The sequence below is a fragment of the Candidatus Rokuibacteriota bacterium genome, assembly GCA_030647435.1.
Lineage (GTDB): Bacteria > Methylomirabilota > Methylomirabilia > Rokubacteriales > CSP1-6 > AR37.
Genome location: JAUSJX010000012.1, coordinates 1 through 57671 on the forward strand (window position 1 = coordinate 1; position 57671 = coordinate 57671).

The following is a 57671-nucleotide window of genomic DNA, read 5'->3' on the forward strand; positions in this document are numbered from 1 at the left end:
GTTGGCGATATCACGGCGTACACGCTGATCGCCGACCTCCCGGAGCTGGGCCACCTGGATCGCCGCAAGATCGCCGCCCTGGTCGGTGTCGCTCCGTTCAACCGAGAGAGCGGCCACTGGCGTGGCCGCCGCATGATCGCCGGGGGCCGCCCTGCGGTGCGTAGCGTGCTGTATATGGCCACTCTCACCGCGGTCCGCTTCAACCCGGCGATCGCCCATTTCTATCAGCGCTTGACCGCGGCCGGCCGGCCGAAAAAAGTTGCCCTCACCGCCGCCATGCGCAAGCTCCTCACCATCCTGAACGCGATGCTGCGAGACCAACGCCCATGGCAACCAGAATCCGCTTGACAAACAAGACAGTCGCTCCGGGGGCGAGGGGATCGAAACGGCTCCCTCTCCCTCGGAGGGGGAGAGGGTCGGGGTGAGGGTGGCGCATGTGTTCACGCATAATCCGGATCAGAGGCGCGGGCCGCCGGCCGGCCGTGGGGCGCCCGGCCGCTCGCCCGCCCCGGTGATGACATCCTGGCCGTCCTTGACCTCGCCGCCGACGATCTCGGTGAAGTTGCCGTCGGAGATACCGAGCTGGACGGTGACAGCCGCGGGCTTGCCGTCGGGGCCCAGGATCCAAACGCGCCCCGAACTGCCTGCTGCTGCCCGGCCGCCGGCCTGCTCTGCCACCTGCTGGTCGTACTTGCCGCGCTGGTCCGGGGTCAGGATGGCGCGGATCTGCTCACGGCTCTGCTCCCGGATCTTCTGGCCCTCGATGCGGCGCTCGCCCTCGGTCGGGTTGCGCGTCATGAGGGCCCGGAACTTGTCGCGGCCTTCCTGGAGGATGGGCTCGAGCTTCTTCTGCTGCTCGGGGGTGAGGCCGAGCGACTTCACGAGCCGGTCCCGGATCTGCTCGAGGGAAGGCGGCGTGCCCTGCGCCCCCGACGGCCCGGCGCCCGCGGCGGCCGGAGTCTCGGCCGCCTCACCTGGAGGCCGGTAGCGGAGCGCCGCGTTCGGCGCCTTGAGGACGCTGTCCTTCTGGTCCACGACGAGGCGGACATTGGCCGTCATGCCGGGGAGGAGCCTGCCGTCCGAATTGCGCGCCGAGACCACCACGTTGTAGGTGACGACGTTCTGGACGGTCTGGGGCGCCTTGCGCACCTGCATGACCTCGCCCGAGAACGTCCGGCCGCGGTAGGCATCCACGGTGAAAGTGGCGCGGAGCCCCACGCGGATGCGCCCGACGTCGGCCTCGTCCACGTTGGTGTCAACCTGCATGTCCGTCAGGTCCTGGGCGATCGTGAAGAGCGTCGGAGCCTGGAGGCTCGCCGCCACAGTCTGCCCGACGTCCACGGTCCGGGAGACAACCACGCCGTCGACGGGCGCCCGGATCTCCGTGTGGTCCAGGTCGACCTGCGACTGCCTGAGGGCGGCTTGCTGCTGGCCGACATTGGCCGCGGCCGTCTGGAGCAGGGCCTCGGCGACGCGCAGCTGGGCCTCAGCCGAGCGAATCATGGAGGCTTGGGCGTCCTCCTGGGCCTTGGTAGAGTCGGCCTGGGCGATGGCGGAGTCATATGCCGCCTGGGCCGAATCCTCGTCGGCCTGGGCGATGAAGCCCTTTTGTTTCAGGTCGCGCTTGCGCCCGAGGTCGCGGCGGCTGTCGAGCACCGCCACCTGTGCCTTGGCGGTCTGCGCCTTGGCCACCGCCAGGGCCGCATGGGCGTTGGCGACATCGGCCCGAGCCTTCTCGACGGCCGCCCGCTGGTTGAGCACATTGGCCTTGGCGGCCTCCAGCTGGGCCTTGACCTGGGCGACCTTGGCCTGGAAGATCTCGGGATCGATCCGGGCGACCAGCTGGTTGCGCTTGACCTGGGAATTGAAGTCGGCGAAGAGCTCCTTGATTTGGCCCGAGACCTGGGAGCCGACCTGAACGGTGACGACGGCATTGAGGGTGCCGGTCGCCGACACCGTGGCCGTGATGGGGCCGCGTTCCGTCTTCGCCGTGCGGAATTTGGGGGTGCTGCCCCGGCCCTGGGTGTAAAACCACGCCCCGCTGGCCGCCGCGGCCAGCACGACGAACACGCCGAGGATCAACCAGCGACGGCTCATAGTCATGAGACTACCGCGCGGGGCGTTTTATTCCTAGCGCCGGACCCGCCGGCCGGAAGCCTGCCAAGACATCCGCAGGCTGCTAGCGTCGGCCCATGAAGCGCTCGAGCCGGGCGATCGAGATCCTGTAGTCGGCGAGCGCCTGCGCCACGTTGGACTCGGCGGTGGTCAGGGCGAGCTGAGCATCGGTCAGCTCGATGATGTTGGCCACGCCGGCGTCGAAGCGTCCCTGGCTCAGCCGGAAGTTCTCGTCGGCGGACTCGACGGCCTTCTGGGCCGCGCCGATGGCCTCCTCCTGCTGCTGGACGGTGACGAAGGCGGCCTCGACCTGCTGCCAGATCGTGAGCTCCGTGTCGCGCACGCGCGCCTGGGCCGCGTCGCGCTGGGCCTGGGCCTGCTTGTACAGCGCGATCTTCCCGCCGCCGTCGAAGATGGTCCAGTTGAGCTGCAGCCCGTAGTTGTAGGTCTCGTTCATGTCGGAGCGGGCGGCGCCGTAGGTGCCCTGGGCCTTGACGTCCGGGAAGAAGTTGCGGAACTGCTGCTTAACCAAGAAGTCCGCCTGCTCGTACCGGGCCTTGATCTGGCGGTACTCGGGGCGCCGCGCGAAGGCCTCGTTGAGGAGGTTCTTGGGCTCGAACTCCACGTGCTCGTACGTCAGGTTGTCCTTGATCTCGGTGGGCGTGTTGATCGGGATGCCCATGAACTGGTTGATCGTCAGGCGGAAGATGTTGACGGCGTTGACGGCCTTGATGATATCCAGTTGGCCGTTGGCGACGTCCACCTCGGCGCGGGTGACAGCGGACTTGGGCTGCGTGCCCACGTCGAAGAAGCCCTTGGCGCTGCGCAGGTTCACGAGCGCGCGGTCCAGCTGCGCCTGGCGCACCTGGACAAGGCGGTTGCTCAGCGCGAGGCCGTAGTACGCCTCCTTCACGAGCCTGACCGTCTCCTCCTTCTGGATCTCAACGTCTTCGGCCGAGGACTTGGCGCCGGCGCGCGCCGCGTCCGTCGCGGCCAGCGTCTTGCCGAAGTCCCACAGCAGCTGCGTGGCCGTGACCGTGGCGCTGGTGTTGAGTGACCGCGACTGGACGGTCACGTTGCGGACCGAGCTCGGGCTTTGGTCCCACTTCCCGCCCCACTGTCCGGACAGCTGCGGCAGCTGCGGCGCGAGCTGGATGGCGATGTTCTGCAGCTGCGCCTGGTAGTCGCCGATCTTCGCGAGGATCTGCGGCTGGTTGTCCAGCGCGATCTTGACGGCGTCCTCCATCGTGAGGACCTGCTGCGCCTCCGTCGGTCTCGGGAAGGGGCGGATGCCGTCTGGAGCGGGGAGATACTCGCGCGGCAGCTGCTGGAGCGTGGTCGGCGTGAGCCCGGGTACGGCGCCGGTGCCCGGCCGCGGCGCGTCGGGGCCGGTGGGCGCGGTCAGGATGAGGGACGGAGGCTGTCCTGGCGTCGCAGGTACCGCGGGTGGCGTCGGGGCCTGTGCGTCAACCGGAGGCGCAAGCCAGACGATGCCCAGGAGGCCGAGCGCCGTGAGCAGCCCGAGAGCTGGGGCTCTCATGCGATCTCTCCCCGAAGCGCCCGGCTTGCCTCGGCGTCCTCCATCCGACGCGGGAAGCGCTCCTCGAGCATGGCGTAGAGCGTTGGGATCAAGAGCAGGGTCAGCGCGGTGGACACGGTGAGCCCGCCGATGACGGCGCGGGCGAGCGGGGCATTGGCCTCGCTGCCGGTGCCGATGCCGAGCGCCATCGGGAGCAGGCCGGCCACGGTGCAGAGGCTGGTCATGAGGATGGGGCGGAGTCGCGTCCTGCCGCCACGGATGACGGCTTCGCGGAGCCCAAGGCCGCGGCGCCTGAGCTCGTTCGTGTACTCGACCAGGAGCACGCCGTTCGAGACCACGATGCCGACCATCATGATGATGCCCATGAACGACGTGACGTTGAGCGTGGTCCGCGTGAGGAAGAGCGCCCAGATGACGCCGATCATCCCGAGCGGCACCGAGAACATGATGATGAAGGGGTCGAGCAGCGAGCGGAACTGGGACGCCATGACCATGTAGACGAGGATGATCGCGAGGAGCGAGGTGAACTTGAGGCTGCTGAAGGCCTCGCGCTGCTGCTGGATCTGGCCGCCCAGCTGGAAGGTGAAGCCCGGCGGCACGGGCATGGCCCGGAGCTTATCCTCGATGTCCTGGGCGATGGATCCCAGGTCCCGGTCCGGTCCGGGCTGCGCGTTGATCTTGATGAGCCGCTGCTGGTACTTGCGCTCGATCATGACGGGGCCGACGCCCTGCTTGATCTCGGCCACGGCGCCCAGGAGGACCGGCCGGCCCCCGTCGCCCATGACGAACAGGCGGGAGAGATCCTCCGGCGTGGAGCGGAACGGCTCGTCGAGCTGCACGACCACATTGTATTGGTTGCCGGTCCGGGGATCGGTGAAAATAGACGGGTTCAGGCTGACGTTGCTGTTGAGCGAGATCAGCGCGGCCTGGGCTATGTCGCGCTGGCTGAGCCCGGCCATGGCCGCCTTTTCCCTGTCCACCACGATGTCGAACTGCGGATAGTTCTCCTCCCGGCTGATGAAGGGGAAGGTGACTCCCGGCACGTCCTGGATGGTCCGGACGACCTGGCGGGCCGTGTCCCTGGCGTCCCGCAGGTCATATCCGAGCTGCTCGATCTCGATCGGCTGCTGCGCGCCCGAGTTGATGACCCGGCTGACGATGCCGCCGAACTGCACGGAATAGGTCGTGCCGGGGAATTGGCCGGCGAGCTTGGGTGCGATCTCGGCGAAGATTTGCGTGTCTTTTCGCTCCCTTTTATCCGGGTCGTTCAGATAGATCTGGAGCTGGGCGGCGTGGGGGCCGGTGTTCTGGGAAAAGAGCCCCGAGCGCCCGCCCGGGACGCCGATCGATGAGACGACGGTCTTGATCTCTCCCGGCTTGGCCGTCGAGCGGATGATCTGCTCCATCTTCTGGATAATGCGCTCCGTCTCCTCGACTCGGGTCCCGACCGGAGCTCTGAGCTGTATGCGGAACTGGCTCTCGTCCGAGGGCGGAAAGAACTCGGTGCCGACGAAAGGCAGCAGCACGAGGCTCGAGGCGACCATGGCCAGGATCGCCCCGATCAGGGCCGGGCGGTGGTCGAGGCTCCACTCGAGGCTCTGCTGATAGAAGGTGTCGAGCCGGTCGAGGATCTTTCCGCTCCACGCGAAGACCTTGTCGAGGCGGGCCCTGAGGCCGCGGTGCTCGGTGGTCTCGTGCTCGCTCCTGAGCCACTGGAGACAGAGGAGTGGTGTGACCGTCCGCGAGACCAGGAAGGAGGCGAAGAGCGAGAAGGAGATGGTGAAGGTCAGTGGAATGAAGAGGAGCCGCGCCTGGCCCTCGAGGAAGACCGTGGGCAGGAAGACGACGATGGTCGTGATGGTGGACACGAAGATCGGCATCGCCACCTCGCGCGCGGCGTCGAGCACGGCCTTGCGCCGAGGCGTGCCCGGCATGTCGAGGTGACGGTTGATGTTTTCGAGCTCCACGATGGAGTCGTCCACGAGGCGGCCGACGGCGAGCGCGAGCCCGCCGAGGGTGAAGATGTTGAGAGTCTGGCCGAGGAAGTACATCGCGATCATGGTGAGCAGGAGCGACAGCGGGATGGCGATCGAGATGATGATGGTCGAGACGAAGGAGCGCAGGAAGACCAGGATCACGAGGAAGGCCAGGATGGAGCCGACGGTCGCCTCGTGCCAGAGGCTCTGGATCGACTGCCGGATGTAGGTCGACTGGTCAAAGCTCAGGTTGATGTTGACGCCCGGGGGAACGCCGAAGAGCTTCGGCAGGGTCGCCTTGACGGCATCCACGACCTCGACCGTGTTGGCGCCCGGCTGCTTGTTGATTCGCAGGTACACGGACCGCTCGCCGTTGACGCGTACAATGGAGACCTGCGTTTCCGCCGAGTCCTCGACACGCCCCACGTCGCGGAGCCGGATCGGCGTCGTACCGGTTCGGCGGACGATGATGTCCTCCATGGGCTGGACCACGGAGAACTGGTTGTTGGTGAAGACGTTGTAGTCGAAGCTGCCGACCTTGACGTCACCCGAAGGCAGGAGGAAGTTGGCGTCGTTGACCGCCTTCGTGACCTCGTTGACCGAGAGACCTTTCGAGTAGAGTCGGTCGCGGTCGAGATTGATGGTGATCTGCCGGATCTTCCCGCCATCCACGTTCGCCGAGGCCACGCCCGGCAGGCGCTCGAATTGAGGCTCGATCGTGTTGTAGGCCAGGTCATACAGGGCGCGCTCGTCGAGGCCTCCGCCCGAGACCGTCACGACGCAGACCGGGATGTTCGACAGGTCCGACTTGACGATGAAGGGCTGTTGGACACCGGGGGGCAGGGTGTTGATGATCTGATTGATCCGCTGGACCACCTCGGTCAAGGCCGCGTCGATGTCGGTGCCCCACCCGAACTGCACGATCACGAGCGAGAAGCCCTGGCGCGAGCGCGACTCGACGTGCTTGACGTTGGCGACGGCCGAGACCGCCTTCTCGAGGGGGTAGGTGACGCTGCGCTCGATGTCCTGGGCGCTGGCGCCCTTGTAGACGGTGCCGATCTGGATCTGCGGGAAGTTGATGTTGGGGAAGAGATCGATGGGCATCCGGTTCAGGGATGTCGCGCCGAGGAGCACGATGGCCAAGGACGCCATCAGCACGGCGATGGCATTCCGCATGGCCGCGAGGGTCAGCCACATGGGCTACTGGCCGCCGCTCGCGGGGACAGTGCGGACCTTCTGGCCCTGGCGCACCAAGTCCTTGCCCTGGAGAATGACCTGGTCCCCGGCAGCCAGGCCCCTGACGACCTCGACGCCCCGCGCGTCGGCGGCGCCGAGCTCGACCGCCACGGGCTCAACGACGTTGTTCCGGACAACCATCACCGACGGCTTGCCGTCGCCCACGCGCAGCGCCTCCATGGGCACCGTCAACACGCCCGTGCGCGTGTCGACCACGGCCTCGACGCGCGCGAACATGCCGGGGTTGAGCTTGGTGCCGGGATTCGGGATGTCCACCTCGATCCCCATGGTGCGCGAGCGAGGGTCGAGGTTGTGGACGACGCGCGCGATGGAGCCGGCGAAAACCTCACCCTTGTACGGGTCGGCTGTCACGCGCACGTCCGCGCCGACCTTGACGCGGGCGATGTCACGCTCGGGCACCTCGATCTGGACCTTCACGCTCGAGATGTCCTGGACGAGCAGGATGCCGACCGAGGTATTTGTCGTGCCCGAGGACTGCGCGCTCACGGCCGCGCCGGGGTCGAGGTTGCGCTGGGCGATGTATCCGGCGAAGGGGGCGGAGAGCCGCGTGTTGCCGAGATTCGCCTGGGCGAGTGAGAGCGCCGCTCGGAAGGTCTCGACCTGCGCCTGGGCCAGACGCACCTGGCTCTCCTGAGTGATGATCTGCACCTCCGCGAGGCGCAGCTGCGCCCCCGCTGCGTCCGTCGAGGCGCGCGAGGAGTCGGCGTTGGTGCGGGCATTGTCCCAGTCCACCGCGGAGACCATGCCCTTCTCGAAGAGCGTCCGCATCCTGTCGGCCTGGCGGGCGTCGTTTGCGGCGACGGCGCGCGCGCGGGCCAGCATCGCGCGCTGGTTCTCGAGATTGGCCTTGTGCCCCTCGAGGGTGGACCGTGCGACCTCGAGACCCGCCTGGGAGGACAGGTGCGCCGCCCGGGCCTGCTCGGCCGAGGCCCGGAGCTCCTGGTCGTCGATCTCGACCAGCAGCTGGCCTTCCTTGACGAAGTCGCCCCTCTCCACATAGATCTTCCGGATGTAGCCCGACACCTTGGAGAAGATCGCCGCCTGCTTGGCCGCGAGGATGTCCGCCGTGAAGGAGAGCTTGACCTCGATGTCGCGCCGCTGGGGGGAGACGACCCCGACGACGGGGTCCGGCCGGTTGCGGGTGACGGCGCCGGCCGTCCGAGCGCGGGTCCAGTACCAGACGGCGCCGCCGACGCCGACGAGGAGGAGGCACAGGACGACGCCGACACGGTAGCGCCTCAGCAGGTCCATTGGGGCTCGGCTGACGGATTGGACGGGGTCATTGGCTCTCGCGGTGCCCCCATTCTATGGATGCGAGGCAAAGAGTCAAGCTTGTGATTCTCCTGTGTTAAGCTGGCTTCCATGGCGGTCATGGCGAGACCTTCCAAGTCCGGCCGGTGGTCGGAACCCGCCCTGCGCGTCCTCCGGGAGCGTTACCTCGCCCGCTACGACGGGCAGGTGGCCGAGACACCGGAGGAGATGTGCTGGCGGGTGGCCGCCGCCATCGCGCGGGCGGAGGAGCGATTCGGCCGGAGCGCGGCCGCCGTCGGAGAGGTCGCCGCCGCCTTCTACGACATGATGGTCGAGGGGCAGTTCCTGCCCAACTCGCCGACGCTCATGAACGCGGGCAGGGACAACCAGCTCCAGTACTCCGCCTGCTACGTGCTCCCGATCGGCGACTCCATGGGCGAGATCTTCGATTCGGTCAAGGCCGCCGCGATCATCCATAAGTCTGGAGGCGGGACCGGGTTCGCGTTCTCGCGCCTCAGGCCCAAGAACGACCTCGTCCGCTCCACGGGCGGCCGGGCTTCGGGCCCGGTCTCCTTCCTGCGCGTCTTCAACGCGGCCACCGAGGCGGTGAAGCAGGGCGGCACCCGGCGCGGCGCCAACATGGGCGTGCTGCGCGTGGACCACCCGGACATCCTCGAGTTTATCGAGTGTAAGCTCGACGGCGGCATCACGAACTTCAACATCTCGGTCGCGATCACCGACGCGTTCATGGCGGCGCTCGAGGCGGGCCTGGACTACGACCTCGTCAACCCGCGGACTGGGCTCTGCGTCGGGAGGCTCTCGACGCGCGAGGTCTTCGACCGCATCGTCCACGCCGCGTGGCGGACGGGAGACCCGGGGCTCGTCTTCATCGACCGTATCAACGCGAGCCCGGCGAACCCCACGCCGGAGGCGGGGCAGATCGAGGCGACCAACCCATGCATCAGCGGCGATGCGCTCGTGGCGACGGACCGCGGGCTTATGCGCATGGATGAGCTGGTCGCCCGCTACCGCGAGGGTGGTGTGGCGGTCATGGTGGACGGCCGGCTTCTCCCGGAGCGGCTTATGCTCTGGGAGGGCACTCACGACGTGCCCCTGACCTCCTATGGTGACGGATGCCTCCCAATCAGTCGGGCGTTTCCCTCCGGGGAGCGAGCGACGGTGCGGATCCGTACGCATTCGGGCTTTGAGCTCGTCTGTACGCCGGACCATCGGCTCATGACGGATCGAGGCTGGGTGGAGGCGGGCTCGCTGGCGATCGGCGAGGACCGGGTCTGGATTCAGAGTGATCCAGGGGTCTTCGCGTCCAACGACCGACTCCCGTTCGACACCTCCCGCGAATTCAAGGGCCGAAACGGCCGCGTGTACCGCCACAACCTGCCGACCGCGTGGAGTCGCGACCTCGGCCTCGTGCTCGGGTGGCTTGTCGGTGACGGCTGGCTCAGGGCAGGGGATCGCAACTGCCGGGTCGGCTTCAGCTTCGGCGCCGGTGACGTGGAGATACGAGACCGAATCCAGGAGGTTGTGGACGGCTGGTATGGTCACCCGACGCGCGCTGTCGAGCGCGCGCGGGGCGTGTGGCATGTCTCATACCACGGCAAGTTCTTCGTCGACTTCTTCCGCGGCTTGGGGGTCCTGCCTGTCCGCGCGGCTTCGAGCGCCGTGCCCGCCTCGCTGCTCGGGGCGCCGCGCGAGGCCGTCATTGGATTTCTCCAGGGGCTCTTCACGGCGGACGGGACGTTCCGCGACAATCCACAGACCAACAGCTCGTGGATCGCGCTGACGTCGAAGAGCCGTGAGCTGCTCCGTGGCGTTCAGATCCTCCTCCTGAACCTCGGCATCAGGAGCCGTATCTTCGATCGGTCGCGTCCGCCCCGCGAAGGGCTCTTCTCCTACACTTCATCTCGCGGAGAAGTTCGTTCGTATGGCTCGGACGGCGTGCTGTACGAGCTCGGCATCTTCGGGAAGTCCCGGGAGGCCTTTCGCCAGAGTGTAGGTTTCATTGGACGCAAGCAGGAGCGCCTGGGCGCGGTCCGCTATCGCGGTTTCTACATGCAGCGGTTCTCCGACCCGGTCGTCGCGATCGATTCTGCCGGGGTCCGACCGGTCTATGACCTCACGGAACCCCAGAGCCATTCCTTCGTCGCCAACGGCCTCGTGCTCCATCAATGCGGCGAGCAGCCTCTTTTGCCGAACGAGGCGTGCAACCTGGGCTCGCTCAATGTCGCCCGGTTCGCGCGCCAGCGGGACGGGCGGTGGGCAGTCGATTGGGAAGAGATGGAGCGTGTCGTTCGTCTCGCGGTGCGCTTTCTCGACGACGTCATCGAGGTCAACCCCTATCCGTTGCCGGAGATCGACCTTACGGTCAAAGCCAACCGGCGCATCGGCCTCGGCATCATGGGATGGGCCGATCTCCTCTTCGCGCTCGAGATTCCCTACGACAGCCAGGAGGCCCTCGACCTGGCGGGGCGGCTCATGGCCTTCGTCGAGGACAAGGGGCACGACCAGTCGGCGCGGCTTGCCGAGGAGCGGGGGCCGTTCCCGAACTGGTCCCGGTCCATCTACCGCGACGGCCGGCCGCTCCGGAACTCGACGGTGACGACGATCGCGCCGACCGGCACGATCTCCATGATCGCCGGCTGCTCGTCCGGTATCGAGCCGGTTTTCGCGCTGGCCTTCGAGCACCGGGTCAAGGGCGTTGACGGCGAGCGCGTGCTGCCGTTCGTGAGCCAGAGCTTCGAGCGGCTGGGGCGGGAGCGCGGCTTCCTCTCGGACGCGCTCATGAGCGAGGTGGCCCGTCGCGGCTCGCTCCACGGCATCCCGGGCGTGCCCGAGGAGGCGCGCGCGGTGTTCAAAACGGCGCACGAGATCCATTGGAGCTGGCACGTGCGCCACCAAGCGGCCTTCCAGAAGCACACCGACAACGGCGTGTCGAAGACCATCAACCTGCCTGCCGAGGCGCCCAACTCCGACGTCGCGGAGGCGTACCTCCTCGCGTGGCGGGAAGGTTGCCTGGGCATCACGGTTTTCCGCGACGGGTGTAAGGGGGGCGGACAGGTGCTCAACGTGGGGGTCGGCAGCGAGGGCGCGGCGCTTCAGGACGCCGGCGGCGCGCTCGGCGACCGGCTGGGCGACCGGGTGGGCGACCGGCTGGGCGACCGGGTGGTCAAGCCGCGGCCCCACAGTCTCTCGGGTGCCACGCACCGCATGGAGACTCCGATCGGCACGGCCTTCATCACAGTGAACGAGACGCCGGGCGGCGATCCCTTCGAAGTGTTCGTCCAGGTCGGCAAGGCCGGCTCGGACACCATGGCCGTGGCCGAGGCGCTCGGCCGGCTGATCTCGCTGGTGCTCCGGCTGCCGTCGCCGCTCTCGGCCCAACGGCGCCTCGAGGAGGTCGTCAGCCAGCTCTCGCGGATCGGCGGCGGCCAGCCCACCGGGTTCGGCGCCGCCAAGATCCTGTCCCTGCCGGATGCGCTCGCGCGAACGCTGGGCGAGCACATCGGATTAGGACGCCCCCAGGAGCCGGAAGCGGACGCGGCGGCGCCGGCGGGACAGCGCCGGGTGGGGGACCTCTGCAAGGAGTGCGGGCAGGCGACCTTGGTGTACGAAGAAGGCTGCAAGAAGTGCCTGTCCTGCGGCTTCAATGAATGTTAGTCGGGGAATGTTAGTCGGGGAATGTTAGAGGGCGTCCATGTTCAGCGGCGGTGACTACGACGAGGTCGCGAGGTGGCTCGAGAACTTCGCCATCTCCCACGCCAAGCGGGAGGATCTCCGCGCGGAGTGCGCGCTGGACACTGAAAGTCCCCGCGAAGGGACGAGCTACGGCCTGCGCGTGAAGGTCGGCGATCACCTCTCCTCCGAGATCGCGCTCGGATTCGACGACGTGGCGGCCGGGCGCGGTAGCATGGCCTGGTGCCGGTCTCTGGCCGACCGCGTGCGCGGCCTCGTCAGCGAGGCTACGCGTGATAGTTCGCTAAGACCCGCCTAGCGGTGCCGTCCCGGCGCCGCTCCCCGCGCTGGCTCGCTCCCGGGGACTGGAACGCGTTCTTCGGGCTGGCGCTCGACAACACGACCCAGCTCGTCATCCTGTCGAGCCTGCTCATCGGGGTGTTCAAGTTTCCCGCCGACCTCGTCCTTGGGCGCATGGTTCCCGGCACGGCCGCCGGCGTGCTGGTCGGTGACCTGGTCTACACCGCGCTCGCCATCCGTCTCATGCGGCGCACCGGACGCGACGACGTCACGGCGATGCCCTTCGGGATCGACACGCCCTCGCTCTTCGGCATCGTCTTCGGCGTGCTGGGTCCCGTGATGCTGCTGACCGGCGACCCGGTACTCGCCTGGAAAGTCGGCATGGGCGTGACCGTGGCGATGGGCGCGCTCAAGCTCGTCCTCGCCTTCGCGGGCGACCGGGTGCGCAGGCTCGTGCCGCGCGCGGCCCTCCTGGGATCGATCGCCGGGGTCGCCATCCTGCTCGTCGCCTTCCTGCCCGCGCTCAAGGTCTTCGCCGATCCGCTCGTCGGGGTGACCTCGCTGACCATCGTCCTCGTCGCGCTGGTGGGACGTGTGAGACTGCCGGGCGGCGTGCCCGGCGCCTTCGCGGCGGTCGCGGCGGGCGCGGCGGTGTTCTGGCTGCGGGCGGCGTGGGGCGCCGGGCCCGCCTCGCTCGCGGCGCCCCCTGCGGCGCTCGCCCCGGCCATCCCGTGGCCGACGCTGTCGTGGGTGCCCGCCTTCGGCGCCGCGCTGCCGTACCTGCCGCTCGCCGCGCCCTTCGCGATCGCCACCGTGATCGGGGGCATCGACAACACCGAGTCCGCCATCGCTGCGGGCGACGAGTACCACGCGCGGGACATCCTCCTGACGGAGGCGGTGGCGACGGCGGTGGCGGGGCTCTGCGGCGGCGTGATCCAGAACACGCCCTACATCGGGCATCCGGCGTACAAAGCCATGGGCGCGCGCGCCGGCTACACGCTGGCGACCGCGCTGGTCATCGGCGTGGGCGGGGCGGTGGGCGCGGTCTCGGTCCTCGTGAGCGTGCTGCCGGAGGCTGCCGTCGCGCCCATCCTGATCTTCGTCGGTCTCGAGATCACGGCGCAGGCCTTCGTCGCCTCACCGGCTCGCCATGCCGCCGCCGTCGCAGTGTCTTTCATCCCCGCTGTCGCGGCCCTCGTGCTGATCGAGGTAACGAGCTTCCTGGCGTCGGTGGGCCGGAGCCCGGGCGATTTGCCAAGCGAGGGCAAGGCGGCCTTCCAGCATCTCCTCGTCCTCGGCAACGGCTTCATCGTGACGGCGCTCTTGTGGGGGTGGGCGCTGGCGTCCATCATCGACGGCCGCCTCGGGCGCGCGGCAGCCGTGTTCGCCGCCTGCGCTGCCGCTACGCTCTTCGGGCTCATACACTCGCCACTGCCGAGCGGCGCGCTCTTCCGGCCGTGGTCGGCGGGAGGCAGCGGGGCGCTGGCGCTGGCAACGGCTTACGGCGTCGGCGCGGGGCTCCTGCTGGCGCTGGCCCACGCCCAGAGCCGGACGCGCGAGGGGCGCTAGCGGCGGAGCAGGGCGAGCATCTCGTCGTCGCTCTTGAACTTGAGCTCTTCGACGCTGGCTAGGGCGGCGCGGGCGCGCTCCTCGGTTTCAATCCGCTGGACGTCCGCGTAGGTCACCGGCGAGGCCCCGGCCTTCTGGAGCGCGGCGCTGACCGCGTCCAGCACGCGCAGGGCTTCGGCAGCGGGCCGCTTGGGCCGGGCCTGGAGCCAGGCGAGGACGTGCTTGATGCCCGTCTCGGCGTCGAGCTTGGCTCGGCCGACGACGCCGTCGCTGGCCCGCCGGGCCCATCCGACAACGAAGGTCCCCGCGAGCGGCTGCCCTTGCTCGGGATCCCAGACCTGGTACGCCGCGGCAGGATCGTGTTCGGCGCCGGGGGCGGTGACGTAGAGGCCTTCCTTGTACGGCAGCCCGAACCGTTCGTCCACCCGGTCGCCGACGGCGAAGACCACCGTGTCGCAGGGGATGCGTGAGACTTCACCGGTGCCGACGGCGTTGATGCGCTCGCCCTTGCGCTCGAGCCGCGTCTCCTCGACCTCGAGAGCAACGACGCGACCGCCCTCGGCGATGACGCGCTTCGGTGAGGCGAGAAAGCGAAACCGGAGCCGCGCCCTCGTTGGCTCGGTGGGCTCGGGTTTGACCGCAAGGGCCTTCAGGAGGTCGTCAGGATTCTGGCCCACAGCTTCGAGGCGCGGGCGGATGCGCTCGATTTCCCGGCGGTAGAGTGGGCGGTCGAAGGCGTCTTCGATATCTTCGAACTCCTTGTCCTCGTACGCCTTCTCGAAGGGGCCGCGCCGCGCGATCGCCACGATCTCGTCACAGTCGCAGTAGTGCGCGCAGTAGTTCGCGACGTCGACCATCACGTTGCCGACGCCGACGATGGCCACCCGGCGCCCCATGGGGAACTCCCGCTCGGCGAAGGGCGGGAGCCGGTTGAAGTGGTAGACGAGGTCCTTGGCGTGATACACGCCCGGGAGCCGCTCGCCCTCGACGCCGAGGTACTTGGTGCCCTGGGCGCCGATGGCGAAGACCAGCGCGTCGAAGCCCAGGCCCTGCAGCTGGGTGACGGTGAGCGGCCCGTCGGGTCCGACGGGCACATGGCCCAGGTACGTGACGCGCGGGTCGGAAAGGAACTTCTGAAACTGGCGCCTGAGCCCGCCCTTCATCTTGTACTTGTCGAGGAAGATGCCATACTCGGCCAGCCCGCCGGGCTTGATGTCGCGGTTGAGGAGCAGGACGCGGCAGCCCGCGGCGGCCAGGGCCCGGGTCGCGAAGAGCCCCGCGGGGCCGGCGCCCACGACAGCGACCACGTGTCCCGGCTCGTCCGCCATGGTGCCGGAAGATAGCACAGGGCCCGATCGGCTGTGAATGAGTCATTTGGCTTGACCGTCCTATGGGCGTGATGATATTGGAGTAGCGGGTTTGTGAATCTTCTCACTAAGGCTCCGACGGGGTGCCGGGCCACCGAGGTCTTGCCAACCACCGGAGGTCTTGCCAACCACCGGAGGTCTTGGAGGACTGGATATGCGCAAGGTTGTGAGGCAGGCGGCAGCGGTAGCGGCGTTCGCGACAGGCGTGGTCGTGGCTTTTGGCCCCTCGGCTCCTGTGCTGGCGCAGGGGGCGTGGGAGGCGCCGGCGGCGGAGAAGGCGAAGAAGAACCCGCTTCCCGCAAATGCGGCGACCGTCGCGCAGGGCAAGAAGGTGGCCGCGGTCAACTGTGTGTCCTGCCACGGCGCCAAGGGCAAGGGTGACGGGGCGGCGGCGGCGGCGCTCAATCCCAAGCCCGCAGACTGGACGTCCAAGAGGGTCCAGGCCGAGTCGGACGGGGAGATCTTCTGGAAGCTCAGCACCGGCCGAGGCGCCATGCCTTCCTGGAAGTTTCTGCCGGAGAACGACCGCTGGGCCCTGGTCGGCTACATCCGCTCGCTCGGAGGCAAGTAGCGCTCCGGGCTGGGCCCGGCTCTTCGGAAGTTTGTTCGCCACGGGCACGCCGCGTAGCAGTAATATCTGGCCGGGTTGCCCATGAGCGACGAGCGGCCGTCTCCTGATTCGAGCGCGCAGGTCCTGAGGGACTCGTTGGGCGAGGTCCGCCGGAGCCTCGACGCGCTCGCCGATCGCCTCCAGCGACTGGAGGCGGCGCCCGGCGGTTCGCCGCCCACGCCTGGTGTCACGCCCGCCGACAGGCCCCCCGCCGACAGGCCCCCCGCCGACACTCCCCCCGCCGACACTCCCGATGTCCGCGACGCGCTCTCGGTCGGTCAGGAGATCCTCGCCATCCCGTCGTCGGGGCTCGAGCCCGCCCAGGTCTTCTCCCTCGCCATGGATCGGGTCGCGCGGCTGCTGTCCGCCGATCGCGCCATGCTCTTCCTCTGGGAGCCCGATGGCTCTCGCCTCGTGGCCCGCGCCGGGCGAGGGTTCCGGCGCGACGACCTCGAGACCATCTCCATCAAGGCGGGAGACGGACTCGTCGGCCAAGCCTTCCAGGACGAGCGGATTCTGCGCTCCTCGAGCGGCGCTGTCAGCGTCGCCGAGGACCCGTTCCTGGCGCTCTTCCCGGTGCGTGACGCCGTGGCCGTGCCGATCCGCGCGGCCGGGCACGCGGCTGGGGTCCTCTACGCCGGACGCCGCACGCCGCGCCCGGCCTTCTCCGAGCAGGACGTGCTGCTGCTGCTCGTGATCGCCGACCGCGTCGGCACGGCCCTGGCCCACCGGCAGTTCGTCGAGACCACGGGGGGCCACATCAGCCGGCTCCGTGAGCTCGAGGTCTTCCTGGGCCACGTGCTCGTGGGCCAGGAGATGGAGGACATGCTCTCGCGGGCTTGTGAGGTTGCCTGCCGGCTCGCGGGCGTGCGCGTCGCCGCGTTGGGCGTGCCGGCCGGTTCGGGGGGCCTGTCGCTTGCCGCGGCCTCGGGGCTGCCGGCCGGGGTGCTCAGCTCCTGGCGGGCCGACACCGGGTACGGCCTGACCGGCGAGATGTTCGACACACTTCGCCCCGTGCTGTGCCGCGACATCCAGAGCCGCGATGGGTGTGAGAACGATGTGCTCCGCGAGGCGGGACTGCGCGCCTGTCTCGTGGTTCCCGTCCGACTGCGGCACCAGACCGTGGGCGCGCTCTACCTCGCGGATCCCGAGGCGCGCGAGTTTACGCCGGACGAGGTAGCCACCGTCCAGGTGCTGGCCTCACTCCTCGCGCTGGGGATGGAGAACAACCGGCTCTACGGCGAGGTCAGGACCGCCTTCGAGGGGATGGCGTCGGCCCAGGACCATCTCGTCCAGACGGAGAAGGCACGCGCCGTCGGCGCCATGGCCGGCGGCATCGCCAACGAGTTCAACAACCTCCTTGCCATCGTGCTGGGGAAGACCCAGCTCATGCTGACGCGCGCCCCCGAGGGACCCGTGCGCGAGGGGCTCGCCGCGGTTGAGGAAGCGGCGTGGCGAGCCGCCGACATCGTGCGACGGCTCCAGGGCTTCGCGGCGACGAGCATGGATGAGGGCACGGGTCCGGTGGACCTGGCCGCGGTGGTGCAGGACGCCGTCGCGCTGACGCGCGCGCTCTGGAAGGACGAGGCCGAAGCCCGCGGGGCGCCGATCGAGATGGTGACCGACCTCGACCGGGTCCCGCCCGTGGAGGGCCAGGCGGCCGCGCTGCGCGAGGCGGTGATGAACCTGATCCTGAACGCCGTGGACGCCATGCCGCGCGGCGGGCGCATCGGCCTGACCCTCCGGCGGGTCGACGCCGGCGTGGAGATCCACGTGTCGGATGGGGGCGAGGGAATGCCCGAAGACGTGCGGCGCCGCATCTTCGATCCCTTCTTCACCACGCGCGCCCCGCACCGGACCGGGCTCGGGCTGTCCGTCGTGCACGGGGTCGTCAACCGGCACCGCGGCAGTGTCCGGGTGAGGAGCGAGCACGGCGGGGGCACCACGGTGACGCTCTGGTTTCCGGCGGCCCCCGATCACGCCGTGGAGTCGCGCACGCCGGTGATGCCTGAGCTGCCCGAGATGCCTGTGATGCCCGAGACTCCCGAGATATCCGCGATCCCCGAGATGTCCGCGATGCCCGTAATGCAGGACCCACCCGAAGACGAGATTCGCGCCGCCGCAACCGTCTCTATCCTCGTGCTCGAAGACGAAGAGCATATCCGTACCATGCTGGTGGAGGCTCTGTCCGGCGCCGGCTACAGGGTCGAATCGGCGACCGACGGGCTCACGGGCCTGGCGCGCTTCCAGGGCGGGGCCTTCGACGTGGTCCTGACCGATCTCTCGCTGCCCGAGTGCTCGGGGCTGGATGTCGCGCGCTCGGTCAAGCGCATGCGTCCGGAAACGCCGGTGGTGCTCATCACCGGGTGGGGACACCTCCTCGACCCCGAGCGCCTGCGCGACAGCGGCGTGGACCTCATGCTGGTCAAGCCGTTCCGCCTCGAGCGCGTCCTGTCCGTGCTCGGCGACGCCCTGCGGCTGCGTCCCACCGTCTAGCACGCCGCGACGTGAGGCGGCTGGCTGCCATCGACCTCGGCACCAACACCGTCCGCCTGCTCGTCGTCGAGGCCTCCGGCGCCGAATGGCGCGGGCTGCACGCGGAGCAGCGCGTGACGCGGCTGGGAGAGGGGCAGGCGGGTACGGGCAGCCTCCAGCCGGCCGCGATGCGGCGGACCGTGGAGGTCGTTGCCGCCTTCTGCCGCCGGGCGGAAGACCTGGGTGTCCACGATGTGCGCATCGTCGGCACCAGCGCTGTCCGCGAGGCGCAGAACGGCGCCGAGTTTCTTGCCCAGGTCCGTTCGTCGAGCGGCCGGCAGGTGCGGGTGATCTCGGGCGAGGAAGAAGCGCGGCTGACTCTCCTCGGCGTGACGGAAGGGCTGCCCGACCTGAGGGGCGATTTCCTCCTCTTCGATATCGGCGGGGGCAGCACCGAGTTCGTGCTTTCGCGCGCAGGGCGCGCATCTCAGGCCGTGAGCGTGATGCTCGGTGTCGTCGAGCTCGCGGAGCGCTTCATGGACCAGGGCCCCGTCGATCACACGCGGTACGACGCGATGGCCGCCGAGATCGGGGCGCGGCTCACCGCCGGCCTCACGGAGCCGATCCTCCGCCACGGCGCGCCGGCGCTCGTGGGCAGCGCGGGGACAGTGACGACGCTGGCGGCCCTCGATCTCGGCCTCGAATCCTACGACCCGGCGCGAGTGCACGGTCACCGCCTCACGCGCGTGGTGGTGGCGGGGCTCGTCGCGCGCCTCGCGGCCCAGAGCCTGGCCGAGCGCGCCGCCCTGCCGTGCCTTGAGCCGGGCCGGGCCGACCTGATCGTCCCGGGCGCGGCGATCTTCCTCGCGGCCCTCGACAGGCTCGGCTTCGATGCCCTCGTGGTCAGCGACCGGGGTCTCCGGGAGGGCATCCTGTATGAGATACTGGCTGAGCACTGAGAGGGGACATGGCGAACCGATCGGGGCAGTGGAGGGTCACGGATCCGGCAAACGCGCCGGCAAACTGGGGCCCTCGCTCCGCCCGGTGGGCGTGGCTCGAGCTGGTGCTGCCGCTCTTCGCCACGGCGGCGCTCGTGGTGTTCCACAAGCCCCAGTACATGCCGAGCATCTTCGTCGAGAGCGCGACGACGCCGGTGGCCTGGGTAGCGTGGGCGGTCCTCGGTGCCATGGGCGGGGTGATGGTCTTCTCCGGTCTGCTCGTGGCCTTCTTCCTCGTCTACTCGCCCGTCTACCTGGCCGGCAAGGCGCCCATGCTGGTGGGCAAGGGCGCCTGGACCGACCGCCGAGAGGTCCGCTTCTACGGGCTCTGCTTCGTCATCCTCTGCGTGCTCCTGGCGCTGCTCCTGTGGGACTGGCGCTGGTTCGTGTCCGCCTTCCTGCTGCTGGCGGGCTTCGCGCCCTCGCTCTGGCGTGCGCTGGTCTGAGCGCCCGGAGTTGACAGGCCGCGGCGCGCTGACTATCCTTGACGAACGGACATGGATGACATAGCGGTCCTGGTACTCAACTTTACGTACGAGCCGCTGCATTTCACCAACGCCAGGCGTGCGGTGACGCTCCTGCTCGCCGGCAAGGCCGAGAGCGTCGAGTCGTCGCCGCGCGTGATCCGCTCGCCCTCGCGCGCCTTTCCGCTGCCCGCGGTGATCCGACTTGCCGTCTACATCCGCAAGCCGTTCCTCGAGCGGGTCGCGTTCAACAAAAAGAACATCCTCCGCCGCGACGGGTACACCTGCCAGTACTGCAGCCGGCGCGGTGAGAAGCTGACCGTGGACCACGTCAAGCCGCGCTCGCGGGGCGGGCAGACCACGTGGACCAACGTCGTCGCGGCCTGCCTTCGGTGCAATCTCTTCAAGGGAAACCGGACGGTGGAGGAGGCCCGCCTGCGGCTCATCCGCGAGCCGGTGCACCCGCAGTTCCTGTTCTCGGTGCACCTCATGCGGCACCCCCACGCCACGAGCTTCCTCGACTCGTGGCGGAAGTACCTCGTCGCGGTTCCGTCCTCCCCCTGAGCACGTTGTTCCGGCTGTCCTCGGAGTTCTCGCCCGCGGGGGACCAGCCGCGCGCGATCGAGCGCCTGAGCGAGCTGCTCGCCGAGGGACGCCGGCACAGCGTCCTCCTCGGCATCACGGGCAGCGGCAAGACTTTCACGCTCGCCAACGTCATCGCGGGGCTGGGCCGGCCGGCGCTGGTCATCTCTCCGAACAAGACGCTGGCGGCGCAGCTGTACGGCGAGTTCAAGTCGTTTTTTCCCACCGGCGCCGTCGAGTTCTTCGTCTCCTACTACGACTACTACCAGCCGGAAGCCTACATCCCGCAGTCGGACACCTACATCGAGAAGGACGCGCTGGTGAACGACGACATCGACCGCATGCGCCACTCGGCGACGACGTCGCTCTTCGAGCGGCGGGACGTCGTGGTGGTCGCCTCGGTCTCGTGCATCTACGGCATCGGCGCCCCGGAGACCTACCAGGGCATGAATGTTGGACTGGAGGTCGGGCAGGTGATCGAGCGCGACGCGCTCATCCGGGGCCTGGTCGCCATCCAGTACGAGCGCAACGACGTCGACTTCCGCAGGGGGACGTTCCGGGTCCGCGGCGACGTCGTGGAGATCTTCCCGGCGGCCGCGGAGTCGGAGGCCCTCCGTGTCGAGCTGTGGGGAGACACGGTCGAAAAGTTGTCGACCCTGGATCCGCTGCGGGGGGTGACGACGGGTTCTGCGCCGGCCGCGAGGATCTACCCCGCGAGCCACTACGTCACGCCGGCCGACCAGCTCGAGCGCGCGGTCGCGGGCATCATGGAGGAGCTGGGCGAGCGGCTGCGGTTCCTCAAGGGGCGCAACCGGCTGCTGGAGGCCCAGCGGCTCGAGCAGCGGACGCTCTTCGACATGGAGATGCTGAGGGAGATCGGCTACTGTCACGGCATCGAGAACTACTCGCGGCACCTCTCCGGGCGCAAGCCGGGGCAGAACCCGCCGACCCTGATGGATTACCTTCCCAAGGACGCCCTCGTCATCATCGACGAATCCCATGTGACGGTGCCGCAGATTCGCGGCATGTACCCGGGGGACCGCTCGCGCAAGGAGGCTCTCGTCGAGTACGGCTTCCGGCTCCCGTCGGCTTTCGACAACCGGCCGCTCAATTTCGACGAGTTCACGGCCATGGTGCCGCAGACGCTCTACGTGTCGGCGACACCGGGGCCGTACGAGCTCGGGCGGGCGGGCGGGCACCGGGCTGGGCCGGGCACGCCGTGGGAGGGCGGGGCGGTGGCCGAGCAGATCATCCGGCCGACCGGGCTCATGGATCCCAAGATCACGGTGCGCCCGGCGGGCGTCCAGGTCGACGACCTCATGGCGGAGGTGCGCGCCCACGCGGAGGGCGGCGAGCGGGTGCTCATCACGACGCTGACGAAGCGCATGGCCGAGGACCTATGCGAGTACTACCAGCAGAACGGGCTCAGGGTGCGGTACCTGCACTCGGACATCGACACGCTGGACCGCGTGGCGGTGATCCGCGAGCTGCGAATGGGCAAGTACGACGCCCTGATCGGCATCAACCTCCTTCGGGAGGGGCTCGATCTGCCCGAGGTCTCGCTCGTGGCGATCCTCGACGCCGACAAGGAGGGCTTCCTGCGCTCGGCGACGTCGCTCATCCAGACTGCCGGCAGGGCGGCCCGCCACGTCAACGGCGAGGTGATCATGTACGCGGACACGGTGACGGGCTCGATGCGGGAGGCGATCGCCGAGACCGAGAGGCGCAGGGTAGTCCAGGGGGCGTACAACCGGGAGCACGGCATCACGCCTGAGTCCGTCAAGCGCGGGATGAAGGATCTCCTCGACAGCGTGCCGGAGCGCGACTACTACACGGTCGAGGTGCCCAAGGAGGCCCTACCCGTGTGGGAGAGCCCGGCGGCGCTCCGGGCGCACGTGGCCGAGCTCGAAGGGGCCATGAAGGAGGCCGCCCGGCGCCTCGACTTCGAGCGCGCCGCGGAGCTGCGCGACCGGATCATGGCGCTCCGGAAGGCCGAGCTGGGCGTGCGCTGAGGGGCGCCCAACCCGCCATGCTCGTCAAGTGGACCCTGGTGTTCTTCGTGGCCCTCTCACTGGGCCTCGTTGTGCTGTCGAAAATCATTGCGTTCGTCAACCCGCCGCGCCCGGGACGCCCGCGCGCGCCCGTGCTGCGCCGGATCGATCGTATGCTGCGGTGGACCGTCCTCATCCCCGCGGTTCTCGGGCTCGTCGTCCTCGCGGTGACGCTGTGGCTGGCCGCGTAGCGGCGGTCGACCTCGCGGCCAAGCTCGGCCAGCTGCCCGACCGGCCGGGCGTCTACCTCTACAAGGACGGCAAAGGGCAGATCGTCTACGTCGGCAAGGCCGCCTCGCTCCGAAGCCGCGTACGCTCCTACTTCCAGGAGTCGCGGGCGCGCGATGCGAAGACGGACGCGCTCGTCGGGCAGATCCGCGATCTCGAGTGCATCGTCACCGGCAACGAGCTCGAGGCGCTCATCCTGGAGTCCAATCTCGTCAAGAGGCACCGGCCGCGCTACAACATCATCCTCCGTGACGACAAGCACTACCCCTTCCTCAAGCTGACCACCTACGAAGAGTACCCGCGCCTCGTCGTCGCGCGGCGGGTGCAGCGGGACGGAGCGGCCTACTTCGGGCCCTTCTACCCGGCGACCGCGATGCGGGAGACGCTGAGGCTCGTGCGCCAGCTCTTCCCGCTCCGGACCTGCAGGATCAAGATAGACGGCAAGAAGTCGCGCCCGTGTCTGCAGTACTACATCCACCGCTGCAACGCGCCGTGCACCAGCCTGGAGACGAAGGACGGCTACGACCAAACCGTGCGCGAGGTCGAGCGCTTCCTGGAGGGGAAGAACGACGGCCTGGCGCAGGAGCTGACGGTGCAGATGGAGGCGGCGGCGGCGGAGGAAAAGTTCGAGCAGGCGGCGCGGCTGCGCGACCGTGTCCAGGCGCTCAACACGGTTCGCGAGCGGCAGAAGATCATCTCGACCGAGGACAGCGACCAGGACATCGTGGGCGTCGTCCGCCAGGGGCAGGACGCCTGCGTCCAGCTCTTCTTCGTGCGGCGCGGCAGGCTGCTCGGGCGCGAGTCCTTCTTCTTCGACCGGCTGTCGGGGTCGAGCGAGGGAGAGGTCCTCTCGGCCTTCCTGCGCCAGTTCTACGCGCGCGAGGTCGTGCCGCCGCCGGAGATCCTCCTCTCGGTGGACGTGCCCGAGGCCGAGCTGACCGGCGAGTGGCTGGCCGGGCGCCGCGGCGGCCGCGTGGAGCTCCTGGCGCCCCAGCGCGGGAGGAAGCGCGAGCTCGTGGCGATGGCGGAGGAGAACGCCGCGCTGGCGCTAGAGAGCCATCTCCTCTCGCGGGGCAACCGGACGCAGGCGGTGCTGGACGAGCTCCAGCGCGCGCTCGGCCTGCCGGAGCCGCCGCATCGCATCGAGGCCTTCGACGTCTCGACCTTCCAGGGCGGGGAGACGGTCGCCTCCATGGTCGTGTGGAAGGACGGGGAGATGGCGAAGGACGACTACAAGCGCTACCGGATCCGGACGGTCACGGGAACGGACGATTTCGCGGCCATGCACGAGGCCGTGAGCCGGCGCTACGGGCGAGTCCTCGAGACTGATGGCGTCCTCCCCGACCTGATCCTGCTGGATGGCGGGCGGGGCCAGCTGGCGGCGGGGTTGAAGGCGCTGGAGGCCATCGGTCTCGACTACGTGCCCATGGTGTCGCTGGCCAAGCGGGCGGAGGAGGTCTACACGCCGGACCGGCTCGAGCCGCTCGTGCTGGACCTGACATCCCCCGCGCTCCACGCGCTCCAGAAGGTGCGCGACGAGGCCCACCGGTTCGCCGTGACCTACCACAAGAAGCTCCGCACCCGCCGAACCATCAGCTCGGTGCTGGACCAGATTCCCGGCGTGGGACCCGCGCTCAGAACGAGCCTGCTCAAAACGCTCGGCTCCGCCCGGGCGGTCCGCGAGGCCTCGGTCGCCCAGCTGGCCGCGGTGCCCAAGGTACGGCCGAAGCTCGCCCAGCGCATCCACGACTTCTTCCACCCCGCGCCTTCAGGGGAGGAACCATCCGTGGCCGAACCGGGTTAGAATATGCGACATCTCACGAAAGGGGGTGAACACATGAAGAAGATTCTGATAGCTCTGGCCCTGGTACTAACGACCGCCGGCGCGGCGTTCGCGAACCAGTGCCCCCTGCTGGCCAAGCAGATCGAGGACGCGACCGCCGGAAAGACCGACGACGCGTCCAAGAAGGCGGCGGCCATGGTCGCCGAGGTCAAGGCGCTGCACGCCGCCGGCAAGCACGCCGAGTCTGTGCAGAAGGCCAAGGATGCCGCTGCGGGAATCAAGCTGGAGCTGAAAATGAAGTAGTTGGGTCTCGTTCCCCGGGGGTTGAGGCCCCGCCCCCGGGGACCTTTCTTGCGTCCCGCCTGCTAAGTGTGGGAAAATCAGCACGAATATGGCCACCGACGACCGCGCAGACCGCTATCCCTTCCGCGAGATCGAGTCGAAGTGGCAGCGGGTCTGGGAGGAGAGCGGCCAGTTCCGCGTCACAGAGGATCCCGCGCGGCCGAAGTACTACTGCCTCGAGATGTTCCCGTACCCGTCCGGACGCATCCACATGGGCCACGTGCGCGTGTACACGATCGGGGATCTCCTGGCCCGCTTCAAGTGGATGCGCGGCTACAACGTGCTCCATCCCATGGGGTGGGACGCCTTCGGCATGCCGGCCGAGAACGCCGCCATCGACAACGGCGTGCACCCCGCCGTGTGGACCCACGAGAACATCGCCAACATGAAGACGCAACTCCGGCGGCTCGGCATGTCCTACGACTGGGATCGCGAGCTCGCCACGTGCGACCCGTCCTACTATCGCTGGGAGCAGCTGGTTTTCATCCGCATGTTCGAGCGCGGCCTCGCGTACAAGCAGCGATCCAGGGTCAACTGGTGCCCCTCGTGCCAGACCGTCCTCGCCAACGAGCAGGTCGAGAACGGGCGCTGCTGGCGCTGCGACTCGGAGGTCGTGCCCAAGGAGATCGAGGGGTGGTTCTTCAGGATCACCGACTATGCCGAGGAGCTCCTGGCCTGGTGCGACAGGCTGCCCGGCTGGCCCGAGCGGGTGTTGACCATGCAGAGGAACTGGATCGGGAAGAGCGAGGGCGCTGAGTTCGAACGTCCTGTGGCGGGACGTCCGGACCTCCGCGTCACGATCTTCACCACGCGCCCCGACACGTCGTTCGGCATGACGTACGCGGTGCTGGCCCCGGAGCATCCACTCGTGGACAAGCTCGCGATGGATGAGCAGGAGCGCGCCCGGATCACGGCCTTCCGGCAGGAGGTCGGCCGCGAATCCGAGATCGAGCGCATGGCGGCCGACCGCCCGAAGCGCGGTATCCGGCTCACCGCGCGCGCCGTCAATCCCTTCACGGGGAAGGAGATCCCGCTCTTCATCGCGGACTACGTGCTCATGGGCTACGGCACCGGCGCCATCATGGCCGTTCCGGGCGAGGACACCCGCGACTGGGACTTCGCCAAGCAGAACGGGCTCCGCATCATCGCCACCGTCAAGCGACCTGACGGGTGGCAGGAGACCCAGGCGTATCTCGGTGACGGCGTGAAGATCAACTCGGGCTTCCTTGACGGCTCTACCGTGGAGGAGGCCAAGCGCAAGGCCATCGACTGGCTCGCGTCCAAGGGCATCGGGCGGTCGAAGATCAACTACCGCCTGCGCGACTGGGGCATCAGCCGCCAGCGCTACTGGGGCGCGCCCATCCCCATCCTCTACTGCGAGACCTGCGGCATGGTGCCGGAGCGGGAGGAGAACCTGCCCGTGGTGCTGCCTCAGGACGTCCAGATCAGCGGCAAGGGCGGGTCACCTCTCGCCGAAGTCGCCACGTTCGTGAACGCGACGTGCCCGAAATGCGGCGGTCGTGCCCGGCGAGACACCGACACCATGGACACGTTCGTCGAGTCCGCCTGGTATTTCATCCGCTACTGCTCGCCGCGATACGAGCAGGGGATGTTCGAACGGTCGGCGGCCGAGTACTGGATGCCGGTGGACCAGTACATCGGCGGAATCGAGCACGCGGTGCTGCACCTCCTGTACGCGCGCTTCTTCACCAAGGTGCTCCGCGACCTCGGGATGATCACGCTCGACGAGCCGTTCGCGGCCCTGCTCTCGCAGGGGATGGTGATCAAGGACGGCGCCAAGATGTCGAAGTCCAAGGGCAACGTTGTAGACCCGGACGACATGATCCGGCGTTTCGGGGCGGACGCGACGCGGCTCTTCACGCTGTTCGCGGCGCCGCCCGAGCGGGACCTGGAGTGGACGGAGAGCGGTGTCGAGGGCGCCTCACGCTTCCTGAACCGGCTTTGGCGCTTCGTCCACGCCCACGCCGATGAGATCAAGGGCGCCGGGCGCGCGCCCGGCGAGCTCTCCGAAGCGGCCCGGGCCTTCCGGCGCGTGATCCACGAGACCGTCGCGCGCGTCACGGCCGACGTCGAGCGGGACTTTCACTTCAACACGGCGATCAGCGCCGTCATGGAGCTCGTCAATGCGCTCCACGAGTTCGAGCGGGACTCGCTCGATCGCGTCGCCGGGGCCGAGCGCGCCGGCCTGCTGCAGGAGGCGGTGGAAACGGCGCTCCTGCTCCTCGGGCCGGTGTGTCCGCACATGACCGAAGAGATGTGGCAGGCGCTCGGGCACGGCGAGAGCGTCTTCCGTCAGGCGTGGCCTGCCGCGGACGCGGGCGCGCTCGTGCGCGAGCAGGTGACGGTGGTGGTCCAGGTGGACGGCAAGGTCCGCAGCCGGCTGACCGTGGACGTGTCGGCTCCCGAGCAGGCCGTGCGAGAGCAGGCACTCGCCGAGGCCAAGGTCCGCCCCTGGATCGACGGCCGGGAGGTTGCCAAGGTCGTGGTCGTGCCCGGCCGCCTCGTCAATATCGTGACGCGGTCATGAGCCGACTCCGCGCGATTCGCGCTCTGCTGTCTGCCGCGCTCCTGCTCGCCGCGGCCGCGGGGGGCTGTGGCTACTCGCTCAGGGGCAACCTGCCCGATCATCTCAAGACGGTGTCGGTGCCGGTGTTCAGGAACCGGACCACCGAGGCTGGGGCGGAGAGCACGATCACTTCGGCCGTGGTCAACGCGTTCACGAGCAGCGGCAGACTCAAGGTGGTTTCGCTCGACGACGCGGACTCGGTCCTCGACGGGGAGATTACGGGCTACCAGGTCCAGTCGCTCACGTATGACAGCAAGCTCAACCTCCGGTCCTACCGCCTGACGGTGACGATGAACGTCCGCTTCCGCGACCTTCGCCGCACCGAGATGCTCTGGCAGCAGAACGGCCTCGTCGAGGAGGTCTCCTTCGACGTGGCCGGCCAAGTCTCGGACACGATCAGCCGCGAAGAGGGAGCCGTGAAACAGGCGGCTCTCGAGATCGGTCGGAAGATCGTCGGTCACGCGGTCGACCGTTTCTAGTGCAGTACGCGGCCTGGCTCCAAGGGCTGACACAAGGGCAGGTGGCGCCCGTCGTGCTGCTCCACGGACCGGAGCCCTTCCTCATCGAAGAAGCTCTGGCCACGCTTACGCGCGCCGTCTGTCCTGATCCCGGGCTCTTGGTCATGTCCCGCGAGGTGCTCGAGGCCCGCGAGGCGGGGGCCGAGGGTATCGTGCGGGCTGCGGAGACGCTGCCGTGGGGGACGCCACGGCGGCTGGTCGTGGCTCGCGGCGTCGAGGGGCTCGGCCCGAAGCAGGCCGAGCCGCTGGTCGAGTACGTGCGCGCCCCGAACCCGAGCACGGTCCTGGCCGTCACGGTGCCTCAGCCGCTCGCGCCGTCCCACTGGCTCCTGAAGGCGGTGCCCGCCGGGGGAGCCGTCGAGATCCCCCAGCTCACCGGGCGCGCGCTCGCGGGCTGGCTACGCGCCCGCGCCTCCGCCGACGGCCTAGAGCTCGAGGAGGAGGCGGCTCAGCTCCTCATCACGCTCGTCGGGGACGATCCTGCCGCCCTCGCCGGCGAAGCCGGGAAAGCCGCTCTCGCGGGCGGGCCCGAGAACCGGCGCGTCGGAGCGGTCGAGGTGCGTGCGGTGGTGGGCGAGCACCGCTCGCACGAGGTCTTCGAGCTGACGCGGGCCGTGGAGCGGCGGGACGCCGCCGCCGCGTTGTCTCTGCTCGAGCGCCTGCTGGGGGCGGGTGAGGAGCCGCTGCGCCTCCTCGCCATCCTTGCCGCGCAGGCGAGGCGAGCGACGCTGAGGGCGGCGGCGGAGCGCCTCGAGCGCTGCTGGCGGGCCGAGCGCCGCCTCAAGCTGGGCGGCGCGCCGCGTCCGGAGCTGGCGGTCCTCGTCGCTGACCTGTGCGAGGCGTGAGCTCGGGCGCCCTCGCGTGGGCGCTCCTCACCGTGGCGGTGCTGTCGCCTCACCCGGCCGCGGCCCTCAGCGCCGCGGCCTCATCTCTTGAACTGCAGCTGCCGGCCGGGGCGCCGCTCGCCGGCTACGGCGGTTTCCCGCGGCGCGCATGGATCCCGGATGTCCTCGGGCGGTCCCCCAATACGTTCTGGTTCAACCCGTCCACCGGCGTCCACGATCCGCTCCGCGTACGTGCGCTGGTATTAGAGTCCGGCGGCCTCAGGGTTGTCTGGCTCTCCGTGGACCTGGTCGCCGTCGACCCGACCATGGTCGCGGAAGTGCGCGCGCGTCTCGCGGACCGGGGCGGCGAGCCGCCGATCCTCATCGTCTCGGCGTCGCACACGCACTCGGGACCCGGCGCCTACGGGATTTCCGCCTTCTGGGCTCTCGTCGCCGCCGATCGGGAGTCACCGGCGGTGCGGAAGGCCATTCTCGACGGCATGGAGAAGGCGGCGCGGGAGGCTCTGCGGCGACGGGCTCCGGCGCTCTTGGCGTGGGGGAAGACCACGGTGACGGGCGTGGCCATGAGCCGCCTCGAGCAGCCGCTCGATCCGGAGCTCGGCCTCCTGAAAGTGATGGGCGCCGACAGCCGTCCGATCGCCCTCGTGTGGAACTACGCGGTCCACGGCACGGCGCTCGGCCGCGCCAACTCGCTCCTCTCAGGCGACCTTATGGCGGACGCATCGGCGAGACTCGAGAGGGAGACGGGGGCGCCGGTGCTCTTCGTCAACGGCGCGGCGGGAGATGTCAGCCCGAAGCAGCGGGGCTGGCCGGGCGTGGAAAGCGCCGGCGCGGCCCTGGCCTCGGCCGCGCTGGCTGCATGGCGAACACTGCCGCCCGGGCGCGACCTGACGCTCCGCGCCGTCCGGAGCCAGGTGTCGCTGTCCGGCCCCGCACTCTCGGTGCGCAACTGCACAGGCCGCTGGGTGCCGGCGGCGTTCCGGCTCGGGCTTGGCTGGACTCTGCCGTCGTCAGCCGGTCTCACGGCTGTGCGCATCGGGGGCACGGCGTGGGTGACGGTTCCCGGCGAGCTCCAGACGCGGCTCGGTCTCGACATCAAGACGGCAGGGCGACGGACCTTCGAGGAGACTTTCGTTGCGGGGTACAGCAACGATTACCTAGGATACTTCCTCACGCGCCGGGACTACGGGGAGCCGAGCTACGTCGCCTGCGGCAGCTTCTACGGCGAGAGCGGCGGGGAGATCATGCGGGACTCTGCGATTGAGCTGCTCGATCGTTTGGCGAAGAAGGGTGCCCGCGGCTGATGGGGGGCTGATGGGGGGGCTGATGGGGGGGACTAACGCGCGATCGAGCGGGCCAGGGCCGATTTCTTGCGGGCGGCGGTGTTGCGGTGGATGATGCCGCGGCTCACGGCCCGGTCGAGGATGCGGATGGCCTCGAGCACGGCCTCTTTCGCCTGCGGGGTCTTCTCGGTGGCCGCCGCGCGCGCCGTCTTCACCGACGAGCGGATGGTGCTGCGCACCGCGCGATTGCGCAGGCGTCGCTTCAGGTTCTGCTTGATCCGCTTTTTGGCGGAGCGGGTGTTGGCCACGGTGAACTTCCTCCCTTGGTAAAAACGTGCATGAAACGCGTGACGGGGGCCTGGGTGCTTTGCGCGTTGAACGACAGTAGACGGTACCGTCCATGTCCGCGACTGTCAAGGGCAATGAGTAGTGGGCCAATTTGCTTCGCCAGATCTACTCAGCCCTCGCCTCACGGCGAAGCCGCTCAGCTCGCACCGCCATGTTCTCGGTCGCCGGCGACGCTCGACGTACAACTGTCTCAGCCCTCGCCTCGCGGCTGCGCCACTCAGCTCGAACCTCCACGTACGCCTCGCGTCGCTGGCTCCCTCGGGCCTCGTCTGGCTCGCAACTTGACCCACTACGGGGCAATGTCGCCGTGAACGAAGACCGGCGGGCGGTGCAGCACGGGGTTGTGCGGGCCGTGGGCGTCATCGGGGCCGCCACCCTCGCAAGCCGCGTGCTCGGCTTCGTGCGCGACATGGTCATGGCGCGGGCTTTCGGCGCGGGGCCGGTGACCGACGCCTTCTTCGTGGCCTTCCGTATCCCCAACCTGCTCCGGCGGCTTCTGGCCGAGGGGGCGCTGTCCACCGCCATCATCCCCGTCTTCACGGAATACCTGGAACGGGCCGGCCGAGCAGAGTTCGGCCGCATGGTCCGAGCGGTCACGGGTGTCGCCATGGTAGTCCTGTGCGTTGTCTCGGGCCTCGGCATGCTGCTCGCGCCGTGGATCGTGCGGGTGATGACGCCGGGCTGGGCCGACGATCCCGAGCTGATCGGGCTGGCCGGGAGGCTGACGAGCCTGATGTTCCCGTACCTCCTGCTCGTGGGGCTTGCCGCACTGGCGATGGGAGCGCTCAATGCCCAGCACCGCTTCTTCACCGCGGCCTTCGGCCCGGCGGTGCTCAACGTCGCGATGATCCTCTCGGTGCTCTTCCTGGCGGGCAGGATGTCGCCGCCGGTCTTCTCCCTGGTGGTGGGTGTCCTCGTCGGTGGCGCCGGCCAGCTGCTCGTCCAGCTGCCTGAGCTGGCGCGGCTGGGAGTCCCGCTCCGTCCCTCGGTCGAGTGGTCGCATCCCGCCGTCAGATTGATTGCCGGCAGGCTCTGGCCCGCGGTCTTCGCGCTGGCCGCGGTCCAGGTGACGGTGCTCGTGAACACGCTCCTGGCCTCGCTGCTGCCCGAGGGCACCGTGTCCTATCTCTATTACGCCGACCGCGTGATGGAATTCCCCCTCGGAGTGTTCGGCATCGCCCTTGCGACGGCGGCCCTGCCCAGCATGTCGGGCCAGGCCGCGCGGGGAGAGCATCGCGCGCTGACGGACATGCTCGGCTTCTCGCTCCGGCTCTCGGTATTCGTCGCGCTGCCCGCGGCTGTCGGCCTGATCGCGCTCGGCCATCCGATCGTCAAGCTGCTCTTCGAGCGCGGTGAGTTCACGCCTACTGATGCGGTCGCGACGACCCAGGCCCTGGCAGGCTACGCGGTCGGCCTGCCCGCGTTCTCCGCCACGCGGATCGCCGCGCAGACATTCTATGCGCTCGGCGACACCCGGACGCCCGTCTGGGCCGGGCTCGCATCCGTCGCCGCCAACGTTGTCCTCGCGCTCGCCCTCATGTGGCCGCTCCAGCACGCGGGGCTCGCGCTGGCTACCTCGCTGTCGGCCTACGTCAACCTGCTGCTGCTCTGCTGGCTCCTGCGCCGGCGGCTCGGGCCGATCGGCGGCCGGGAGATGGCGGCCTCGCTGCTTCGCACCGGCGGCGCGTCGGCGGCGCTCCTCCTCTGGTGCGTCTGGGCCGGCGCGCGGCTGGGCGCGGGGTGGGCAGGCGCCGCGTGGACTTTGGGCGCGCTGGCCGCGGGTATGCTCGTCTACCTGCTTGCGGCCGCGGCGCTCCGGGCGCCTGAGCTCGGCGCGCTCTTCGGCATGCTGCGGCGGCGCGGGCAAACCTTGCCGGGGGCGGGGAGCGGGTGATAGACTTCGTCATGCTTTTGCGGTGGGTCGGGTACGCCCCGGTCACGGCCTCGGCAGTACGGAAGGGCCGGTACCGGGGCGTCGCTGTGTCCGGGCCCCGGAGAGCGTGATGGACGCGGTCCGCGAGTTTTTCGCCGCCCTGCAGACGGAGCGGGGCGCCTCACCCCACACGCTCGCCGCCTACCGCCACGACCTCGCCGGCTTCACGGCCTTCCTGAAGCACCAGCGGCGCTCAGTGGCGACGGCGCGCGTGGGCGACCTCAGCGACTACCTCGAGGACTTGAGGCGCCACGGGCTCGGGGCCCGGAGCTCGGCGCGGCATCTCTCCGCCGTGCGCGGCTTCTATCGCTTTCTCCTGGCCTCGGGTGAGATCCGCCGGGACCCGACGGAGCACCTCGAATCGCCGCGCCCGGCGCGCAGGCTGCCGCGCACGCTCTCGATCGAAGACGCGGGGACTCTCGTCGAATCGCCGGACCTCTCTGCCCCCGAGGGCCTCCGGGACCGCGCCATGCTCGAGCTGCTCTACGCCTCAGGGCTGCGGGCCTCGGAGTGCCTGACGCTCAGGCTCGAGGACCTCAACATCACGGCGGGGTACGTCACGGCCACCGGCAAGGGCAGCCGCCAGCGTCTCGTGCCGGTCGGCGCCCAGGCGCTCCGGTGGGTGGAGCGCTACGTGTCCACGTCCCGCCCAGGCTTCGTCAGGCGGAGCGACCCCGGGACCCTCTTTCTCAACCGCTACGGCCGTCCGCTGTCGCGGCAGTCCCTCTGGTCCGTCATCAAGCGCGCGGCAAGGCGGGCGGGGCTGCGGAGCGCGGTTTCCCCGCACACCCTGCGCCACTCCTTCGCGAGCCATTTGCTGGAGCGCGGCGCCGACCTGCGCTCGGTCCAGGCGATGCTCGGCCACGCCGACATCGCGACGACGCAGATCTACACCCACCTGCCGTCCTCCGCCGTCCGCGCGATGTACCGGAAGTTCCACCCCCGCGCGATCAGCAAGGCCAGCTAGGACATGGCCAGGCACGGACACGCGTACCCACAGGTCGAGCCGCGCGCGGCCGATCTCATGGACCGGCGGGTGGCGAAGGTGCCGGGCTCCACGAGCGTGCGGAAGGCGCTCGATGTGGCGCGGGCGGCTCACGCCCACGTGGTGACGGACCTCCGCGCGGCAGCGCGGCGGGAGGATCTCGAGCGCGCGGCGGCATGGGGCTTCGGGAGATGGCGCTGGCTCGACATCGCTTATGTCGGCCTGCCCTCGGTGACGGCCGGAACGGGGGAGATCGCGGTGAGGCGGCTGCTTCAGGGCGGCGCGGCCGCGGTGCTCGTGCGCGAGGGCCGGCGGGCCGTGGGCATCGTCGAGCCGTCGCTCCGTCCGGAGACGTCCGCCAATTCGACCATCGCGAGACTCGAGCGCCTCCAGGGCGGAGACGGAGAGGCGAGGCTCTGGCTGCTTCGCACCGCCGGCAAGCTCGCCGAGGCGCAGGGGCAGGCGGTCTTTGCTGTCGGCGGCTTCGTCCGGGACCTCCTCCTCGTTCGCGCTCCGGCGCGCGCGCCCGACCTCGACCTCGTCGTGGAAGGTGACGGCATCGCCTTCGGGCGGAGGCTCGCGGAGGAGACGGGCGGTCACCTGGTGGTCCACGCCGCTTTCGGCACGGCGTCCCTCGAAGGCGGTACGACACCCGATGGCACTCGAATCGGGCGCGTGGATATCGCCTCCGCGCGTCGCGAGCGTTATGGCATGCCGGGCGCCCTGCCGGACGTGAGCCCGGCTTCGATCGACCTGGACCTTGGACGGCGCGATTTCTCGGTCAATGCCATGTCCATCGCTCTGGCCCCTTCCGCGTGGGGTCGCCTGCTCGACCCCTTCGGCGGCCAGCGTGACCTGGCCGCGCGGCGCCTCCGGGTCCTGCACCCGCTGTCCTTCGTCGAGGATCCGACGCGGATCTGGAGGGGCGCGCGGTATGCGGCGCGGCTCGGGCTCAAACCGGATGCGAGCTTCAGCAGAGCGCTGGCGCTCGCGTGGAGGGCGGGCGAGTACCCGGCCCTCTCCGGACAACGGCTCCACGCGGAGCTGGACTTGGTGATGGACGAGCCGGACCCCTGGGGCGTACTCGGCCTGCTGCTCGGCTGGGGAGCCTTGAGGATCTGGGATCCCGGCTTTCGCGTGACCCGCCGGAGCCGCGGGCGCCTCAGTGCCGCGCGCAGCCTCGCCGCCTGGGCCCACGGCGCGGGCGTCGCTGTCGAGGCGGGGGGGCTGGCCCTCGTGGCGCTGCTCTTCGACCAGCCTCAGGCCACGGCGGAGCGGTGCCTGCGGAGGCTCGCCGTGGCGGGGGTCGACGCCGCGCGGCTCAACGCGACGACCGCGCGCTCCCTGGCGCGGCGTGTCGGGGCGCAGGTGCAGCGGCGGCCCAGCCAGGTCGCCGAGACGCTCCGGCCCGCGCGGGAGGTGGCGCTGCTCGGAGCGTGGCTCTGCGGCGGCCGCAGGGCGCGCGGCAGGATCGAGTGGTTCCTGGGACAGGGGCGCGGGGCGCGGCCGCTGTCTTCGGGCGACGATGTGGTCGCGGCGGGCGTGCCGCGCGGGCCGCGGGTGGCGCAGGCGCTCGGCCTGCTGCGCGACTTGAGACTCGACGGGCGCGTGCGGACGAAGGACGATGAGCGCGCGGCCGTCGCCGATTGGATCGAGGCGCTGACGAGGAAAGGAGAGTCCCGGTGACCCCGAAATTCATCTTCGTGACGGGTGGCGTCGTGTCGTCCCTGGGCAAAGGACTTGCGGCCGCCTCCATCGGCTCGCTGCTCGAGGCCCGGGGCTTCCGCGTGACGCTGCTCAAGATGGACCCGTACATCAACGTGGACGCGGGCACCATGAGCCCCTACCAGCACGGCGAGGTCTACGTCACCGACGACGGCGGCGAGACCGACCTCGACCTCGGGCACTACGAGCGCTTCACCTCCGCCCAGACGACGCGGGACAACAACATCACGGCGGGCAAGGTGTACGGCACCGTGATCGAGAAGGAGCGGCGCGGGGACTACCTCGGCCGCACGGTGCAGGTCATCCCGCACATCACGGACCAGATCAAGGCCTCGATACGCAAGGTCGCATCGGGCGTGGACGTGCTCATCGTGGAGATCGGCGGCACGGTGGGCGACATCGAGGGGCTGCCGTTCCTCGAAGCGGTCCGGCAGTTCAAGAAGGACGTCGGCAAGGACAACGTCATCTACGTTCACCTGACCCTCGTGCCCTTCATCCAGGCCGCGGGCGAGCTCAAGACCAAGGCGACGCAGCACTCGGTCAAGGAGCTGCGCGCGATCGGGATCCAGCCCGACGTGCTACTGTGCCGGACCGACAAGGAGCACCTGCTCACGCCCGCCATCAAGTCGAAGATCGCGCTCTTCTGCGACGTCGAGGAGGAAGCCGTCGTCGCCGCGCGTGACGTGGACACGATCTACGAGGTGCCGCTGACCTTTCACGAGCAGGGGCTCGACGAGAGCATCTGCAGGCTCCTCGGCCTCCCGCAGCGGCCCGCCGATCTCTCGCGCTGGGAGGAGATCGTCCGCCGCATCAAGGCGCCCCGCGGCCGGGTGCGGATCGGGATCGTCGGCAAGTACATCGAGGTCAAGGACTCGTACAAGAGCCTGTACGAGGCGCTGGCGCACGGCGGGATCGCCCATGAAGTGGCGGTGGACGTGGCGTGGGTCGACGCCGAGCGCCTCGAGCGCGAGGGGCTGGCCGGCCACGTCGAGGGGCTCGACGGCATCCTGGTGCCGGGCGGCTTCGGCGACCGCGGCATCGAGGGGAAGATCCAGGGGATCCGCCACGCGCGGGAGCGCAAGGTGCCGTACTTCGGGATCTGCCTCGGCATGCAGTGCGCTGTGATCGAGTATGCGCGGCACGTGTGCGGGCTCGAGGGCGCCAACTCGACCGAGTTCGACCCCAAGCCCGCGCACAACGTCATCGACCTCCTGCCCGAGCAGCGCAATATCACGGACAAGGGCGGCACGATGCGTCTCGGCCTCTACCCGGTCGTCCTGGCCGAAGGCACGGCCGCCTCGCGGGCCTACGGGCAGGGGGTGATCCAGGAGCGCCACCGCCACCGCTACGAGGTCAACAACGACTACCTGAAGGCACTCGAGGCGGGCGGGCTCCGCATCTCCGGGATCTGGGCCGAGAAGCAGCTGGTCGAGATCGTCGAGCTGCCCGGGCATCCGTGGTTCGTCGCGGGGCAGTTCCACCCGGAGTTCCGCTCCAAGCCGTGGGCGCCGCACCCGCTCTTCGCGGCGTTCATCCGCGCCGCCATGGACCACCAGGCCGCGGCATGACGGCGGAGCCGCGCACGCGGCCGGTGCAGGTGGCTGGCGGCGTCGTCATCGGCGGCGGCGCGCCGCTGGCGCTCATCGCCGGCCCGTGCGCCATCGAGGACGAGCGCCACGCCCTGATGATGGCCGAGCGCCTCCGGCGCATCACGGGCGACGCCAAGGTGCCCTTCATCTACAAGTCCTCCTATGACAAGGCCAACCGCTCGTCGGTCCACTCCTATCGGGGGCCGGGGCTCAAGGAGGGCCTGAGGATACTCGGGCGCGTGAAAGAGGCGACCGGGCTGCCCGTGCTCTCGGACGTCCACGACGTCTCGGAAGTCGGTCCGGCCGCCGAGGTGCTCGACGTGCTCCAGGTGCCGGCCTTCCTCTGCCGCCAGACGGACCTGCTCCTCGCCTGCGGCGGCACGCGCAAGCCGGTGAACGTGAAGAAGGGGCAGTTCCTGGCCCCTCGGGACATGGGCAATGTCGTGGAGAAGATCCGTTCGACCGGCAATGAGGCCATTCTGCTGACGGAGCGGGGCGCCTCCTTCGGCTACAACAACCTCGTGGTAGACTTCCGCGGGCTCCCGATCATGCGCGGCTTCGGCTGCCCCGTGGTCTTCGACGCGACGCACTCGGTACAGCTCCCCGGCGGAGCGGGAGATCGCTCCGGCGGCGAGCGGCAATACGTTCAGGCGCTGGCGCGGGCTGCCGTCGCGGTCGGCGTGGACGCCCTCTTCATGGAGATCCACGAGGACCCTGACCGGACGATGCCCGACGGTCGCCCGCTCTCCGACGGGCCGAACATGCTGCGGCTCGACGACCTGCCGCGGCTGCTCGAGGAAATCGGAGCCATCGTATCCGGCCTCAGGAGCGCGGCGCGGTGACGGATCGCCTACGGCTGCTCGCCATGGCCGATCGGGTGCTGCGCCTCGAAGCCGAGAGCATCGGAGGGCTCCGGAGCCGTCTCGATGATCGTTTCGTGCGCGCGGTCGAGCTGATGCACGGCTGTCGCGGCCGGGTGATCGTGACAGGGATGGGCAAGTCGGGGTTGATCGGGAGGAAGATCGCCTCCACGCTGGCCAGCACGGGGACACCCGCGTATTTTCTCCATCCGGCCGAGGGCGTCCACGGCGACATCGGCATGGTGGCGAGAGACGACCTGATCCTGGCCCTGTCCAACTCCGGTGAGACCGACGAGGTCCTGGCCGTGCTGCCCGCCATCAAGCGGCTCGGCGTGCCCCTCATCCTCCTCACGGGAAGCCCCGCCTCGACGCTGGCGCGGCAGGCGGACGTGATCCTGGACGTGGGCGTCGCGGAGGAAGCATGCCCGATGAATCTCGCGCCCACGTCGAGTACGACGGCGGCGCTCGCCATGGGCGATGCGCTCGCCATGGCGCTCCTGGACCTGCGGGGGCTGGGCCCGGAGGACTACGCCGCGCTTCACCCGCGAGGCGCGCTCGGCTGGCAGTCGCTCTTCCGGGTGCGGGACCTCATGCACACGGGTGATGCCGTGCCGGTGGTCAGAGAGACGGCGACGATGAAGGAAGCGATCGAGGAGATGGGCGCCAAGCGGCTCGGCGTGACGACCGTGGTGGACGGGGCCGGGTGCCTGGTGGGGATCATCACCGACGGCGACTTGAGACGCCAGCAGCTGGCGCATGGGGCGCTTCTCGACCGGCGGGCGGGGGATTGCATGACCGCCAACCCCAAGCGGATAGGCGCCGACGAGCTCGCCGTCCGGGCGCTGGCGCTCATGGAGGGCGTGATCACGAGCCTCGTCATCACGGACGAAAGCGGCCGCCCCACCGGCGTCATCCACATCCACGATATCCTCCGCGCCAAGATCGTGTGAAGACGAAGACTCCGTCCAGGGCCGCGAGGATCCGCCTGCTGGTCCTCGACGTGGACGGCGTCCTCACCGACGGCGTTCTGGTCTACGGCGCCTCGGGCGAAGAGACCAAGCGCTTTCATGTCAGGGACGGGCTCGCCATACAGGTCGCGCGGCGCGCGGGTGTCGAGATCGCGGTCGTCTCGGGGCGGGCCTCGGCGGCGGTGACCCGACGGATGAGCGAGCTTGGAGTCGTCGAGGTGCACCAGGGAGTCGCAGACAAGGAATCCTTGCTGCGCGGTCTCCTGGCGCGGCTCGGCGTGAAGGCGGCCGAGACCGCCGTCATGGGCGACGACCTGGTCGACTTGCCCGTCATGCGGATCGCCGGACTTGCCATGGCTCCGGCGGACGCCGTACCCGAGGTGCGGCGAGCTTCGGGCTGGGTCTCCCGATCGGCCGGTGGGCATGGCGCCGTGAGAGAAGCCGTCGAGTTCCTGCTTCGATCCCGCAAGGCCTGGCCCCCCCGCGAGTAGGCCTCAAAGCGCGGCGCTGCCGGGCTTTCTTCTTTGCCCGGCCAGTGGTGGTGTGCTACCGTGGTACCGAAATTGCATATGGACCGTGCAGCCACCGGAATCGCTCTTGGCGTCATCCTCTTCGTGACGGTCGTGATCGGTGTCCTCATCGTCAAGGGACATCGCGCCTCGGCCCCCCGACAAGAAGTTGTGTCCTCGCAAGCCGACCAGGAGATCAAGGAGATCCACATCCAGGAGGACGCCAAGGGCGGGAGCTATCGCTGGAGCCTCGACGCTGAGCAGGCGGAGTCCTATCCGGGGACCGGTAAGACCGTTCTCCGGAAGGTGACGATCGGGGTCGAAGAGCCCGGCAGGCACTGGAAGGTGACGAGCGATGAGGGCGACCTCGTCCAGGACACCCGGGACGTCGAGCTGCGCGGCAAAGTCGTCCTGGTGTCCAGCGAGGGGCTGCGCGTGGAGACGACGGTGCTGCGGTGGAGCAACGCAGAGGGAAGGGCGTGGACGGACCAGCCGGTGACCATCTATAGGGGCGGAGGGGTGGTCAAGGGCACCGGACTCGAAGTCCGCCCCTCCGAAGAGATCACGCTCGTCCACGGGCGCGTCACGGCGACCTTCGGCGGGACCAAGACGACAGCGGCTCCGGCTCCCGTCAAGAAGAAGAAATCGTGAAGTTCCCCGTTGTGACGCCCGCGCTCGGCGTAGCTCTCCTCATCGTCGTCGTGTTCACGGGAATAGCGGCGGCCCAGCAGCAGGGCGCTGTTAAGCCGCGCCCCGCGGCCTCGGGCCCGACGTTGACCCCGCCCGCGGCGCCGGGTACCGAAGGCAAGAATGGGCCGGTGATCGTCGACTCCGACAGCCTCGAGAGCATGCAGAAGGAAGGGCTCTCCGTCTTCAAGGGCAACGTCGTGGCCAAGCAGAACAACTCGGTCCAGTACGCCGACCGGATGGAAGTGTACACGGACTCCAAGACGGACCGCATCGAGCGCGTGGTGTCTACCGGCAATGTCCGGATCATCACCCGCGACTGCCGCATGGGGACTGCCGGCCGCACCGAGTACTACGACGCCGAGCAGCGTATGGTGCTCATCGGCAACGCGCGGGTGTGGCGGGGGGCCGACATCGTTACCGGCGAGCGGATCACCATCTACCTCGCCGAGGACCGGAGCCTGGCCGAGGGAGGCAAGCAGGAGCGCGTCAAGGCCATCTTCTACCAGGAGCGCCCAAAAACCGAGATCAAGATGGGCCCGAATGGGCCCATATGTCCCTGATATGGAAGGCCTGATAGCCCAGGGCTTGAGGAAGAGGTTTAGGAACCGGCTCGTCGTGGACCGGGTCAGCCTCGACATCCAGCGGGGCGAGGTCGTGGGGCTCCTCGGGCCCAACGGCGCCGGCAAGACGACGTCCTTCTACATGATCGTCGGGCTCCTCCGGGCCGACGGCGGCCGGATCTATCTCGAAGGGCGCGAAGTGACGGACCTGCCCATGTACAAGCGCTGCCGGCTGGGCATGGGCTACCTGCCTCAGGAATCGTCGGTGTTCCGCAAGCTGACCGTCGAAGAGAACCTGCTGGCCATCCTGGAGACCCTCGACCTCTCCCACGACGAACGCCAGGCCAAGCTCCAGGTCCTCTTGGCCGAGCTGGATCTGACGAGGCTCGCGCGGCACAAGGCCTACACGCTCTCGGGCGGCGAGCGGCGGCGCCTCGAGATCACGCGCGCGCTCGTCACGAACCCGCGGTACCTGCTCCTCGACGAGCCGTTCACCGGCATCGACCCGATCGCCATCGGCGACATCCAGGAGATCGTCGGCCGGCTCAAGGACCGCGGCATCGGGGTCCTGATCACCGACCACAATGTCCGGGAGACGCTCGCGATTACGGACCGCGCGTACATCCTGCACAACGGCAAGATCCTGGCCTCCGGCACGGCCAGCGAGCTGGCGAACAACCCCAAGGCACGCGAGATCTACCTCGGCGAGAAATTCTCGCTCTGATGCGGCCCGCCCGGACCGTCTAACCCATGCGCCTGTCCCTTCGCCAGACCCAGCGGGTCGTGATGACCCCGCTCCTCCAGCAGGCGATCCAGCTGCTGCAGCTCTCCACGCTCGAGCTCGAGCAGGTCGTGCGCAAAGAGCTCGAGGAGAACCCGCTCCTGGAGGAGCTGCCGGAGGAGACGCAGGACGTGGACGCGGACGCGCAGGCCCCGACCGAACCCGGAGCGCCGGAGATGGAGGCCGCCCCCGCGCCCGTCGAGCCCGTGTCCAAGGAGACCAGCTCCGTGGACGGCGAGCGGGCCGACGAGCTGCCCTTCGACCTGACACAGGCGGTCTTCGACGAGCCCGACGAGCGGACGCCCGTGTCCACGGAGGAGCGGGAGGACCTGCCGTTCGAGAACCTGGGCCGCACGGGCACTTCTCTCGACGAGCACCTGAACGAGCAGTTGCGCTGGGCGACCGACGATCCGCGGACCGTCGCCATCGGCGAGGGCATCATCGGCAACATCGACGACGACGGCTACCTCCGGGCGGACGTGGACGAGATCGCCCTCGGCATGGGCGCCACCGTCCTGGAGGTGGAGCAGGCCCTCCGGCTGGTGCAGGGGTTCGACCCGACGGGCGTGGGCGCCCGCAGCGTGCACGAGTGCCTGCTCCTCCAGCTGACGGCCGACTCCGAGCCCGACCCCGTGTCCGTCGAGATCGTCGAGAAGCACTTCGAGGACCTCGAGCGGCGCCGCTACACGGAGATCGCGCGGGCGCTCAAGCTGCCGCTCGACCGCGTCATGGAGTCGGTGGAGGAGATCCAGGCGCTCGAGCCCAAGCCCGGCCGCCGCTTCGCGGTCTCCGACCAGCGCTACATCGCCCCCGACGTCTCGATCCACAAGGTGGGCGAGGACTACGTCGTCGTGCTCAACGAGGAGGGCATCCCGCGCCTCCGGGTCAACGCGCTGTACCGCTCGCTTCTTCGCCGCTCGGACGGCGAGGCCAAGCAATATGTGGAGCAGAAGCTCCGCTCCGCCGTGTGGCTCATCAAGAGCGTCGAGCAGCGCCAGCGGACGCTCCGGAAGGTGACGCAGAGCCTCGTCAAGTTCCAGCGCGACTTCCTCGACAGGGGCATCGCCCACCTGCGGCCGCTCGCGCTGCGCGACGTGGGCGAGGACATCGGGATGCACGAGTCCACCATCAGCCGCGTCACCACGAACAAGTACGTCGAGACGCCGCAGGGGCTGTTCGAGCTGAAGTACTTTTTTCACAGCGGGATCGCCTCGGACAGCGGCGAGATGGTCTCCTCCGTCTCGATCAAGAAGAAGATCCGCGACATGGTCGCTGCGGAGGCCTCGGGCAAGCCGCTCTCCGACCAGGAGGTCGCCCAGGTGCTCCGGGGGCAGGGCTTGAACATCGCGCGACGGACCGTCGCCAAGTACCGGGAGGAGCTGGGCATCATGCCCTCCCACCAGCGGCGTTTCACGCCCAAGAAGCGGTGACCGCGGTGAGCGGACCCGAGCCCGCGGCCGTCCCGGCGCTGCGGTTCGTGATCATCACCGGCATGTCGGGCGCGGGCCGGAGCTTCGCGATCAAGTGCCTCGAGGACCTCGGCTACTTTTGCGTGGACAACCTGCCGACGACCCTGATCCCGACCTTCGCGGAGCTCTGCGCGCATTCGAGCCGCGACATGCGCCTGATCGCCCTCGGGGTGGACATCCGGGAGGGCGAGTACCTCGCCCACCTGATGGAGACGCTCGCCGAGCTCCGCGCCCAGGGGCACAAGCCCGAGGTGGTCTTTCTCGAGGCGGCGGAGGAGACCCTCGTGCGGCGCTACCAGGAGACGCGCCGCCGCCACCCCCTTGCCGCTGGCGGGACCGTCCTCGAGGGCATCCGCGCGGAGCGCCGGGCGCTCGCCAACCTGCGCGAGAGCGCGGACCAGATCATCGACACCACGGGCCTCTCGGTCCACCAGCTCAAGGAGCGCCTGGTCGAGGGCTACGGGCCCCAGGGGCCGCGTGACGCGCTGACGGTCTCGCTCATGTCCTTCGGCTTCAAGCACGGGGCGCCCTACGACGCCGACCTCGTCTTCGACGTCCGCTTCCTGCCGAACCCGCACTTCGTGGAGGGCCTCAAGCGCCTCGACGGCCGCGACGCCCCGGTGGAAGAGTTCGTGATGTCGTTCGAGGAGAGCCGCCAGCTGCTGGCGAAGATCGAGGACCTCTTGCGCTTCCTCCTGCCGCTCTACCGCCGGGAGGGCAAGGCCTACCTGACGGTCGCCCTGGGGTGCACCGGAGGCCGCCACCGCTCGGTGACCCTCGTGGAGCTGCTTCGGCGCTCCCTTGAGGGCGCGGGCCTGGCGCCCGTGGTGCGGCACCGGGACATCGACCGTGAGTGAGGGCCTTCGCTTCCTCTTCGGGGTCCACAACCACCAGCCCGCCGGAAACTTCGACTCGGTCATCCTGGACGCCGCGCAGTCGGCGTACCACCCGTTCCTCGAAGCCGCGCGCGCCGTTCCCGGCGTCGTCCTGACCGTGCACTGCTCGGGAGGCCTCCTGGCCTTCCTCCGCGAGCGGGCACGGCCGACCTTCGACCTCCTGGGCCGGCTCGCGACCGATGGCCGCATCGAGCTTCTGACGGGCGGCTTCTTCGAGCCCATCCTGTCCATGCTCCCGGACGCGGACAAGGTGGGCCAGATCCAGGCGCTGAGCGAGTTCCTGCGCGAGAATTTCGGTGTGAAGCCTCGCGGCATGTGGCTGGCCGAGAGGGTTTGGGAGCCGCACATGCCGAAGGCACTCAGGCGGGCGGGCGTCGAGTTCGTGGTCCTGGACGACGCGCACTTCGCCTTGGCCGGCCTCGAGCCTGAGTCGCTGGGCGGTTACTATCTGACGGAGGAGCAAGGCGCGACGGTCGCCGTCTTTCCCATCAGCCAACGGCTGCGCTACCTCGTGCCCTTCGCCGAGCCGGCGGAGACCATCCGGTATCTCGGTGAGCGGCGGGGCTCGGGAGCGGTGACGCTCTTCGACGACGGCGAGAAGTTCGGCGTGTGGCCCGGCACTCACCGCCTGGCCTACGACGAGGGGTGGCTCGCGCGCTTCTTCGAGGCACTCGCCGAAGCGCCGGGTATCACGCTCTCCACCTTCTCGGCCTGGCTCGACGCGGCGCCGGCGGCCGGACGCGTGTACCTGCCCACGGCCTCCTACACCGAGATGGGCGAGTGGGCGCTGCCCGCCGCCATGGGCGAGGAGCTCGAAGAGGCGCGCCGGCGGCTCCTGGCGCTGCCCGACGGCCTACGCCTGGCGCGGCTCCTCCGGGGCGGCTTCTGGCGCAATTTCCTCGTGAAGTATCCGGAGACGGGCGACGCGTACCGGCGCATGCTGCGCCTGTCGGAGCGGCTCCACGACGCGCTGGCGCGGCGCCCGGACGACCCGCGCCTTGCCGCCGCGCGCGAAGACCTCTGGCGCGGCCAGGGCAATGACGCCTACTGGCACGGCGTCTTCGGCGGCTGCTACCTGCCGCACCTCCGGCGCGCCGTTGGGAGCGCGCTCCTGGCCGCTGAGCGGCGGCTCGACGATGTGCTGGGCGCTCCGGCGCTCTCCTGGGCGCGCGACGACGTGGACGGCGACGGTCGCGCCGAGCTCAGGGTGCGCACGCCCGAGCTCTGCGTGACGCTCCGCCCGGAAGCGGGCGGCACGGTGACGGAGCTCGCCTTCCGCCCGCGCGATCTCGATATAGCCGGGGTGTTCACCCGACGTCGCGAGATGTACCACGGCCGCGTCAAGGAGAGCGCGGCCGTGTCGGGCGGCGGCCTAGTCACGACTATCCACGCGGCTCCGGGGTCCAAGGAAGAGGGCTTAGCAGACCTGCTCGACTACGACCCGTTCAGGCGCGCGTCGCTCCTCGACGGGGTCTTCGCTCCCGGGGCGCCTCCCGATCCGCTCGCCCCCTGGGCGGTGGCGCGGGCAGCGATGGGCGAGACGCCGATGCCGAGCGAGATCGTCGAGCGGAGCGGCGAGGTCGAGATCGCGCTCGGCCCGACGGCCCTCGACGGCCTGCCGCTCGCCGTCGAGAAGCGGATACGAATCGGAGCGGAAGGCGCCGGGCTCCGCGCCCGCTACAGCCTCACGTGGCACGGCGACGAGGCGTTCGAGGGCACGTGGGCCGTACAGCTCAATCTCGCGCTGACGGCGGGCGACGCCCCGGGGCGGTACTACCGGCTCCCGGGCTCGCCCTCTCTGGGCTCGCGCGGCTCGCTCGCGAGCGCGGCGAGTCTCACCTTGGTGGACGAGTGGATCGGCTGCGAGGTCGAGATCGGCTGGAGCGGCCCGGGCGGCGCCGGCTGGGCGCCGATCGAGACGGTATCGCTCTCCGAAGCCGGATTCGAGCGGATCTACCAGGGCTCGGCCGTCCTTGTCAGCTGGCCGTTGGCGCTGGCGCCCGGCGGATCGTGGGAGGGCGAGCTTCGCATCGTCCCGCGCTCGATCCCACGGTCCGACTAAGCGCGGTTCAGGCTGAGCGCGCTGCCTGACGGCGCGCCCTCGAAGATGCGGCGCGCGGGCATTTCCCTTGAGGGGTATGAGCACCCATGCTACTCTCCCACAAGCGCGTCCTGAGACGGCGCGCACCGCATCCACTGGACGACGGGCACACCCCAGGGAGGAAGACGATGGCGCGTGAGGAGTACCTGTTCACTTCGGAGTCGGTGACCGAGGGGCATCCGGACAAGATCGCAGACCAGATCTCCGACGCCGTCCTGGACGCTATCCTGGCCCAGGACCCGACGGGGCGGGTGGCGTGCGAGACGCTCCTGACCACCGGGCTTGTCGTCGTGGCGGGCGAGATCACCACGTCCTGCTACGTGGACATTCCGAGGATCGCCCGCGAGACCATCAAGGCGGTCGGCTACACGCGCGCCAAGTACGGCTTCGACTACGAGACCTGCGCTGTGATCACGGCCATCGACGAACAGTCGGGCGACATCGCCATGGGCGTGGACAAGCTGGGCGCCGGCGACCAGGGGCTGATGTTCGGGTACGCGTGCACGGAGACCGAGGAGCTTATGCCGCTGCCCATTATGCTCTCGCACAAGCTGGTGCAGCGCCTGACGGCGGTGCGGAAGAGCGGCGCGCTCGACTACCTCCGGCCCGACGGCAAGAGCCAGGTGTCGGTGCGCTACGTCGACGGCAAGCCGGTGTCGGTCGAGACCGTGGTCATCTCGACCCAGCACAGCCCCGACGTGACGCTGGAGAAGATCCGGCAGGACCTGGTCGAGCATGTCGTGATCCCGACCATTCCGAAGCACCTGATCGACCCCAAGCGGATCACGTATCACATCAACCCGACCGGGCGCTTCGTCACCGGCGGTCCCATGGGCGACACGGGGCTGACGGGGCGCAAGATCATCGTGGACACCTACGGCGGCTCCTGCCCCCACGGCGGCGGCGCGTTCTCGGGCAAGGATCCGACGAAGGTGGACCGATCGGCCTGCTACATGGCGCGCCACGTGGCCAAGAACATCGTGGCGGCCGGCCTCGCCGAGCGGGCGCAGGTGCAGGTGGCATACGCGATCGGCGTCGCCGACCCGGTCTCCATCATGGTGGAGACCTTCGGCACGGGAAAGGTGGCGAACGCCAAGCTCGAGGAGATGATCCGCCGCCACTTCGACTTCACGCCGGCGGGGATCATTAAATACCTCGACCTGCGCCGGCCGATCTACCAGAAGACGGCGGCCTACGGGCACTTCGGCCGCAGCGAGCCGGAGTTCACCTGGGAACACACGAACCGGGTCAAGGACCTGCGCGACGACGCGGGCATCTGAGCCCGCATCGACGCGGCAGCGAACAGGTCCCGGTGTGAATCGCATGGACGAAAGGACGGGGGCATGACCGAGCACGACGTCAAGGATCTCTCGCTGGCCCCGGCGGGCAAGCTCAAGATCGAGTGGGCCGAGCAGTCGATGCCGGTGCTGCGGCAGGTGCGGGAGCGCTTCGCCAAGGAGCTGCCGCTCAAGGGGGTGCGACTCGGCGCGTGCCTGCACGTGACGACGGAGACGGCGGTGCTCATGATGACGCTCAAGGCGGGCGGCGCCCAGGTTGCGCTCTGCGCCTCGAACCCGCTATCGACGCAGGACGACGCGGCGGCGGCGCTCGTGAAGGAGTACGGCATCCCGGTCTTCGCCCAGAAGGGCGAGGACAACAAGCGCTACTACAGCCACCTTGAGGCCGTGCTCAAGACCGGGCCGCAGGTGACCATGGACGACGGCGCCGATCTCATCTCCCAGCTCCACGGCGAGCACAACGCCGGCACGAGCCTGGTCAAGAACGTGATCGGCGGCACCGAGGAGACGACCACCGGGGTCATCCGCCTGCGCGCGATGGAGAAGGACGGGGTGCTGGCCTTTCCCGTGATCGCGGTCAACGATGCCGACACCAAGCACCTCTTCGACAATCGCTACGGCACCGGCCAGTCCACGATCGACGGCATCCTGCGGGCCACGAACGTCCTTCTGGCGGGCAAGGTCGTCGTCGTCGCGGGCTACGGCATGTGCGGCCGCGGCGTCGCCTCGCGCGCCCATGGTATGGGCGCGCACGTGATCGTTACCGAGATCGCGCCCATGCGCGCCCTCGAGGCCGTGATGGACGGCTTCCAGGTCATGCCGATGCCGCGGGCGGCGGAGGTGGGCGACATCTTCGTTACCGTCACCGGCAACATGGCGGTGATCCGGCAGGAGCACTTCGTGAAGATGAAGGACGGCGCCATCGTGGCCAACTCCGGCCACTTCAACGTCGAGATCGACCTCGAGGCGCTGGGAAAGCTCGCCCAGTCGCGGCGCGCGGTGCGGCCCTTCGTCGAGGAGTTCAGCCTGCGCGGCGGCAAGCGGGTCTACGTGCTGGGCGAGGGGAGGCTCATCAATCTGGCCGCGGCGGAGGGGCATCCGGCGACCGTCATGGATATGAGCTTCGCCAACCAGGCGCTGTCCGCCGAGTACATCGTCAAGCACGGCCGGAGCCTGGAGAAGAAGGTCTACGTCGTGCCGCGGGACATCGACCTCGAGATCGCCCGGCTCAAGCTCGCGTCAATGGACGTCCAGATCGACGAGCTGACGCCTGCCCAGGAGGAGTACCTCTCCTCCTGGACCCACGGCACCTAACCGCCCCAGGCGGATTCGACCGCGACGCCCCCGGAGGATGCTCACCCGGGGGCCGGAGGTTCTCCATGGCGAACGGACGGCGCTCTCCCCGCTTGGGCTTCTGGCTGGTCCTGGCCTTCATCCTCCTGGCGGGGTTCGGCCAGGCGGTGCCGCTGTACACCGACTGGCTCTGGTACCGCGAGGTCGGCTTCACGCAGGTCTTCACGACCGTGCTGTCGCTGCGCGGCTGGCTCTTCCTCGGCGTCGGCGGCGTCGTCTTCCTCTTCATGTACGGCAACCTCTGGGTCGCCGCCCGCACGGCTGCGCCGGACGTCCTCTGGGAGCTCGACGACCAGCTCGGGCTGCCCGGCCGGGCGGTGCTCGAGCCGCTGATCCGGCGGCTGCTGCTACCCGTCATCGCGGTGATCGCCGTGCTCTCCGGCCTGCGCGCCGGCGCCTCGTGGGAAATGGTGGTGGGCTATGTCAACGCCACCCCCTTCGGCGCCGCGGACCCGCTGTTCGGCCGCGATCTCTCCTTCTTCGTCTTCGAGCTCCCGCTCTGGCGCTTCCTGTACGGCGGTGCGATGACGCTCGTCATCGGTACGCTGCTGTTGAGCGTCGCGACCTACGTTCTCCTGAGGAGCCTGGTGCTGACCGGCCAGGGGCCGAGGCTGGCTGCAGGCGCCCGGACGCACCTCCTGGGGCTCGGCGCGGTGCTGCTGCTCCTGCGCGCCCTGGGGTTCTGGCTCGACCGCTACGAGCTCGTCTACTCGGCGCGCGGCGTGGTCTTCGGCGCCTCGTACACCGACGTGCACGCGACGCTTCCCGCGCTGAGCGTGCTCACGGCGCTCGCGTTCCTGTGCGCGGCCGCGTGCGTGCTCCAGATCAGCCGGCCAGGGTGGGGTTTCCTGGTGGCGGGCCTCGTGGTCCTGGGCGTGGTGTGGGCCGGAGGCCTGGGCGTCTGGCCGTCCCTGCTCCAGCGCTTCCAGGTGACGCCCAACGAGCTCGTCGCCGAGCGGCCGTACATCGAGCACAACATCCGCATGACGCGGCAGGCCTACGGCCTCGAGTCGATCAAGGAGCAGGACTTTCCCGCTGAAGACCGGCTGACGTCCGCGGCCATCGAGCGCAACAGCCTCACCATCAAGAACATCCGCCTCTGGGACCACCGGCCGCTGCTGACGAGCTTCGCCCAGCTCCAGGAGATCCGCACCTACTATAAGTTCGCCGGCGTCGACGTGGACCGGTACACGGTCAACGGCGAGTACCGGCAGATCATGCTCTCGCCGCGCGAGATGTCCTACCAGCACCTGCCGAGCCGGGTCTGGATCAACGAGCACCTGACGTTCACCCACGGCTTCGGTCTGGTGGCGGGGCCGGTCAACCGGATCACCCCCGAAGGCCTGCCCGATCTCTTCGTCAAGGACATCCCGCCGAACGTCTCGGGGGGATTCCCGAAGATCACGCGGCCGGAGATCTACTACGGCGAGCTGAGCAACGAGTACGTCATCGTCCGCACGAAGTCGCAGGAGCTCGACTACCCTTCGGGCGACCAGAACGTCTACTCGCGTTACAGCGGGCGGGGCGGGGTGCCCGTTGACAGGTTCCTGCGGAAGCTGGCGTTTGCCATCCGGTTCGGCGAGATCAAGATCCTGCTCTCGGATGACCTCAGCGCCGAGAGCCGGGTGATGATGTACCGGCGGGTCGGTGATCGTGTGCGACAGGCGACACCCTTCATCCGTTTCGACAACGACCCCTACCTCGTCGTCACGGGTGACGGGCGGCTGGTGTGGATCGTGGACGGCTACACCACGACGGACCGATACCCCTACGCCCAGCCCGAGCGCGGCCTCAACTACATCCGCAACTCCGTCAAGGTGACCGTGGACGCGTTCGACGGGACCATGGTCTTCTACGTTGCCGACCCCAAGGACCCCCTGGTCCGCACATGGGCGCGGGCTTTCCCCGGGCTCTTCACCCCGCTCGAGCGTATGCCGGCCGATCTGCGGCCGCACGTGCGTTATCCGGAGGATCTCTTCAGCCTCCAGGCGAAGATGTACGGCACGTACCACATGCAGGATCCGCAGGTCTTCTACAACAAGGAGGACCTCTGGACCGTTCCGCGCCTCACGTCCGACGGACGGGAGCGCGAGATGGAGCCGTACTTCACCATCATGCGATTGCCGGGGGAAAAGACGGAAGAGTTCGTTCTGCTCTCGGGCTTCAACCCGGCCCGCCGCGACAACATGATCGCGATCATCGCGGCGCGCTCGGATGCGCCCAACTACGGCTCGCTCATCGCCTACACCTTCCCCAAGCAGAAGCTCGTCTACGGGCCGCGCCAGATCGACGCCCGCGTGAACCAGGACCCCGTGATCTCGGCCGCCTTCTCGCTCTGGAACCAGCAGGGCTCGCGCGTGCTCCGCGGATCGCTCCTGGCCATCCCGATCGAGGGCTCGCTGATCTACGTCCAGCCGATCTATCTCTCGGCTGAGCAGGGGGCGCTGCCGGAGCTCCGTCGGGTCATCGTCGCCTTCGGAAACCAGATCGCCATGGAGCCGACGCTCGAGCAGTCGCTCCAGCGCATTTTCGGCGGCCGCATCCGCGGTGACGAGCCGGCGCCGGCGCGCGGCGCCGATGGCAAGCCCGCGCTGGGGGCGCCGGCTGCAATGATCGGGCTCGTCCAGAGAGCCTGGGAATTGTGGCAGCGGGGGCAGGATGCGCTCAAGCGCGGCGATTGGACGGCCTACGGACAGGCGCAGAAGCAGCTTGAGGACACGCTCCGCCAGCTCCGCGAATCGCGCTAGCAGGACGGCGAGAAGGGTCCAGATGCGAGGCGGCGCCCGAAGGGCCGCACGCGAAGCGTAGTCTCTCTACGTTGAGCGTGCGGCCGAGGGCGCCAACGAAGCAGATGGGCCCTTCTCGGCGGCCTGCTGGTCAGGTGCGGGCGCGGAGGAAGAGCGCCGCGCCGAGCCCGGCAAAGATGATGTTCGCCGTCCAGGCGCCGAGCATGGGCGGCAGGAGCTCGGCCTTGGCGAAGGCGATCGCCACGGAGTTCACCACCCAGTAGCCCACCGAGATCAGGATGGCCACCGCGATGCCGACGCCGCGCCCGCCGCTGCGCGGTGACGCCAGGGCGAAGGGAATCGCCACGAGCGCCATGATCACGTGCACCAGCGGGAACGAGAGCTTCGAGTCGAGCTGGACGAGGTACTTCCCGACCTGGTGCCCGGTCTCCGCGAGTCGGGTGATGTAACCGCGCAGCTCCAGGAAGCTCATCGTCTCCGGCGCCTTTTGCACCTGGATCAGGTCGTTGATCTGCTCAGGCATGCTGACCAGCCTTTCCGTGAAGGCATCGACCGTGACCTGGTTGCCTGGGCCGACCTGCCGGAACACGCCGTTACTCAGCATCCAGGCCTCGCCGGTCCAGACCGCCCTGCCGGCGTCCAGGCGGTCCACCAGACGAAAGTCCCGGCTGATGTCGACCACGAGCAGGCCTTCGAGCGAGCGCGCGATCGGGTCCAGCAGCTCCATGCGCAGGTAGCGCGTGTCGGAAGAGCGGTACCAGATCTGTGTTTGGCGCTGGAGGTGCCGGGGCTGGTTGCCGCGGATCTTGACGCGGTCGATCTCTTCCGCTTTGGCGTTGATGCCCGGGAGCACCGTCTCCTGCACGAGGCCCGCGGCGAGGCTGATGCAGAAGGCCACCAGGAGGACGGGCAGGCTGGCCCGGTAGAGGCTGATGCCGGAGGCCTTGAGCGCGTCGAGCTCGCGCTGCTGCGTCAGCGTCAGAAAGAGGAAGACGGTCGAGACCAGGACGACGAGGGGCAGTCCTTCGTAGAGCGAGCCGGGCAGCCGGTAGAAGAGGTGCTGGACGATGTAGATGAACGGCGGCTTTGCCCGGAGGAACCGGTCGAGGTACTGGATCAGGTCGACCACGAGGACGAGGACCGCCACCACGACCGTTCCGGTCAGGAGGAAGGTCAGGTACTGGCCGACCAGATAGCGGTCGATGATGTAGGTCGAGGCCCGCGGCCCGCGCGCACGCGCCGCGGGAGCGCTCACGCGCTGCACCGCGGGCCGCTTGGGGAAGACGCTGCGGAAGCCGCGGGGCATGGCTGCGCGGAGGCGCCAGAAGAGGCGTCTCCAGGACGCGGGGGTGCCCGCTGTGGCGCCGTGAAGGAGCCCGAGCCCGACCGCGCCGAAGATCGCGTTCGGCAGCCACATCGCCACGCCGGCGGGGATGCGGCCGCGCAGGGCCATGCCCTCGAGGAAGGTGTGGATGACGTAGTACAGGACGACGACGCCCAAGCTCAACCCGAGCGCCAGAGCGCGACCGCCACGCTGGGTCCGGATGCCGAGGGGAAAGCCGACGAGGATGAAGACGAGGGGAGCCACGGGCAGGGAGAAGCGCTTGTGCAGCTCGACCTGGAACGGCGTCACGATCTGCCCCTGGCGCTTGAGATCGGCGATGGTCTCGCGGAGCACCTGGAGCGACATCTCCTTTTCGGGCTTCTCGATGCGCTCAGCCGCCCGCTGGGGGTTGTCGAGGGGCAGGTTGAGGTCGTAGAGGCTGAACGCGGTGAGGCGGAAGCGCCGCGCGTCGCCCGTATCGGTCTCGCTGACGGAGCCGTCGATGAACCGCATGGTCACGCGGCGGTTCTTCGAGTCGGAGAAGAGACGCCCCTCGCGCGCAAGGATGATCCGGGACAGCTTGGGGTCGCGCTCGTCCGAGACCAGGAGGCCACGCAGGGCGACCTGCGAGGCGCTGATGTCGTCCACGTACATGACCATCTGGCTGAAGGAGGCGGTGAAGGTGCGCTCTTTCATGCCCGTGGTGGCCTTGGTCTGGAGGATCTGGAAGAGCTGGTTCTGAAAGGCCCCGCTCGCCGCGGGCGCGATCAGGAGGGTCAGCGTCGCGACGGCGCCGCTGACCACGACCGCGAAGCCCATGAAGGGTCGGAAGAGCCTGAGCGGGCTCACGCCCGAGGCCTTGAGCGCCGCCACCTCGAGATCGCCGGCGAGACGGCCGCAGACCAGCAGCACGGAGACCAGCAGCGCCATCGGCACGGTGAGCGCGAGAACGCCGGGCAGCATGAAGAGCAGGAGGCCGAGCACGAAGTGGAAGGGGACGCTCTTGGTGATGACGAGATCGGTCAGCTGGTAGACGCGGTCGATGACCAGGAAGAAGGTCAGCACGCCCACGGCCAGGGCGAAGGGCGGGGCGAGATCCTTGATCATGTACCGGTCGAGGACCCTGAGCATGCCCCTCCATTGTACGATGGCGCCATGCCCGCCCCGCCCTTCATCGGACTGGCCCTTGTCCTCGTGGCTGCCGCCACAGCATGGGCCGCGGCCGCCCCGGCGTGGGCCGGCCCCGCCGGCGACCGGCTCGAGCGCTTTCGGGAGATCGCCGCGACGCGCCTGTCCGTCGTCGAGGACACGGGCGGGGCGCTCGACCCGGCGTCGCAGGCCGAGATGGACGCGCTCCTGGACGGCGAGGTGCTGGACAGCCTGCAGGTCGGCGGCCCGTTCGCGTCGGTGGAGTTCATCCGTGAGCGCCTCGACGCATTCGCCGAGACGTGGGGCGGCGCGTCGCTGCGTATCGATCCCCTCGGCGGCGGAGTTCTCGCGGGGCGCTTCCGTCTCTCGGCAAAGGGCGTGAGCAACTCGGTGCGGCTCTATGGTTCCGCGAAGGGAAAGCCGGCGCTCCTCCGGGCGTGGCAGGAAGACGGCGTGCCGGAGGTGTACCCGTGGGCCGCCCCGGCCGGAGGCGGCGCGGAGATCCTCGTGAGCTGGTCGGGCACGGCGACGGGGTGGGGAAGCTGGCCGCTCAGGCTCGAGCTCTGGCGCGTTCGAGACGGGGTCGTCTTCGCGGTGTGGAGGAGCGCCGAGCGCTATCCCGAAGGGCTCTGGGTCTCGCAGGTCGACGTCAAACCGGGCCGTGTCAACCTTCGGCACGAGGTCCGTTACCCGGGCTGGAAGCCCGGCTGCGACGTCCAGGCCGAGCAGGAGGACCGCTATCGGGCCGATCCCGGCGGGGGCCTCACGCTCGTGAGCCGCCAGCTCTTCAACGGCTGGCACAGGGAGCTCGGGCGCTCGGCGACGCGCTTCTTTTCCGCGCTCGCGTCGGGAGACCGCAAGGCGCTCGCGGAGCTGGCCCCCGACGTCGCTCTCCGCGCCAGGCTGCCGGTCGGGCTGTTGGCGGAGGCCGCCTGCGACTCCCAGAACCCCGACACGCCCGGCACCGCCGTCGTCGCGGCGGCCGCGCCGCTGCCGGACGGCCGGCGCGCGCCGTGGTCGCTCTGGTGGAGCCGCGGGGCGTCCGGCTGGCGCCTGACCGGCGCAGCCCCCGTGCTAGAATGATGGGCTACCATGGTTGAAATCGCGGACCGCTACGACCCGAGCAGCGTCGAGTCGCGCTGGTACCGCGAGTGGGAGTCGCGCGGGCTCTTCCACGCCGCCGCCGCCTCAGCGAAGAAGCCCTACTGCATCGTCATTCCCCCGCCCAATGTCACCGGCTCGCTGCACTGGGGACACGCGCTCAACAACACGCTGCAGGACATCCTCATCCGCTACAAGCGGATGGATGGCTTCAACGCGCTCTGGGTGCCCGGCACCGACCACGCCTCCATCGCCGTCCACGTGATCCTCGAGCGCCGGCTGGCCGCCCAAGGTAAGACGCGGCACGACATCGGCCGGGAAACCTTCCTCGAGATGGCCTGGACGTGGAAGGAGGAGTCGGGCGGAAACATCATCCGCCAGCTCAAGCGCCTGGGCGCCTCCTGCGACTGGTCGCGCGAGCGGTTCACGATGGACGCGGGATTGAGCCGGGCCGTTCGGGAGACGTTCGTCCGCCTCCACGAGGAAGGCCTGATCTACCAGGACGACTACATCGTCAACTGGTGCCCGCGCTGCCAGACGGTGCTCTCGGACCTCGAGGTCGAGCGCGAGGAGCGCGACGGGGAGTTCGTCTACATCAAGTATGGCCCGCTCACGCTCGGGACCGTCCGTCCCGAGACCAAGCTGGGCGACACCGCGGTGGCGGTCCACCCGAAGGACAAGCGCTACGCCAAGTATGTGGGGAAGACGCTCGAGGTCCCGTCGGTCGACGGAACCATCACCCTCAAGGTGGTCGCCGACACCGCCGTGGATCCGAAGTTCGGAACAGGCGTCATCAAGGTCACGCCCGGCCACGACGCCGTCGACTTCGAGATCGGGCGGCGTCACAAGCTGCCCACGAGGACGGTCATCGGCTTCGATGGGCGGATGACGGCGGAGGCGGGCAAGTATGCCGGGCTCGACCGCTTCGACGCCCGCAAGCGCATCGTGGAGGACATGCAGGCTCTGGGCCTGATCGAGCGCATCGAGCCGTACCGGCACGCCGTGGGCGTCTGCTATCGCTGCAAGACAGTCGTGGAGCCGCTGATCTCCCGCCAGTGGTACGTCAACGTCAACCCGCTGGCCGACGTCGCCATCAAGGCCGTGCGGGGGCGCCGAATCAAGCTCCACCCGCGCACCTGGATCAAGACCTACTACCACTGGATGGAGAACATCCGGCCCTGGACCATCTCGCGCCAGCTCTGGTGGGGCCACCGCATTCCCGCCTGGTACTGTGACGCGGACGGCAGCGTGCACGTCTCGCGCACCGACCTGACCGAGTGTCCCAAGTGCGGCGGCCCGCTTCGCCAGGATCCCGACGTGCTCGACACCTGGTTCTCCTCCGGGCTCTGGCCCATCTCGACACTGGGCTGGCCCGAGCAGACGCCGGATCTCAAGACCTTTTACCCGACGGATGTCCTGATCACGGGGCCCGACATTCTGTTCTTCTGGGTCGCGCGCATGATCATGCTCGGCATGCACTTCATGGACGATGTCCCGTTCCGCGACGTGTATCTGCACGCGATCGTCCGCGACGCCGAAGGACAGAAGATGTCGAAGTCCAAGGGCAATGTGGCCGATCCCGTGGTCGTCATGGAAAAGTTCGGCACCGATGCCTTCCGGTTCACCCTGGCCGCCCTCGCCGGCCTCGGACGAGACATCCGTATCAGCGAGGAGTGGATCGAAGGCTATCGAAACTTCGCCAACAAGATCTGGAACGCGTCGCGCTTCGTGCTGACCAACCTCGACGGCTATGATCCGGCCCTCGCGCGGAAAGGGAAGCCCTCGATCGCCGACCGGTGGATCACGAGCCGCCTGAATGCCACGACGGCCGCCGTTCGGAAGGCGCTCGATACCTTCCGCTTCAATGATGCGGCCATGGCCGTATACCAGTTCGTCTGGAGCGAGTTCTGCGACTGGTATCTCGAGATCGCCAAACAGAGCTTGTACAAAAGCAACGATCCTATCGAACGAGCGGTGACGCAGCGGACCCTCGCCGAGACTCTTGAGGTAACTCTCCGCCTGCTGCACCCGTTCATGCCCTTCATCTCGGAGGAGATCTGGCAGCGGTTGCCTCATAAAGGCGACTCGATTATGGTAGCGCCCTTCCCGAAGGCCACTCGCAAGGGACGGGACCAAGCCGCCGAGACAGCCATGGCACCTATTCTCGACGATGTGAGTGCCATCCGAACTGTCAGGAGTGAAAGTCGTATCCCTCCCTCCGCAACAGTGAAAGTCGTGATTAGGCCTGCATCAGCGAGCATTGCGAGCGCGACTGAGAGCGGTGCAGCCATAATCGGGAGTCTCTCAAGGGCCGAGATCGTCATAATCCGCGGCGGGCAACTCCCTCCTCAGTCAGCTATCGTCGCGACTGCCAGTGGTGACGTAGCGGTGCCGCTTGCTGGTCTCGTCGACTTCGCCGCCGAAAAGCAACGACTCCACAAAGAAATTGAGAAAGCGCGCAAGGAGATCGCGTTTCTCGAGGGCAAGCTGGGCCGCCCCGACTTCGTCGAGCGCGCGCCGGCCGACGTCGTGGCGCGCGATCGCGAGCGGCTCGCCGAGCAGGGACAGATCCTGGAAAAGCTCACCGCGAGCCTGGCCGCGCTTCAGTGACGACGCGCGCGCCGTCGCGGGCCCTCGGACACACCATCCACCGCCTGAGCGAAGTCGCGTCCACCCAGGGCGAGGCGGCCCGGTTGGCGGCGGCCGGCGCCCCCGAGGGGACGGTGGTGACGGCGACGCACCAGAGCGCGGGGCGGGGCCGGCGCGGCCGCGAGTGGCTCGACGCCCCGGGCGAAAGCCTCCTCGTGTCCATCGTGCTGAGGCCGCCGATTCCCCCCAGCCTGGCTCCGCAGTTGTCGCTGGTCGCGGCCGTGGCGGTCGTCGATGCGCTCGGAACGGCCGGGGTGACGGCCACGATCCGCTGGCCCAATGACGTCATGGTCGGGGAGCGAAAGATCTGCGGCATGCTGCCCGAGGCGGTGACCGCGCGCGAGGGTACGATCGAGCACGTGATCCTGGGGATCGGGCTCAACGTCAACCAGCGCGACTTCCCGGCGTCGATACGGACGCTCGCGACCTCGGTGCGGATCGAGACCGGGCGCCAGCACGCTGTCGAGGCGATGCTGCAGGCGGTCCTGGCCGGGCTCGAGGGCTGCTACAGGCACTTCGTCGAGGGAGGGCTCGACGCGCTCCTCCCAGCCTGGCTCGCGCGCGCTCAAGGCATCGGCCGCCGCGCGCGCGCGGCGGACGGGCGCGAGGGCGTCGCGGTGGGCCTCGCTGCCGACGGCGCCTTGCTGCTCCGGACGGACAGCGGCGAAACGGTGCGGGTCGTCGCGGGCGAGGTTACGACGGAGGCGGTCCATGCTGCTGGTCATTGAAGTCGGCAACACCAACACCAAGATCGGCGTCTTCAGCGGGCCGCGGCTGCTCGTGTCGTGGCGGTTGACGACGCGGC

General features: G+C 69.1%; 44 protein-coding genes (1 of these 44 running past the window's edge). 37 read left to right on the forward strand and 7 right to left on the reverse strand.

Annotated features, from left to right (window positions below; genetic code table 11):
• The coding region (locus Q7W02_01940; GenBank protein MDO8474950.1) for a transposase at positions 1–348 on the forward strand (348 nt) is incomplete at its 5' end.
• A 108-nt stretch (positions 349–456) separates the two neighbouring features.
• Here the strand turns inward: Q7W02_01940 and Q7W02_01945 are convergent.
• The 4 genes from Q7W02_01945 to Q7W02_01960 form a co-directional block, all read right to left on the reverse strand.
• Positions 457–2097, reverse strand: a complete 1641-nt coding sequence (locus Q7W02_01945; protein MDO8474951.1) for an efflux RND transporter periplasmic adaptor subunit — start codon at positions 2095–2097, stop codon at positions 457–459.
• An 82-nt stretch (positions 2098–2179) separates the two neighbouring features.
• Positions 2180–3655 (reverse strand): TolC family protein, encoded by a 1476-nt coding sequence (locus Q7W02_01950; protein MDO8474952.1) that lies wholly within the window; start codon positions 3653–3655, stop codon positions 2180–2182.
• The gene (locus tag Q7W02_01955) at positions 3652–6828 is read right to left on the reverse strand and encodes an efflux RND transporter permease subunit (GenBank protein MDO8474953.1); all 3177 of its coding nucleotides are present in this window, start codon (positions 6826–6828) and stop codon (positions 3652–3654) included. Before Q7W02_01955 ends, Q7W02_01950 begins: the two co-directional genes overlap by 4 nt.
• A 3-nt stretch (positions 6829–6831) precedes the next feature.
• Positions 6832–8139 carry an efflux RND transporter periplasmic adaptor subunit gene (locus tag Q7W02_01960; GenBank protein MDO8474954.1) on the reverse strand — a complete coding sequence of 436 codons (1308 nt, stop codon included), beginning with the start codon at positions 8137–8139 and terminating at the stop codon, positions 6832–6834.
• 120 nt (positions 8140–8259) lie between these two features.
• On the opposite strand from Q7W02_01960, the gene Q7W02_01965 reads away from it, so the two are divergent.
• From Q7W02_01965 to Q7W02_01975, 3 genes are read left to right on the forward strand one after another with little or no spacing between them, the layout of a single operon-like run.
• Positions 8260–11814, forward strand: a complete 3555-nt coding sequence (locus tag Q7W02_01965; protein MDO8474955.1) for a ribonucleotide reductase N-terminal alpha domain-containing protein — start codon at positions 8260–8262, stop codon at positions 11812–11814.
• A gap of 37 nt (positions 11815–11851) precedes the next feature.
• Positions 11852–12148, forward strand: a complete 297-nt coding sequence (locus Q7W02_01970) for a hypothetical protein (GenBank protein MDO8474956.1) — start codon at positions 11852–11854, stop codon at positions 12146–12148.
• A 2-nt stretch (positions 12149–12150) separates the two neighbouring features.
• Positions 12151–13698, forward strand: coding sequence for an MFS transporter (locus Q7W02_01975; GenBank protein ID MDO8474957.1), 1548 nt, complete (start codon positions 12151–12153; stop codon positions 13696–13698).
• On the opposite strand, the gene Q7W02_01980 is transcribed toward Q7W02_01975, so the two are convergent.
• On the reverse strand, positions 13695–15005 hold the full coding sequence (locus Q7W02_01980) for an FAD-dependent oxidoreductase (GenBank protein MDO8474958.1): 1311 nt from the start codon (positions 15003–15005) through the stop codon (positions 13695–13697). The two genes, Q7W02_01975 and Q7W02_01980, sit on opposite strands and share 4 nt — an antisense overlap.
• Before the next feature lie 214 nt (positions 15006–15219).
• Here Q7W02_01980 and Q7W02_01985 point away from each other — a divergent pair, with 214 nt between their 5' ends.
• The 13 genes from Q7W02_01985 to Q7W02_02045 all read left to right on the forward strand — a co-directional run bounded on the left by Q7W02_01985 (position 15220) and on the right by Q7W02_02045 (position 29852).
• Complete coding sequence (locus tag Q7W02_01985; protein ID MDO8474959.1) at positions 15220–15636, forward strand: cytochrome c; 417 nt, start codon at positions 15220–15222, stop codon at positions 15634–15636.
• 81 nt (positions 15637–15717) lie between these two features.
• A complete protein-coding gene (locus Q7W02_01990; GenBank protein ID MDO8474960.1) occupies positions 15718–18171 on the forward strand; it encodes a GAF domain-containing protein in 2454 nt (817 codons plus the stop codon).
• 11 nt (positions 18172–18182) lie between these two features.
• Complete coding sequence (locus tag Q7W02_01995) at positions 18183–19109, forward strand: Ppx/GppA phosphatase family protein (protein MDO8474961.1); 927 nt, start codon at positions 18183–18185, stop codon at positions 19107–19109.
• Positions 19110–19117: 8 nt separating this feature from the next.
• Positions 19118–19594: a hypothetical protein gene (locus Q7W02_02000; GenBank protein ID MDO8474962.1), complete on the forward strand. Its 477-nt coding sequence runs from the start codon at positions 19118–19120 to the stop codon at positions 19592–19594.
• Positions 19595–19645: 51 nt separating this feature from the next.
• Positions 19646–20176 carry an HNH endonuclease gene (locus Q7W02_02005; GenBank protein ID MDO8474963.1) on the forward strand — a complete coding sequence of 177 codons (531 nt, stop codon included), beginning with the start codon at positions 19646–19648 and terminating at the stop codon, positions 20174–20176.
• A 5-nt stretch (positions 20177–20181) separates the two neighbouring features.
• Entirely contained in the window at positions 20182–22206 is a 2025-nt protein-coding gene (gene uvrB, locus Q7W02_02010) for an excinuclease ABC subunit UvrB (protein MDO8474964.1), read from the forward strand.
• Between the two features lie 17 nt (positions 22207–22223).
• The gene (locus tag Q7W02_02015; protein ID MDO8474965.1) at positions 22224–22436 is read left to right on the forward strand and encodes a hypothetical protein; all 213 of its coding nucleotides are present in this window, start codon (positions 22224–22226) and stop codon (positions 22434–22436) included.
• Positions 22421–24277 carry an excinuclease ABC subunit UvrC gene (uvrC, locus tag Q7W02_02020; GenBank protein ID MDO8474966.1) on the forward strand — a complete coding sequence of 619 codons (1857 nt, stop codon included), beginning with the start codon at positions 22421–22423 and terminating at the stop codon, positions 24275–24277. The genes Q7W02_02015 and uvrC overlap by 16 nt, the downstream gene beginning before the upstream one ends.
• A gap of 33 nt (positions 24278–24310) precedes the next feature.
• A complete protein-coding gene (locus Q7W02_02025; GenBank protein MDO8474967.1) occupies positions 24311–24559 on the forward strand; it encodes a hypothetical protein in 249 nt (82 codons plus the stop codon).
• A gap of 88 nt (positions 24560–24647) precedes the next feature.
• Positions 24648–27146 carry a leucine--tRNA ligase gene (leuS, locus tag Q7W02_02030; GenBank protein MDO8474968.1) on the forward strand — a complete coding sequence of 833 codons (2499 nt, stop codon included), beginning with the start codon at positions 24648–24650 and terminating at the stop codon, positions 27144–27146.
• A complete protein-coding gene (locus tag Q7W02_02035; GenBank protein MDO8474969.1) occupies positions 27143–27664 on the forward strand; it encodes an LptE family protein in 522 nt (173 codons plus the stop codon). Before leuS ends, Q7W02_02035 begins: the two co-directional genes overlap by 4 nt.
• A 41-nt stretch (positions 27665–27705) precedes the next feature.
• A complete protein-coding gene (gene holA / locus Q7W02_02040) occupies positions 27706–28548 on the forward strand; it encodes a DNA polymerase III subunit delta (protein MDO8474970.1) in 843 nt (280 codons plus the stop codon).
• The gene (locus tag Q7W02_02045; GenBank protein MDO8474971.1) at positions 28545–29852 is read left to right on the forward strand and encodes a neutral/alkaline non-lysosomal ceramidase N-terminal domain-containing protein; all 1308 of its coding nucleotides are present in this window, start codon (positions 28545–28547) and stop codon (positions 29850–29852) included. Before holA ends, Q7W02_02045 begins: the two co-directional genes overlap by 4 nt.
• 32 nt (positions 29853–29884) lie before the next feature.
• Here the strand turns inward: Q7W02_02045 and rpsT are convergent, their stop codons facing one another.
• Complete coding sequence (rpsT, locus tag Q7W02_02050; GenBank protein ID MDO8474972.1) at positions 29885–30139, reverse strand: 30S ribosomal protein S20; 255 nt, start codon at positions 30137–30139, stop codon at positions 29885–29887.
• Between the two features lie 347 nt (positions 30140–30486).
• Between rpsT and murJ the strand changes: the two genes are divergently transcribed.
• The 16 genes from murJ to Q7W02_02130 all read left to right on the forward strand — a co-directional run bounded on the left by murJ (position 30487) and on the right by Q7W02_02130 (position 50643).
• Positions 30487–32073: a murein biosynthesis integral membrane protein MurJ gene (murJ, locus tag Q7W02_02055; protein ID MDO8474973.1), complete on the forward strand. Its 1587-nt coding sequence runs from the start codon at positions 30487–30489 to the stop codon at positions 32071–32073.
• A 109-nt stretch (positions 32074–32182) separates the two neighbouring features.
• Complete coding sequence (gene xerD / locus Q7W02_02060) at positions 32183–33079, forward strand: site-specific tyrosine recombinase XerD (protein ID MDO8474974.1); 897 nt, start codon at positions 32183–32185, stop codon at positions 33077–33079.
• 3 nt (positions 33080–33082) lie between these two features.
• The gene (locus Q7W02_02065) at positions 33083–34783 is read left to right on the forward strand and encodes a hypothetical protein (protein MDO8474975.1); all 1701 of its coding nucleotides are present in this window, start codon (positions 33083–33085) and stop codon (positions 34781–34783) included.
• A complete protein-coding gene (locus Q7W02_02070; GenBank protein MDO8474976.1) occupies positions 34780–36390 on the forward strand; it encodes a CTP synthase in 1611 nt (536 codons plus the stop codon). The genes Q7W02_02065 and Q7W02_02070 overlap by 4 nt, the downstream gene beginning before the upstream one ends.
• Positions 36387–37253, forward strand: a complete 867-nt coding sequence (kdsA, locus tag Q7W02_02075; GenBank protein MDO8474977.1) for a 3-deoxy-8-phosphooctulonate synthase — start codon at positions 36387–36389, stop codon at positions 37251–37253. Before Q7W02_02070 ends, kdsA begins: the two co-directional genes overlap by 4 nt.
• A gap of 23 nt (positions 37254–37276) precedes the next feature.
• Positions 37277–38221 carry a KpsF/GutQ family sugar-phosphate isomerase gene (locus tag Q7W02_02080; GenBank protein MDO8474978.1) on the forward strand — a complete coding sequence of 315 codons (945 nt, stop codon included), beginning with the start codon at positions 37277–37279 and terminating at the stop codon, positions 38219–38221.
• On the forward strand, positions 38218–38730 hold the full coding sequence (locus Q7W02_02085; protein MDO8474979.1) for an HAD-IIIA family hydrolase: 513 nt from the start codon (positions 38218–38220) through the stop codon (positions 38728–38730). The genes Q7W02_02080 and Q7W02_02085 overlap by 4 nt, the downstream gene beginning before the upstream one ends.
• A gap of 78 nt (positions 38731–38808) precedes the next feature.
• Positions 38809–39399 carry an LPS export ABC transporter periplasmic protein LptC gene (lptC, locus tag Q7W02_02090; GenBank protein ID MDO8474980.1) on the forward strand — a complete coding sequence of 197 codons (591 nt, stop codon included), beginning with the start codon at positions 38809–38811 and terminating at the stop codon, positions 39397–39399.
• The gene (gene lptA / locus Q7W02_02095; protein MDO8474981.1) at positions 39396–39998 is read left to right on the forward strand and encodes a lipopolysaccharide transport periplasmic protein LptA; all 603 of its coding nucleotides are present in this window, start codon (positions 39396–39398) and stop codon (positions 39996–39998) included. Before lptC ends, lptA begins: the two co-directional genes overlap by 4 nt.
• Before the next feature lies 1 nt (position 39999).
• The gene (gene lptB, locus Q7W02_02100) at positions 40000–40722 is read left to right on the forward strand and encodes an LPS export ABC transporter ATP-binding protein (GenBank protein MDO8474982.1); all 723 of its coding nucleotides are present in this window, start codon (positions 40000–40002) and stop codon (positions 40720–40722) included.
• A gap of 26 nt (positions 40723–40748) precedes the next feature.
• The gene (gene rpoN, locus Q7W02_02105; protein ID MDO8474983.1) at positions 40749–42209 is read left to right on the forward strand and encodes an RNA polymerase factor sigma-54; all 1461 of its coding nucleotides are present in this window, start codon (positions 40749–40751) and stop codon (positions 42207–42209) included.
• Between the two features lie 5 nt (positions 42210–42214).
• A complete protein-coding gene (gene rapZ, locus Q7W02_02110; protein MDO8474984.1) occupies positions 42215–43105 on the forward strand; it encodes an RNase adapter RapZ in 891 nt (296 codons plus the stop codon).
• Entirely contained in the window at positions 43098–45206 is a 2109-nt protein-coding gene (locus Q7W02_02115; GenBank protein ID MDO8474985.1) for a DUF1926 domain-containing protein, read from the forward strand. The genes rapZ and Q7W02_02115 overlap by 8 nt, the downstream gene beginning before the upstream one ends.
• 167 nt (positions 45207–45373) lie before the next feature.
• On the forward strand, positions 45374–46525 hold the full coding sequence (gene metK / locus Q7W02_02120) for a methionine adenosyltransferase (GenBank protein ID MDO8474986.1): 1152 nt from the start codon (positions 45374–45376) through the stop codon (positions 46523–46525).
• Between the two features lie 63 nt (positions 46526–46588).
• Positions 46589–47857 carry an adenosylhomocysteinase gene (ahcY, locus tag Q7W02_02125; protein ID MDO8474987.1) on the forward strand — a complete coding sequence of 423 codons (1269 nt, stop codon included), beginning with the start codon at positions 46589–46591 and terminating at the stop codon, positions 47855–47857.
• Between the two features lie 65 nt (positions 47858–47922).
• Positions 47923–50643 (forward strand): UPF0182 family protein, encoded by a 2721-nt coding sequence (locus Q7W02_02130; GenBank protein ID MDO8474988.1) that lies wholly within the window; start codon positions 47923–47925, stop codon positions 50641–50643.
• A gap of 130 nt (positions 50644–50773) precedes the next feature.
• Here the strand turns inward: Q7W02_02130 and lptG are convergent, their stop codons facing one another.
• On the reverse strand, positions 50774–53098 hold the full coding sequence (gene lptG / locus Q7W02_02135; protein MDO8474989.1) for an LPS export ABC transporter permease LptG: 2325 nt from the start codon (positions 53096–53098) through the stop codon (positions 50774–50776).
• A 24-nt stretch (positions 53099–53122) separates the two neighbouring features.
• Between lptG and Q7W02_02140 the strand changes: the two genes are divergently transcribed.
• The 4 genes in view from Q7W02_02140 to Q7W02_02155 are tightly spaced (at most 9 nt apart) and all read left to right on the forward strand, a layout consistent with a single transcriptional unit that may run on beyond the window.
• On the forward strand, positions 53123–54199 hold the full coding sequence (locus tag Q7W02_02140) for a hypothetical protein (GenBank protein ID MDO8474990.1): 1077 nt from the start codon (positions 53123–53125) through the stop codon (positions 54197–54199).
• A 9-nt stretch (positions 54200–54208) separates the two neighbouring features.
• Positions 54209–56827 carry a valine--tRNA ligase gene (locus Q7W02_02145; protein ID MDO8474991.1) on the forward strand — a complete coding sequence of 873 codons (2619 nt, stop codon included), beginning with the start codon at positions 54209–54211 and terminating at the stop codon, positions 56825–56827.
• Positions 56824–57594 carry a biotin--[acetyl-CoA-carboxylase] ligase gene (locus Q7W02_02150; GenBank protein ID MDO8474992.1) on the forward strand — a complete coding sequence of 257 codons (771 nt, stop codon included), beginning with the start codon at positions 56824–56826 and terminating at the stop codon, positions 57592–57594. Before Q7W02_02145 ends, Q7W02_02150 begins: the two co-directional genes overlap by 4 nt.
• On the forward strand, positions 57578–57671 hold the beginning of the coding sequence (locus Q7W02_02155; protein ID MDO8474993.1) for a type III pantothenate kinase. Its footprint extends 704 nt past the window's final position; only the first 94 of its 798 coding nucleotides appear in the window; the start codon lies at positions 57578–57580; the stop codon falls past the right edge of the window. The genes Q7W02_02150 and Q7W02_02155 overlap by 17 nt, the downstream gene beginning before the upstream one ends.

Bases quoted from the DNA above. Each gene is read 5' to 3' on its own strand.
- Q7W02_02015 (MDO8474965.1), top strand. From the start codon at position 22,224: ATGCTCGTCAAGTGGACCCTGGTGTTCTTCGTGGCCCTCTCACTGGGC.
- Q7W02_01965 (MDO8474955.1), top strand. From the start codon at position 8,260: ATGGCGAGACCTTCCAAGTCCGGCCGGTGGTCGGAACCCGCCCTGCGC.
- Q7W02_02080 (MDO8474978.1), top strand. From the start codon at position 37,277: ATGGCCGATCGGGTGCTGCGCCTCGAAGCCGAGAGCATCGGAGGGCTC.
- lptC (MDO8474980.1), top strand. From the start codon at position 38,809: ATGGACCGTGCAGCCACCGGAATCGCTCTTGGCGTCATCCTCTTCGTG.
- xerD (MDO8474974.1), top strand. From the start codon at position 32,183: ATGGACGCGGTCCGCGAGTTTTTCGCCGCCCTGCAGACGGAGCGGGGC.
- Q7W02_02065 (MDO8474975.1), top strand. From the start codon at position 33,083: ATGGCCAGGCACGGACACGCGTACCCACAGGTCGAGCCGCGCGCGGCC.
- rpoN (MDO8474983.1), top strand. From the start codon at position 40,749: ATGCGCCTGTCCCTTCGCCAGACCCAGCGGGTCGTGATGACCCCGCTC.
- lptG (MDO8474989.1), bottom strand. From the start codon at position 53,098: ATGCTCAGGGTCCTCGACCGGTACATGATCAAGGATCTCGCCCCGCCC.
- Q7W02_01960 (MDO8474954.1), bottom strand. From the start codon at position 8,139: ATGGACCTGCTGAGGCGCTACCGTGTCGGCGTCGTCCTGTGCCTCCTC.
- Q7W02_02145 (MDO8474991.1), top strand. From the start codon at position 54,209: ATGGTTGAAATCGCGGACCGCTACGACCCGAGCAGCGTCGAGTCGCGC.
- kdsA (MDO8474977.1), top strand. From the start codon at position 36,387: ATGACGGCGGAGCCGCGCACGCGGCCGGTGCAGGTGGCTGGCGGCGTC.
- Q7W02_01950 (MDO8474952.1), bottom strand. From the start codon at position 3,655: ATGAGAGCCCCAGCTCTCGGGCTGCTCACGGCGCTCGGCCTCCTGGGC.
- Q7W02_01945 (MDO8474951.1), bottom strand. From the start codon at position 2,097: ATGAGCCGTCGCTGGTTGATCCTCGGCGTGTTCGTCGTGCTGGCCGCG.
- Q7W02_01970 (MDO8474956.1), top strand. From the start codon at position 11,852: ATGTTCAGCGGCGGTGACTACGACGAGGTCGCGAGGTGGCTCGAGAAC.
- metK (MDO8474986.1), top strand. From the start codon at position 45,374: ATGGCGCGTGAGGAGTACCTGTTCACTTCGGAGTCGGTGACCGAGGGG.
- Q7W02_02130 (MDO8474988.1), top strand. From the start codon at position 47,923: ATGGCGAACGGACGGCGCTCTCCCCGCTTGGGCTTCTGGCTGGTCCTG.
- Q7W02_02025 (MDO8474967.1), top strand. From the start codon at position 24,311: ATGAAGAAGATTCTGATAGCTCTGGCCCTGGTACTAACGACCGCCGGC.
- ahcY (MDO8474987.1), top strand. From the start codon at position 46,589: ATGACCGAGCACGACGTCAAGGATCTCTCGCTGGCCCCGGCGGGCAAG.
- Q7W02_02035 (MDO8474969.1), top strand. From the start codon at position 27,143: ATGAGCCGACTCCGCGCGATTCGCGCTCTGCTGTCTGCCGCGCTCCTG.
- Q7W02_01985 (MDO8474959.1), top strand. From the start codon at position 15,220: ATGCGCAAGGTTGTGAGGCAGGCGGCAGCGGTAGCGGCGTTCGCGACA.
- Q7W02_02140 (MDO8474990.1), top strand. From the start codon at position 53,123: ATGCCCGCCCCGCCCTTCATCGGACTGGCCCTTGTCCTCGTGGCTGCC.
- Q7W02_01990 (MDO8474960.1), top strand. From the start codon at position 15,718: ATGAGCGACGAGCGGCCGTCTCCTGATTCGAGCGCGCAGGTCCTGAGG.
- lptB (MDO8474982.1), top strand. From the start codon at position 40,000: ATGGAAGGCCTGATAGCCCAGGGCTTGAGGAAGAGGTTTAGGAACCGG.
- Q7W02_01955 (MDO8474953.1), bottom strand. From the start codon at position 6,828: ATGTGGCTGACCCTCGCGGCCATGCGGAATGCCATCGCCGTGCTGATG.
- leuS (MDO8474968.1), top strand. From the start codon at position 24,648: ATGGCCACCGACGACCGCGCAGACCGCTATCCCTTCCGCGAGATCGAG.
- Q7W02_02000 (MDO8474962.1), top strand. From the start codon at position 19,118: ATGGCGAACCGATCGGGGCAGTGGAGGGTCACGGATCCGGCAAACGCG.
- Q7W02_02005 (MDO8474963.1), top strand. From the start codon at position 19,646: ATGGATGACATAGCGGTCCTGGTACTCAACTTTACGTACGAGCCGCTG.